The 57,671-nt window shown below is 55.4% G+C and carries 54 protein-coding genes (1 of these 54 running past the window's edge); 36 read left to right on the top strand and 18 right to left on the bottom strand.

Annotation, left to right across the window (positions count from 1 at the left end; translation table 11 throughout):
• A protein-coding gene (locus tag Q371_RS23585) for a hypothetical protein (RefSeq protein ID WP_157442920.1) crosses the window boundary here: on the bottom strand, positions 1-363 show its 5' portion. The gene continues 174 nt to the left of window position 1, outside the view; only the first 363 of its 537 coding nucleotides appear in the window; it begins with the start codon at positions 361-363; its stop codon lies beyond the left edge, outside the window.
• Entirely contained in the window at positions 336-557 is a 222-nt protein-coding gene (locus Q371_RS23580; protein WP_157442919.1) for a hypothetical protein, read from the bottom strand. Before Q371_RS23580 ends, Q371_RS23585 begins: the two co-directional genes overlap by 28 nt.
• A gap of 98 nt (positions 558-655) precedes the next feature.
• On the opposite strand from Q371_RS23580, the gene Q371_RS23575 reads away from it, so the two are divergent.
• The 12 genes from Q371_RS23575 (at position 656) to Q371_RS23520 (ending at position 13,576) form a co-directional block, all read left to right on the top strand.
• Positions 656-2,356, top strand: coding sequence for a phosphodiester glycosidase family protein (locus tag Q371_RS23575; protein ID WP_034345610.1), 1,701 nt, complete (start codon positions 656-658; stop codon positions 2,354-2,356).
• 91 nt (positions 2,357-2,447) lie between these two features.
• Positions 2,448-3,842 carry a CbiX/SirB N-terminal domain-containing protein gene (locus Q371_RS23570; RefSeq protein WP_034345608.1) on the top strand — a complete coding sequence of 465 codons (1,395 nt, stop codon included), beginning with the start codon at positions 2,448-2,450 and terminating at the stop codon, positions 3,840-3,842.
• Positions 3,843-4,138: 296 nt separating this feature from the next.
• Entirely contained in the window at positions 4,139-4,612 is a 474-nt protein-coding gene (locus Q371_RS23565) for a flavin reductase family protein (RefSeq protein ID WP_051965202.1), read from the top strand.
• Positions 4,613-4,776: 164 nt separating this feature from the next.
• A complete protein-coding gene (locus Q371_RS23560) occupies positions 4,777-5,292 on the top strand; it encodes a hypothetical protein (protein ID WP_034345605.1) in 516 nt (171 codons plus the stop codon).
• A gap of 383 nt (positions 5,293-5,675) precedes the next feature.
• Entirely contained in the window at positions 5,676-7,802 is a 2,127-nt protein-coding gene (locus Q371_RS23555; protein ID WP_157442918.1) for a hypothetical protein, read from the top strand.
• Positions 7,802-8,218, top strand: coding sequence for a hypothetical protein (locus Q371_RS23550; RefSeq protein ID WP_034345601.1), 417 nt, complete (start codon positions 7,802-7,804; stop codon positions 8,216-8,218). Before Q371_RS23555 ends, Q371_RS23550 begins: the two co-directional genes overlap by 1 nt.
• Entirely contained in the window at positions 8,218-8,637 is a 420-nt protein-coding gene (locus tag Q371_RS23545) for a hypothetical protein (RefSeq protein ID WP_034345599.1), read from the top strand. Before Q371_RS23550 ends, Q371_RS23545 begins: the two co-directional genes overlap by 1 nt.
• Positions 8,634-9,065: a prepilin-type N-terminal cleavage/methylation domain-containing protein gene (locus Q371_RS23540; RefSeq protein WP_034345597.1), complete on the top strand. Its 432-nt coding sequence runs from the start codon at positions 8,634-8,636 to the stop codon at positions 9,063-9,065. Before Q371_RS23545 ends, Q371_RS23540 begins: the two co-directional genes overlap by 4 nt.
• Positions 9,066-9,074: 9 nt before the next feature.
• Positions 9,075-9,872 (top strand): PulJ/GspJ family protein, encoded by a 798-nt coding sequence (locus tag Q371_RS23535; RefSeq protein ID WP_034345595.1) that lies wholly within the window; start codon positions 9,075-9,077, stop codon positions 9,870-9,872.
• A gap of 125 nt (positions 9,873-9,997) precedes the next feature.
• Entirely contained in the window at positions 9,998-11,440 is a 1,443-nt protein-coding gene (locus Q371_RS23530) for a sigma 54-interacting transcriptional regulator (protein WP_034345593.1), read from the top strand.
• 72 nt (positions 11,441-11,512) lie between these two features.
• Positions 11,513-12,283: a hypothetical protein gene (locus Q371_RS23525; protein WP_034345590.1), complete on the top strand. Its 771-nt coding sequence runs from the start codon at positions 11,513-11,515 to the stop codon at positions 12,281-12,283.
• 87 nt (positions 12,284-12,370) lie between these two features.
• Positions 12,371-13,576 (top strand): vWA domain-containing protein, encoded by a 1,206-nt coding sequence (locus Q371_RS23520; RefSeq protein ID WP_034345588.1) that lies wholly within the window; start codon positions 12,371-12,373, stop codon positions 13,574-13,576.
• Between the two features lie 212 nt (positions 13,577-13,788).
• Here the strand turns inward: Q371_RS23520 and Q371_RS23515 are convergent, their stop codons facing one another.
• From Q371_RS23515 to Q371_RS23505, 3 genes are read right to left on the bottom strand one after another with little or no spacing between them, the layout of a single operon-like run.
• On the bottom strand, positions 13,789-14,937 hold the full coding sequence (locus tag Q371_RS23515) for an alginate O-acetyltransferase (protein ID WP_051965160.1): 1,149 nt from the start codon (positions 14,935-14,937) through the stop codon (positions 13,789-13,791).
• A 9-nt stretch (positions 14,938-14,946) separates the two neighbouring features.
• On the bottom strand, positions 14,947-16,362 hold the full coding sequence (locus tag Q371_RS23510; RefSeq protein WP_034345586.1) for an MBOAT family O-acyltransferase: 1,416 nt from the start codon (positions 16,360-16,362) through the stop codon (positions 14,947-14,949).
• Between the two features lie 9 nt (positions 16,363-16,371).
• On the bottom strand, positions 16,372-16,989 hold the full coding sequence (locus Q371_RS23505) for an alginate O-acetyltransferase AlgF (RefSeq protein ID WP_034345584.1): 618 nt from the start codon (positions 16,987-16,989) through the stop codon (positions 16,372-16,374).
• A gap of 436 nt (positions 16,990-17,425) precedes the next feature.
• Here Q371_RS23505 and Q371_RS23500 point away from each other — a divergent pair, with 436 nt between their 5' ends.
• The 8 genes from Q371_RS23500 to Q371_RS23465 all read left to right on the top strand — a co-directional run bounded on the left by Q371_RS23500 (position 17,426) and on the right by Q371_RS23465 (position 26,149).
• Complete coding sequence (locus tag Q371_RS23500) at positions 17,426-18,955, top strand: ABC transporter ATP-binding protein (RefSeq protein WP_034345582.1); 1,530 nt, start codon at positions 17,426-17,428, stop codon at positions 18,953-18,955.
• Positions 18,952-20,070, top strand: coding sequence for an ABC transporter permease (locus tag Q371_RS23495; RefSeq protein ID WP_034345580.1), 1,119 nt, complete (start codon positions 18,952-18,954; stop codon positions 20,068-20,070). The genes Q371_RS23500 and Q371_RS23495 overlap by 4 nt, the downstream gene beginning before the upstream one ends.
• Positions 20,060-20,983: an ABC transporter permease gene (locus Q371_RS23490; protein WP_034345577.1), complete on the top strand. Its 924-nt coding sequence runs from the start codon at positions 20,060-20,062 to the stop codon at positions 20,981-20,983. The genes Q371_RS23495 and Q371_RS23490 overlap by 11 nt, the downstream gene beginning before the upstream one ends.
• 111 nt (positions 20,984-21,094) lie before the next feature.
• Complete coding sequence (locus Q371_RS23485; protein ID WP_034345576.1) at positions 21,095-22,237, top strand: BMP family ABC transporter substrate-binding protein; 1,143 nt, start codon at positions 21,095-21,097, stop codon at positions 22,235-22,237.
• Positions 22,238-22,574: 337 nt separating this feature from the next.
• Entirely contained in the window at positions 22,575-23,141 is a 567-nt protein-coding gene (gene xpt, locus Q371_RS23480; protein ID WP_034345574.1) for a xanthine phosphoribosyltransferase, read from the top strand.
• A 228-nt stretch (positions 23,142-23,369) separates the two neighbouring features.
• Positions 23,370-24,212: a MerR family transcriptional regulator gene (locus tag Q371_RS26285; RefSeq protein ID WP_169743919.1), complete on the top strand. Its 843-nt coding sequence runs from the start codon at positions 23,370-23,372 to the stop codon at positions 24,210-24,212.
• A gap of 314 nt (positions 24,213-24,526) precedes the next feature.
• Positions 24,527-25,309, top strand: coding sequence for a hypothetical protein (locus tag Q371_RS26280; RefSeq protein ID WP_051965158.1), 783 nt, complete (start codon positions 24,527-24,529; stop codon positions 25,307-25,309).
• Positions 25,310-25,447: 138 nt separating this feature from the next.
• Positions 25,448-26,149 carry an alpha/beta hydrolase gene (locus Q371_RS23465; protein WP_034345572.1) on the top strand — a complete coding sequence of 234 codons (702 nt, stop codon included), beginning with the start codon at positions 25,448-25,450 and terminating at the stop codon, positions 26,147-26,149.
• A gap of 95 nt (positions 26,150-26,244) precedes the next feature.
• On the opposite strand, the gene Q371_RS23460 is transcribed toward Q371_RS23465, so the two are convergent.
• From Q371_RS23460 to Q371_RS23445, 4 genes are all read right to left on the bottom strand, one after another.
• The gene (locus Q371_RS23460; RefSeq protein WP_034345570.1) at positions 26,245-26,694 is read right to left on the bottom strand and encodes a hypothetical protein; all 450 of its coding nucleotides are present in this window, start codon (positions 26,692-26,694) and stop codon (positions 26,245-26,247) included.
• Between the two features lie 262 nt (positions 26,695-26,956).
• Positions 26,957-27,844, bottom strand: a complete 888-nt coding sequence (locus tag Q371_RS23455) for a carbohydrate ABC transporter permease (protein WP_211253890.1) — start codon at positions 27,842-27,844, stop codon at positions 26,957-26,959.
• On the bottom strand, positions 27,837-28,721 hold the full coding sequence (locus Q371_RS23450) for a carbohydrate ABC transporter permease (protein WP_034345568.1): 885 nt from the start codon (positions 28,719-28,721) through the stop codon (positions 27,837-27,839). The genes Q371_RS23455 and Q371_RS23450 overlap by 8 nt, the downstream gene beginning before the upstream one ends.
• Positions 28,722-28,872: 151 nt before the next feature.
• Entirely contained in the window at positions 28,873-30,090 is a 1,218-nt protein-coding gene (locus Q371_RS23445) for an ABC transporter substrate-binding protein (protein ID WP_034345566.1), read from the bottom strand.
• A gap of 599 nt (positions 30,091-30,689) precedes the next feature.
• On the opposite strand from Q371_RS23445, the gene rimO reads away from it, so the two are divergent.
• The 3 genes from rimO (at position 30,690) to Q371_RS23425 (ending at position 33,887) form a co-directional block, all read left to right on the top strand.
• Positions 30,690-32,108 carry a 30S ribosomal protein S12 methylthiotransferase RimO gene (rimO, locus tag Q371_RS23435; protein ID WP_034345562.1) on the top strand — a complete coding sequence of 473 codons (1,419 nt, stop codon included), beginning with the start codon at positions 30,690-30,692 and terminating at the stop codon, positions 32,106-32,108.
• A 221-nt stretch (positions 32,109-32,329) separates the two neighbouring features.
• Entirely contained in the window at positions 32,330-32,566 is a 237-nt protein-coding gene (locus Q371_RS23430; RefSeq protein WP_051965153.1) for a hypothetical protein, read from the top strand.
• A 394-nt stretch (positions 32,567-32,960) separates the two neighbouring features.
• Positions 32,961-33,887, top strand: coding sequence for a manganese-dependent inorganic pyrophosphatase (locus tag Q371_RS23425; protein ID WP_034345560.1), 927 nt, complete (start codon positions 32,961-32,963; stop codon positions 33,885-33,887).
• A gap of 220 nt (positions 33,888-34,107) precedes the next feature.
• Here Q371_RS23425 and Q371_RS23420 read toward each other — a convergent pair whose 3' ends face one another.
• The 4 genes from Q371_RS23420 to Q371_RS23405 form a co-directional block, all read right to left on the bottom strand.
• Positions 34,108-35,295, bottom strand: coding sequence for an FHA domain-containing protein (locus Q371_RS23420; RefSeq protein WP_034345558.1), 1,188 nt, complete (start codon positions 35,293-35,295; stop codon positions 34,108-34,110).
• Positions 35,296-35,335: 40 nt separating this feature from the next.
• A complete protein-coding gene (locus Q371_RS23415; RefSeq protein ID WP_034345556.1) occupies positions 35,336-36,667 on the bottom strand; it encodes a vWA domain-containing protein in 1,332 nt (443 codons plus the stop codon).
• A gap of 197 nt (positions 36,668-36,864) precedes the next feature.
• Positions 36,865-40,638, bottom strand: a complete 3,774-nt coding sequence (locus Q371_RS23410) for a glycosyl hydrolase (RefSeq protein WP_169743918.1) — start codon at positions 40,636-40,638, stop codon at positions 36,865-36,867.
• Positions 40,639-40,703: 65 nt separating this feature from the next.
• Positions 40,704-41,708, bottom strand: coding sequence for a LacI family DNA-binding transcriptional regulator (locus tag Q371_RS23405; protein WP_034345554.1), 1,005 nt, complete (start codon positions 41,706-41,708; stop codon positions 40,704-40,706).
• 309 nt (positions 41,709-42,017) lie between these two features.
• Here Q371_RS23405 and Q371_RS23400 point away from each other — a divergent pair, with 309 nt between their 5' ends.
• Complete coding sequence (locus tag Q371_RS23400) at positions 42,018-43,253, top strand: bifunctional folylpolyglutamate synthase/dihydrofolate synthase (protein WP_034345552.1); 1,236 nt, start codon at positions 42,018-42,020, stop codon at positions 43,251-43,253.
• A gap of 243 nt (positions 43,254-43,496) precedes the next feature.
• A complete protein-coding gene (locus Q371_RS23395) occupies positions 43,497-44,999 on the top strand; it encodes a carboxypeptidase M32 (protein WP_034345550.1) in 1,503 nt (500 codons plus the stop codon).
• Positions 45,000-45,145: 146 nt separating this feature from the next.
• On the opposite strand, the gene Q371_RS23390 is transcribed toward Q371_RS23395, so the two are convergent.
• Positions 45,146-45,457 carry a hypothetical protein gene (locus tag Q371_RS23390; RefSeq protein ID WP_051965151.1) on the bottom strand — a complete coding sequence of 104 codons (312 nt, stop codon included), beginning with the start codon at positions 45,455-45,457 and terminating at the stop codon, positions 45,146-45,148.
• A 192-nt stretch (positions 45,458-45,649) separates the two neighbouring features.
• Between Q371_RS23390 and Q371_RS23385 the strand changes: the two genes are divergently transcribed.
• Complete coding sequence (locus Q371_RS23385; RefSeq protein WP_034345548.1) at positions 45,650-46,039, top strand: helix-turn-helix domain-containing protein; 390 nt, start codon at positions 45,650-45,652, stop codon at positions 46,037-46,039.
• A gap of 146 nt (positions 46,040-46,185) precedes the next feature.
• Here the strand turns inward: Q371_RS23385 and glnA are convergent, their stop codons facing one another.
• From glnA to rocF, 3 genes are all read right to left on the bottom strand, one after another.
• The gene (gene glnA, locus Q371_RS23380; RefSeq protein ID WP_034345545.1) at positions 46,186-47,604 is read right to left on the bottom strand and encodes a type I glutamate--ammonia ligase; all 1,419 of its coding nucleotides are present in this window, start codon (positions 47,602-47,604) and stop codon (positions 46,186-46,188) included.
• Between the two features lie 199 nt (positions 47,605-47,803).
• Positions 47,804-48,724: a hypothetical protein gene (locus Q371_RS23375; protein WP_034345543.1), complete on the bottom strand. Its 921-nt coding sequence runs from the start codon at positions 48,722-48,724 to the stop codon at positions 47,804-47,806.
• Between the two features lie 178 nt (positions 48,725-48,902).
• A complete protein-coding gene (gene rocF / locus Q371_RS23370; protein ID WP_034345541.1) occupies positions 48,903-49,787 on the bottom strand; it encodes an arginase in 885 nt (294 codons plus the stop codon).
• A gap of 147 nt (positions 49,788-49,934) precedes the next feature.
• Between rocF and Q371_RS23365 the strand changes: the two genes are divergently transcribed.
• The 10 genes from Q371_RS23365 (at position 49,935) to Q371_RS23320 (ending at position 56,377) form a co-directional block, all read left to right on the top strand.
• Positions 49,935-50,522: a YceD family protein gene (locus Q371_RS23365; RefSeq protein ID WP_169743917.1), complete on the top strand. Its 588-nt coding sequence runs from the start codon at positions 49,935-49,937 to the stop codon at positions 50,520-50,522.
• Complete coding sequence (moaC, locus tag Q371_RS23360; RefSeq protein ID WP_034345539.1) at positions 50,515-50,991, top strand: cyclic pyranopterin monophosphate synthase MoaC; 477 nt, start codon at positions 50,515-50,517, stop codon at positions 50,989-50,991. Before Q371_RS23365 ends, moaC begins: the two co-directional genes overlap by 8 nt.
• A 1-nt stretch (position 50,992) precedes the next feature.
• Complete coding sequence (locus Q371_RS23355; RefSeq protein ID WP_034345537.1) at positions 50,993-51,874, top strand: hypothetical protein; 882 nt, start codon at positions 50,993-50,995, stop codon at positions 51,872-51,874.
• Positions 51,875-51,885: 11 nt separating this feature from the next.
• Positions 51,886-52,254, top strand: coding sequence for a hypothetical protein (locus tag Q371_RS23350; protein WP_034345534.1), 369 nt, complete (start codon positions 51,886-51,888; stop codon positions 52,252-52,254).
• Positions 52,255-52,440: 186 nt separating this feature from the next.
• Entirely contained in the window at positions 52,441-52,623 is a 183-nt protein-coding gene (gene rpmF / locus Q371_RS26685) for a 50S ribosomal protein L32 (RefSeq protein WP_084571627.1), read from the top strand.
• 91 nt (positions 52,624-52,714) lie between these two features.
• A complete protein-coding gene (locus Q371_RS23340; protein ID WP_034345528.1) occupies positions 52,715-53,338 on the top strand; it encodes an MOSC domain-containing protein in 624 nt (207 codons plus the stop codon).
• Positions 53,339-53,425: 87 nt separating this feature from the next.
• Positions 53,426-54,403 carry a beta-ketoacyl-ACP synthase III gene (locus Q371_RS23335; RefSeq protein WP_034345525.1) on the top strand — a complete coding sequence of 326 codons (978 nt, stop codon included), beginning with the start codon at positions 53,426-53,428 and terminating at the stop codon, positions 54,401-54,403.
• On the top strand, positions 54,400-55,317 hold the full coding sequence (gene fabD / locus Q371_RS23330; RefSeq protein WP_034345522.1) for an ACP S-malonyltransferase: 918 nt from the start codon (positions 54,400-54,402) through the stop codon (positions 55,315-55,317). The genes Q371_RS23335 and fabD overlap by 4 nt, the downstream gene beginning before the upstream one ends.
• On the top strand, positions 55,314-56,048 hold the full coding sequence (gene fabG / locus Q371_RS23325; protein WP_034345519.1) for a 3-oxoacyl-[acyl-carrier-protein] reductase: 735 nt from the start codon (positions 55,314-55,316) through the stop codon (positions 56,046-56,048). The genes fabD and fabG overlap by 4 nt, the downstream gene beginning before the upstream one ends.
• A gap of 98 nt (positions 56,049-56,146) precedes the next feature.
• Positions 56,147-56,377 carry an acyl carrier protein gene (locus tag Q371_RS23320; protein ID WP_034345516.1) on the top strand — a complete coding sequence of 77 codons (231 nt, stop codon included), beginning with the start codon at positions 56,147-56,149 and terminating at the stop codon, positions 56,375-56,377.
• Between the two features lie 127 nt (positions 56,378-56,504).
• On the opposite strand, the gene Q371_RS23315 is transcribed toward Q371_RS23320, so the two are convergent.
• Positions 56,505-57,671, bottom strand: a 1,167-nt coding sequence (locus tag Q371_RS23315) for an ATP-dependent metallopeptidase FtsH/Yme1/Tma family protein (RefSeq protein ID WP_034345513.1), incomplete at its 5' end; no start/stop codon positions are given.

The following is a 57,671-nucleotide window of genomic DNA, read 5'->3' as shown; positions in this document are numbered from 1 at the left end:
CTGGTAAAAATCATTGTAAAAAGCCAGAAAAGTGGGGTCGTTCCAGTTGGGCACCACCACATCCACCTGAGGGGTTCCAGTGGCAGGGTAAGTGACCCGGGTGCTGTAAGGTTCCACGTGGGTGGGCAGATAAGAACGGTTTGCAGGATCGGGTTCCAGAGCAGAACCCATGGGCTGGATCCTGAAGCCCAGTTTTTGCCCCCGGTTGCGGGCCCAGCCCATCACGGTGTTCAGCCAAGAGAAATCGTACTGGCCGGTGCTGGCATTGTAAAAACTGTCCCAGGAGTAACGGCGGTAATCCACTCTGGCAGCATGAAAAGTTCTTCCTGCAGGGGTCAGGGGATCAAATTCTGTGCCAAACATTCGTACAGGCCGGTGGTGAGGTTGGCGTCATTGGTGAAAGCGGTTTTGTAGGATGCAGGGGTGTAAGAGAAAGCATAAGTGCAGGCCAGAGGTGCAACCGGGCTTTCCTGTGTTGAAGAGGGCCGGGGAGAGGTGGAGCATGCGCCCAGCACCAGACCAAGGGAGGTCAGCAGCACAGCAGAAACAGGTTTCATGGTGCTTTCCATTGTAGCAAAAATGTAACCCCTGTCACAAAACTGTCAAGGGCAAGTCTCACCCAACCGGGGACAAGAACCTTTACATTTGAAATGTCATGCGCTCCCGAGTTGTTGCTGCCCTTCTGCTGTTGTCCTTCGGTTCTGCTTTTGCCCGTCCTGTTTATGTTGCTGGACAGAACACCCGCATGGAAACCCGCATTGTGCAGGGTCAAGAAGTGCTCCCTCTGGAAGGCATGGTGCTGCTGGGGGTTCAGGTGTTTCAGGATGCCCAGAGCATCGAATTTTCTTTTCAGGGCAGCAGGCAGGTGTTCAGGCCGGGCTCTGGCTGGGAGAGCGCATCCCTGCCCAGCCTGATTTTTCAGGAAGGGCGCTGGCTGGTTCCCGTGTCCTTGCTGGAGGCTCTGGGGTTTAAGCCCATCAACAACCTTCCCGAGTTGATCGACTATGCTGCCTTGCCGGGCCCTCCTGCGGTACCCACTGAAAATGTTCAGGTTCCTGAAGTGCCTGTGGCGGTACAAACCGTATTTCAAGGCATTCGGCACAGCGTACAAATCGAGGAGTACACCGAACGGACCCGCATTGTGCTGGACCTTTCGGCCCCTGGTCAATTTGAAGTCAAGGACAACAAAATCACTTTGCTGGATGTGAAAGGCACAGCCACGGCATTGCCCCTCTCGGGTTCCAAGGGCATTCGGGGCATTCGGGTGGAACCGGGTGCTCAGGGCATGCAGGCCAGCCTGACCCTCAACAAAGGGGCAGAATTCAAAGTTTTCCCTTTGCAGAATCCACCCAGAGTGGTGATTGATGTGTTTCAATTTGTGCGTCCACAACTGCCTCCTTTTCCCAACCTTGCCACTTTGCCTGCCGGAGTGAAATACCAGAAACTCGGGGATCTGGAACTGCTGGTGTTCAACAAAACCCTGTTTCAGCCCAAACTCACCTCGGGTTTCTTGCAAGGCGTAGAGACTTTTGTGAAACAAGGGCAGGCCGTCGCTGGCATCAATGGTGGATACTTCGACATGCGCACAGGTTTCCCTGTGGACATGGTGGTGCGGGATGGCCGTCTGCTGTTTGGTGGTCTGGAAAAACGTTCAGCGGTGGGTTTCACCACCACAGGTGACCTCATGTGGGGGGTGCCCAGAGCCCGTTACACCCTCTCCACCCCTCTGGGTCAGGGCCGGGTCAATGCAGTGCGTTCTTCTCCCAGAGAAGGCTGGCTGACCCTGTTTGTCGGAGACAACAAAACCCTCGTGGGTGGCAAAGGTTTTGTGACCCTGACCGTGCAAGATGGGGTGGCCACCCGGGTGTCTCTGGAACGCTTCAAACCCGCTGAAGGTGAAATGACCATCACCTTCCAGCCCGAGAAATTCCCTTTCCTGCCCACCACTCTGGGGGCTCAGGTGGCGGTGGGGGTGGCATGGGCAGATGACACATGGCAAAGCGCCAGAGATGTGCTGGCCGCAGGTCCCATGCTGGTCAGGGACAGCCAGTATGCCGTCAATCCTGTGCAGGAGGCTTTTGACACTTCGGCCAGCATCTGGCGTCCGACCAGGCAGGTGGCTTTCGGCACCACACAGGACGGCGATTACGTGTTTGCCTACCTGAAGTGGGGCAACCCTGAGGATTTCGCCAGAGCCCTGATCAAAGCGGGTTTGCAGCATGCCCTCAGGCTGGACAGCGGAACCAGTGCCACGGTTTTTGTCTCTGGTGGCTTCTTGAACCGCACATGGGCCAGACCTGTGCCAAACGCCATTTTGATGGTGCCCAAGACCAGCACCACCGCCCGGTCGAAATGATTTTTGACTGGCATTCCGCAGGGTTTCAGCATCGGTCAAAAAGCATAGCCCCATCTGTGGGCTTTCCCTGCCTTCGGGTAGAATGGACACCATGCGTTCACTGGTGCTGATCGGACACGGCTCACATCTCAATCCTGATTCCGCCCAGGCGGTCTATCACTATGCAGAATTGATCCGTCAGGCAGGCGTTTTCAGCGAGGTCATCGAAGGGTACTGGAAAGAAGAACCCTCCCTCAGGCAGGTCCTGCGCACCACCCGTTACTCCGATGTCACCGTGATCCCCATGTTCATCAGCGAGGGGTACTTCACAGAAACGGTGATCCCCAGAGAACTGAACCTCGGGCACTCTGGCCCTGTGCCTGTGCAGGGCATCACCCGCCAACTCGGGGGGAAAACAGTGCGTTACACCCTGCCTTATGGGGTGCACCCCCGCATGACCGATGTGATTCTGGCCCGTGCCCATGAGGCTTTCCCAGAGTTCAACCCAGAGGACACTGGCCTTTTGATCATTGGGCATGGCACCACCCGCAACCAGAACAGCAACCGGGTGATTTACCAGAACCGGGACCGCATCCGTGAACGGGGCCTCTTCAAAGAAGTGCATGCCCTGTTTCTGGATGAAGACCCCAAAGTGGACACCTGGGAGACCCTCTTCACCACCCGAAATGTCATCATGGTGCCGTTTTTCACCGCCGAAGGCTGGCACACCCGCGAAACCATCCCCGAGGATCTCGGCCTGACAGGGCAAGTGACGGAGTTTGAAAACCACTCCGTGCATTATGGGCTGCCTGTGGGCACCCACCCCATGGTCACAGATGTGATTCTGGACATGGCCCGCGATGCATGGCACAACACCTCAGCCTCTGGGGAACCCAGCCCGGAGCAAGAAGCGGCATGGGACACCTTTCTGCATCTGGCCCGTCAGGGCATGCGTCTGGGAGAGGTCTTGATCCGCCATGATGTGGGCCTGTTCACCCTCCAGCACATGCTCGATGAAGGCAAGGACCAGCTTCAGGTCTTTGTGGCTCCAGAGTCCATTCGGGATCTGGTCCGGATGTCGGATGCCGGAGAGTACCGCCCCGTGCATACCTTCCGCAACTTGCCCAGAGGGTGGAAAGGGGTGTTCAATGAAGCGGATTTCCGCCGGGCCATCTCTTATGTGTACCCCAGTGTGCTGGAAGACACCTACCTGTACCAGAAAGGTGCCCTGAGGGTGACCCCATGGATCAGCACAGCACGCAGGCAGACCGGTATTTATGCCAGAGTGCAGCAGGCCACCTTGAAAGATGTGGATGTGGTCAGCAAGAAGATCTGCGGATTTTGCCTCAAGAGCAGGCTCTGGTATGGCGAGCAGCTTTACCAGACTTTTCTCGATGGTGTGCCAGGCAACATTCCCTGTGTGGAAGCCTGCACCTATGTGATTTCGGAAGTTCGGGAGCATGTGGCCCAGAAAGCCAGCAAAACCTCCCCCTCTGGTGCTGTTTAGATGCGTGTGGGTAGGGTAAGGTAAAAGTCTGAATTTTGGTCCATCCCCTGAAAAAGCGTTCAGCGATCAGTCATCAGCGTTCAGGAAAAAGCCCACCCAGAGGATGTTGCTGTAGGGAGCAACAATCCAAAGTCCCAGTCCTCTCAGGCTGATCAAGCTCAAGGGATATCACAAAGAATTTCCTTCTGACTGCTGATGGGTCTGTTTGTATTGTCTGAACAGCCACGTTTGCATTGACCCTGCGCCTGTGAGTTGATTCCCTTTGCGGTACCGTGCAGGGGTTTATGCTGTGGAGCATGTTTCATCCCATTGATTCCAACCATTTCCGGGCCAGTCTGGGCCGCTTCCCCAGTGGGGTCACTGTCGTGACTTGCAAACAAGAAGGTCAGGTTCACGGCATGACCGCCAGTGCCTTTGTCAGTGTCTCCATGGATCCTCCTCTGGTGCTGGTTTCGGTGGCCAAAAAAGCCCGCATGCACGACAAACTCCTGAATGCAGAAGAATTTGGCATCAGCATTCTGGCACAGGATCAGGCCCACTGGAGCAACCACTTCGCAGGCAAACTGCACACCCAGGAACCTGAGTTCACGGAACACGAGGGGGTTCCAGTTCTGGAAGGTGCTCTGGTGAATCTGGTTCTGAAGACCCACCAGAGGGTGGAGGCAGGCGACCACACCCTGTTCATAGGGGAGATCACTTACGCGCGATACACAGAACAGGACGCTCTTTTGTACTTTCGTGGCAAGTATGGTCAATTTCAGCCTGAGTGAACGTGCTTTGCAACCCTTTCAATCTTGAACTCAGCCTACCCCGATGGGGTAGGCTGAAGTCTGGCTGAAGAGAGATATACTCTTGAGTAAGCATGTTTTAAGATTTGAAACAAGGAGTATCCACACCCTGCTGTTCTCTGGTGGGGCGGAGGTCTGGTGTAGTGATGTTCTTCCGCAAAAACGACGTGCATGTGCCCGACACCCCCGAAACACCTCCTCCAGTGCCCCCATCCATGCGAATGGCGCACTGGGTCTACACCTTGAGTGACAACTGGTTCATCCGGGAAGATGTCTGTTTGGATGACATCAATTTTGATTATGTCCTGCTCTCAAGGTATGGGGTTTATGCTGTGTACCTGCAGCCTTTTCAGGGGTATGTGGTGGCACAGAACATGCACTTGAAAATCAATGGAGAACTCCAGGACCACCTGATCCGCCTGATTCGTGGCCGGAACGCGATCCTTGAAAAAAGACTGAAGATCAAAGTGACCCCTGTGGCCATGTTTGACAACAGCGACATCCGGGGCTTTGATCTCGGAGGGGTCAAGGTGGCCAACCCAGAGTTGCTGGTCAATTATCTGGAAGCCTTGCAGGTGGCTTCGGTGTCGGTCCGACAATTTTCGGAAACCAATCGGATTTTGCGTGAGTTCTCCATGGTGACTGCACCCCGCTCTGGATGAAAGCATCCCCACTGCAGGATTCCCAGAATTTGAATCTCCATTTGGCTCTGTGTTCTGGCAGCAAACTCATGTTCTGGTCTGGATGTGCCCTGAAAACATTCGGGCAAATGCTGTGGTTTTGAACACCACATCAGAACACCAGAGCAAAGGTTTTGCTGATTGTTAGAAAGATTAGAGAGTGTTCTTGCCTGTTTGTTGCGCTTTGTCAGGGTTTTTTTACTGTGCAGACTTGACTGTAAAACAAATGTCAGGCAGTCTAGAATCAGCCCTCTGGGTGAAGTCTGCCTTGATGGGATCATCTCTGTTAAGAAAATGTAAAATGTGGTAAGCCGACAGGGTGCAGGACAAGACCCTGTCATGAATCAACTCCTGAGGTGTCAGTGATGGGTAAACATAAGCAACAAGGTGTAGCCGTTGTCACAGTTTTGTGGACAACCCTGATCATTGGAGGCCTTCTCGCAGTGGTGGGCATCAATGTGGTGCGGCAACTCAGTGCCAACAAGAACAACCAGGTGCGCAACGAAATGGTCTCGTTGGCAGACAGCATCTCTGAGCAGGCCAGAATGTCCCTTTACGATAACCTGAAAACCAGCAACAAAACCCCCATCACTTTCCTGAACGATCTGCGCAGCAAAGTCAATGCGGGCACTTATGATTCCACCCAGATTGCTCTGGGTGGTGGGATCAAAGGCGCCTGGACGGTCAAACGGGTGTCGGAACCCACAGCTGAATATGGTTGGGTGGACATCCATGCCACGGTCAAGCGAGGGAACGACAAGCAAACGGTGGTGCGCCGAATCTCTCTGGGACAGAGCAACGTCTTCAGATTGGCCATGCTCACCGAGACCGTCAACTGCATGTTCTGTCACTTCCAGGTCAACGGTGACGTGGGAACCTACCAGAAATTCAGACCCGGTTGGGGCAACGATGCTTCCGGTGGCGTGTCCGCCTCAGGAACTGGAAGTGGAGCCACCTCCAACATCAAGGGTTCGGTGTACAGCGCTGCTGCCACTCTGGCAGACAGCAGCAACTTGACCGGCAGCCCCAAAGACATCAACGGCACCAAAGTGTATGGCAATGTGGAGACCAATTACAAAGGGGACATGTTGCCCAAGGACAAAAACGGTGTTCCTGCATTCCCACCCATCAAACGCTCTGTTGCCATGGCCAACGCCACAGGATCCATCAAAACGACAGGCGATGGAACGGGCAGAATTCTTGCCTTGCCTTTTGGAACCAACTACACCAGTTTGAACAACAACAAGGTGTCTTCCATCGACAAAGTTTACAACGGCAATGTTGTGCTGGTGGGTACCCCCACCGACCCCATCGTGCTTGACCAGGACATTTACGTGACCGGAGATGTGATCATCAAAGGTGTGGTCAAAGGCAGAGGCGGAATTTATGCAGGTCGCAACCTGTACCTGGCAGGCAACCTGGTTGCCGCCAACCCTGCAGATCTGCCCAACAAAGGGGTGTGTGCTGGCATTTCGGACAAAACAGCTTGTGCGAAGAAAAACATTGCTGCAGGAAAAGATGAAGTCCGTGCTGCTGCACGTGGCAACATCATTGTGGGAGACTACACCCGTTTCAACGGCACCAACACCCGCACTCCCGATGACCGGCAGGCCCACGAATTCATGGAATCCCAGTTCAATTTTTCTGGCAAGAAATATTTCAGCAGAACCACCGGCGAAGAAGTGATGTGTGACAACACAGACAGCAACTGCAAAGACATCGAGGGCAATCCTGTTTCCAATGGTGACCGTTTCATTGAAACAGGGGCACGTCAAACCGACTTGCAAGACGGTTACTCCATGGCCATGCGTCCTGGAGTGGTGAATGGGGCAACGGCCAAATTCACCTCCTGGATGACCGACACCCAGTACGCCAATGAAATGCTGACCTATGAGAACGACACCAACCGTTCCTGGCGCACCGAGTTCAAAACCGGTACGGATAGCGCCACCACCGCTGCCCAGAAGGCTGAGCTGATTGCTGCAGGCGTTCCCAGCGCAACGGCAACCACCATCAGCAACTTGCTTGCCACCAAGAAAAATGGGAGCGGAAACGTGAGCAACGTGGATGGGGTGACAGGTTATTACGATGTCAGTGGTGGTACGGTGCGTTTCATGCGGGACACCACCCGGTCTTACAAAAAACAGGTCACCAAGGTGGATGCTTTCCTGTATGCCAACCAGCGCATTGGTGGGGTGATCCTCAACAAGCCAGCTGAAATCAATGGTGGAATGATTGCCCGTGAAATTGGGGTGCTGGCTGCCGGTTTGCAAAAAGAATGGTGGATGAACAATTCACGATACGACAGCTTGAAAAACCTCACCACATGCAGAAACATTGCTGCCAATTCTGAAGATTGTGCCATGACCCTGAATTACGACCACCGCTTGCAAGCTGGAGGATACGGCTTCAACATGGTGGGTGGACAGGTTGGACAGACCGCACAATGGCAACTGAGCGGCAACACTGCAGACGATGTGGCGGTGAATTGATGGTCAACAAAAGTGGTGATCAGATCAGCCGAATCATTGCTGTTTTGCTGGTTGTGATCGTCGTTGTGTTCGTGGTGGTGATGGTGCGTGAAGGACAGCGGTCAAGCCTTGTGCCTTCTGCATCAACACCGAAAGAACAATCCACCCCGGTGGCTCCCAGAAATGCTTCAGAGATGCTTCTGACGGTCCAGACTCCAGGGGTGGAAACCCCTGGAGTGAAAGAAAACAAGACCTACTATCTTCCTCAGGACGTCAACATGCAGGTGGTCAGTGACATGGTGGTGAACCCGGATGGAGGGGTGACCCTGACCCTGACCAATGGTCAAAAACTGGTGGTGTCTTCGACAGAAATGAACCAGATCGATCCGCAAATCAGGATGTACGCACAGTACACCCTGGAGAAGGGCACCCCTTGATGAGACAGCAGAGATCTGGATACACCCTGATTGAGATTCTGGTGCTGGTGGGGATCCTGACCATCCTCTTCTCTCTGGGTGTGGGCAGTTACCAGTCTTACCAGAAAGCAGTCCAGCTCAATGAGATGGTGGAGAAAACGGCTGGTTTGATTCGTGACACCCAGGAAGCGTCCATGACCAACAGCCAGAGTTATCTTGTGGATTATGTGCCGGCCTCCACCACCTTTGAAGTGCGAGACTCCAGCAGCACCTTGATCAGGACTTTGAAACTTCCTTATGGAGAAGCCAACAACTGGATCAATGACATTGTCTTTTTGAGCCGGGGATTGCCTCAACAGCAATACCAGTTCAACCTCAAAAACGGTGCTCGAACACGCACAGTGTATGTGTTGACCACAGGGAAGGTGATTGTTCGATGAAGCGAACACAGTCAAGCAAAGGTTTCACGCTGGTTGAAGTGCTGGTTTCATTGTTGATCCTGTCTGTGGTGGCCATTGGGTTCTTCTATGTGACCGGAGCCAATGCCAACCTCTTCAAAACCAGCGATGAGCGCAGCAAGATCACGGTTTATGCGCAGGACATTCTGGAAAGGGTCAAAATCAACTGGAGCGATGCCACCAAATTTGAGAACCGTGATGCCATCGCTGTTCCTGTACCTCCTGTGGCAGGTTACACCGTGGATCCCCTGAATGTGGAATTCTTGAAACCGGATGGAACTGTGGTGACCTCGGGCACCTATGTCACCAATCCCATCCTGTACAAAGTGACCCTGACCATCAAATACAAAAGTGCGGTTTATTACACCGTTTCCATCCGGATTGGGCATCCTGTTCCGCCCACCACCTGAGGAGCACACATGATTCGGAACATACGGCAAGGTTTTACCCTGATTGAAACCCTGATTGCGATGGTGATGCTGGGTGTTTTGTTGACGGTTGTGGTCCAACTGTTCACTTCGCAAAACCAGGTGAACAACAGCATCATGGGGTATTCGGATCTCACTGCAGATGTTCGCATGTCCACGGTGCGCATGAACGAGTTGCTTTCCCAGGCCACGTACATTTACCCGGCCGGACAAACCATTGATTTGCCCGCGTCTGTGCAAGTGACCACTGGCAAAACAGCAGTGGCTTTTTTGCTGGCATCCAACACGCCATATTGTCCTTCTCCACCTGCGCTCAGAAAACGCTACTGTGCCGTGTTGTACAACATTGAGGCCCGCAGTGGATACACCAGCATTCTGGGAACCAATGCCAAAGTCAGCCCTTATGTCTTGACCGAAAGGGTTTACACCAGCCTCGACTGGCCCCAGTCTGGAACAGGTCTGACCCCCTCCAAAAACTGGTCTGCACTGACCCTCATGAACAACACTGTGGGCCTGGTTGCAGATGCTGTAGACAATGCAGCAACCGATCTGGGAAGCACACCGGTGGTGGCCGCTCGCAAGAGCAATTACGACAGCAATCTGGCTGTTGGGGTGGCTTCAAACACTGCCAATGCTTTGATTCAGGCGGTCCGTGTCAAGTTGGTTCTGAAGCTTTTGCCAAACCGTATTGCCACCAGAGAGTTCAGTGTGCTTGCCCAGCCCATCCCCAGACAGGGCCCTCTGGACAACTGTCCTGTCCCCCCTGCCACCGCGCCCAACTGTCCCTGAAATGGGTTCAACTTCAAGTTTCTGGCCCGAGACCCCTCGGGCTTTTTTGTGGCCTGCTTCACCCTGTCCGGCCATCCGCAGCTTTTTTTCACAGTTCTGCTGTGGGCAAAGTGTTAGGGTAAGGCATGCTGCAACCTCACACGCTCGGGGAACTTCTGGAACTTCCGCAGTACGCTGGACGCAAGCCTTTTGACCACAAGACCGAAAGCATCAAAGATGAGGTTCGCAGGAACCTGATTGGGAAGCTGCGCAACCGGGAAAAGCTGTTTCCGGGCATTGAAGGTTTTGACGACTCGGTGATCCCGCAGGTGACGGGAGCCCTCCTCAGCAAGCAGAATTTCATCTTGCTGGGCCTTCGTGGACAGGCCAAAAGCCGCATCCTCAGGCAAATCACCACCTTGCTGGACGAGTACATCCCCATCATCGATGGCATCGACATGCCAGACGATCCCCTCAACCCCATTGGTGCAGAAGGCAAAGCTTTGCTGCAATCCCACGGTCTGGACCTGCCCATCCGCTGGTGGCACAGGGATGACCGTTATGTGGAAAAACTGGCCACCCCTGATGTGACCGTCGCCGACCTGATTGGCGATGTGGACCCCATCAAAGCCGCCCGACTGGGCACCTCTCTGGGAGATGTGCGCAGCATGCACTTTGGCCTGTTGCCCAGAGCCAACCGCGCCATCTTTGCCGTCAACGAACTGGCCGACCTGTCTCCCAAGGTGCAGGTGGCGCTTTTCAACATCCTGCAAGAAGGGGACGTGCAGATCAAAGGCTACCCGATCCGTTTGCTTCTGGATGTGATGCTGGTGTTCTCGGCCAACCCCGAGGATTACACTGCCCGTGGCAAGATCGTGACTCCTCTCAAAGACCGCATTGGTTCGGAAATCCGCACCCACTATCCGAAAACCGTTGAAGAAGGCATGACCATCACCCGCAACGAGTCTTACACCCCCTCTGGCGTGACCCTGCCCACCTTCATTCAGGAACTGATTGAAGAAATTGCCTTTCAAGCCCGTGAAGACAACCGCGTGGACAAGCTCTCCGGGGTGTCCCAGCGTTTGCCCATCAGCCTGACCGAACTGGTGGCTGCCAGCACCGAACGCCGTTCCTTGTTACACGGGGATGCCCCTGTGGCCCGGGTGACTGACGTGTATCAGGCCCTTCCTGCCATCACTGGCAAGCTGGAGCTGGAATACGAAGGTGAACTCAAAGGTGCGGACACTGTGGCCAAAGAGATCATCCGCAAAGCTGCAGGTCAGGTGTTTGCCCGCCGGGTGCGTGCCGACACCACCGATCTTGAACAGTGGTTTGAAAAAGGTGGCGTGTTCAAAGTCCCTCAGGCCGGAGATGAAGTGGGAGCCCTGCGCGGCATGAAAAACCTGCCCGGACTGCTGCCTCTGGCCGGACAACTCTCGGAAGGGGCCAACGATGCCCACCGCCTGAGTGCTGCCGAATTTGTCCTCGAAGGGCTTTACGGCCGCAAAAAACTGGCCCGAGCCGAAGAATCTTACACCGCACCAGAGCCTGAACAGCCCCGCTTTAAAGGTGGCGGTCGCTGGAACTGAATTGAATGTGTTTTGGGGAGGCCTCTGGCCTCCTTTTTTTGCCTCGTCAATTTGTTTAAAATCAAAAATACCATGTCAGATTCTGCTTTGAAGAGATTTCACGAGAGGCATCAGCAAGTGTTGCAAGACACCTCAAAAGCATTGCTGGACGCTGGAATTGCCCGAATTTATTTTGGCCTGAATTTCTACAACGATGAAGGCGATGCAGCCGATTACGCGGTCATAGAGTACACCGATGGTCGCACCGAAACCCTGTCCCACTGGCATCCTTTGCTGGACATGGATGTGTTTGTGGAAGTGCCTTACTGCAATGCTTACGTCTTTGATGCTCAGGATGCCTCGGTCAAAGAGGACCTTCAGGGGGGCCTGATTGATGTGGCAGAGGGAGACTCCCGTGCCTACCACACCCCAGAGCAGCGTGAGGAATGGGAACTCCTTGCAGAGGAAATGCCAGACGAAATCGACATCGAAGCCCAGATGTGGGAGTACAACATGAGGCTTCAATATGGCTTGGAGGCTCTGGCAGAACGGCTGACCTCCAGAGGGGTTGCACGGATGTATTTTGGTGTGGACGCCATCGATGGAACCTATCCCATGAGCGATTACGCAGTACTGCACCATAAGGATGGACGTATTGAAACGCTGGGTGCCCTGCCTGATTTTGTGGATGAAAGCGTGTTTTCGGACCTGCCTCAGTATGGTGCTTTTGTGTTTGATGCCCAGCAAAAGCAGGTTTCTGAAGACCTCGAAGGCAGCTTTGTGTTCAGTGATCAGGGATGGGCCAGAGCCTACCACACCCCCGAACGCAAAGCGCAGTTGGAGGCCTTGCTCGAAGAGGCGTAAAAGCACTTCAGGGATGCGCGGCAAATCCCACTCCCCCTACTGTTTGCAAATCCAAAACCACGTACCATCAAGACACACGGGGGACCCATGAAGCAAACGCGCTACAGCAAGTACGAATCCGAACTGGAATCTCTGGACTCCAGTGAGCTGATGCAGATGATTCAGGAAGCCCTGCTTGGAGCCGACATGAACGACCGGTTTGACCCGGATCCCAATGCCCGCCCGAGCATGGATGACCTCTTTGACGCCATTCTGGAAGCACTGGTCAACCGGGATCTGGTGCCCGAACAGATGCTCCGCGAAGCCCTGGAATCCGAAGACCTGCGCCAGAGCCGTCTGGGCCAAGAGGTCCAGCGCCTGATGAACCAGTTGGTGCAAGACGGATTCATCCGCAAGGAATTTGAAGACGGTCAGGGCGGAGGTGCCGGTGAAGGAGGAGAATCCCGCTTCGAACTCACCAACAAAGCCATTGATTTTCTGGGTTACAAAAGCCTGCGTGACCTGATGGGCGGCATGGGCCGTTCCAGCGCAGGCAGCCACGACACCCGCGACTATGCCTCTGGCGTTGAACAAACCGGCGAACTGAAAAGCTACGAATTTGGTGACACCCTCAACTTGGACACCACCGAAACCCTCAAAAATGTGGTTCACAAGGGCTTCTCTGAAATGCAGGAGAGCGATCTGGTGGTCCGCCAGTCCGAATATTTCTCCAGTGCAGCCACAGTGGTTTTGCTGGACTGTTCCCACAGCATGATCCTGTACGGAGAAGACCGCTTCACTCCCGCCAAGCAGGTGGCTCTGGCTCTGGCGCACCTGATTCGGACCCAGTACCCCGGAGATACGGTCAAGTTTGTGCTGTTCCACGACAGCGCTGAAGTGGTTTCGATTTCTCAATTGGCACAGGCCCAGATCGGTCCTTACCATACCAACACTGCTGAAGGTTTGAAGGTGGCCCAGCAACTCCTCAAACGTGAAAACAAGGACATGAAGCAGATCGTGATGATCACGGACGGCAAACCCAGTGCCCTGACCCTGCCCGATGGTCGCATTTACAAAAATGCTTATGGTCTGGACCCTTACGTGCTCGGGACCACCCTGCGCGAAGTGGCCAATTGCCGCAGACAGGGCATCCAGATCAACACCTTCATGCTGGCACAGGACAGCGATCTGATTTCCTTTGTCCGACGCATCACCGAGATGACCAAAGGCAAAGCCTACTTCACCACCCCGTACAACATTGGTCAGTACGTGCTGATGGACTTCATGAAGAACAAAACCAAAGTGGTGAATTGAAGAAGCGGTCAGCGATCAGCAGTCAGCGATCAGCAGTCAGCGAAAAACCCACACAGAGGCTTTTGCTCTCGAAAAAGCAAGACCAAAAGGCAAAGTCTCTTCAGATTTTTCAATCTCAATGGGTCAGCAAGAAAACCTTCCTTCTTGCTGACCGCTGATGGCTGAAAACTGATGGCTCTTGGAGTTTACATCGCCCGAACAGCGACTTTGAGTTACTTGCCGAGGTCGTACTTGACCGGAATGAAACGCTCGGGGATTTCCCAGACCACCACTTTGGCAGGGGTGTCCTTGAAAGCGGAAGAATTCAGGTAATCCCGCATGGGAATCAGTGGCCCTTTGCCTTCCAGAGCCATGTTGAGCACATCCACCTGTAAGGCTTGCTTTAAAGCACCCTCAAAGTGGAATTTTTCCATGAAGCTGTAACTGGTTCCGACCAGAGCAATCGGGATGCTTTCGTCTCCGCCCAGAAGGCTTTCAGAAGCGTCCTCTGGGGCATCACCCAGCAGGGCAGAAGAATCTGATGCAGCCTGCTCCGTGACCTTTTCGGTGAAACGGTCGGGTTGAGGACCACGGTCCTGAAAAGATCCGAGGGGAATGTACTTCAGCAGGTCTCCAGAGTGCTGGATCTCCTCACCGTCACGGGTTTCGAAGGCGGTGCTGGGGAGGTCCAGATTCAGGCTGTCCAGTTGCGTTTTGAGGGCCTGTGCGACCACCTCTGCACCGTAAGGGGTCCAGTGGGTGTCGGTGTGCAGGAAGACCTCTCCAGAAGCTTTGCTTTGCTGCAAGGGGGTCAGCAGGTCAGGGGTCTGGATGCCTGCTTTGAGAAGGGCATCACGGAAAGATGCGTAACGGTTCTGGGTGTACTCGGGCAGGGGGTAACGCCCGAGGTGATCCTCGTAGACTCTGGCTTTGGCTGGAATCAGGGCCACCACCAATTGGCTGCCTTGCGCTGCCAGTTGGTCCCGGACCTGCCCGATGTATTTCAGTTTGCTGGCGGTTTCGGTGGCTTCGTCTTTGAAGAACTGGAATTCTTCAGTGGTGAAGAGCCAGTTGTTTTTGCCGATCAGCACACCGGGTCTGCCGTTCTCGAAGGCAAGGTATTCCATGGCCCCCCAGGTGTTGATCCCGGTCTGTCGCCACGGCAACCCTTTGTTGAAGCCTTTTTCGTAGGCCAGTGCCCACTCGCCAGTGATCACATCTTTGTCTTTGGGAAAATCATGGGTGCTCTTGGCGGTCAGGGCAAACACCGCTCCGGCCACCAGAAACACCAGCATGAAGATGCCCGGTACCACTTGCAGGGAAGGATGGCTGTGCTGGGTGCTCTGGGCGACGGATTCATTGTTTTTGACGTCTTGAATCATCACATCACCTCAGAATTGGAAGTACAGGAAGGGCGAGTAGTCCTGAGCAGCCAGACGGAGTGCTGCCAGCATGAACAGGGGAATGACCACCAGGGTCACTCCGGTCACACGCATCACCCCACCGAATTCCAGTTTGGTCTGGCGGTCCATCCACCATGGACCCACAAAAATCAGAATCAGGCCGATCAGCATGGTGACCAGTTGCAAGCCCGTGACCTGATAGGCCAGAGCGTCACTGAGCATGAAACCGTTCAGGCCGAACATGCCTGCATACACTTCGAAGGCGCTTCCCACGTTGTGTGCACGGAACAGCACCCAGCCGATCATGACCAGAATGAAGGTGCCGGGAATGGTCAGGATGGGGGGGAGGGGCTTCCAGAGCTTTTTGCTGCCCATGTAGCGTTCCAGCGCCAGAATCCCACCGTGCCAGACGCCCCACAGCACAAAAGTCCAGTTGGAGCCGTGCCAGAGACCCCCGAGCACCATGGTGATGAACAAATTGAAGTAGGTTCTCAGGACCCCTTTGCGGTTTCCGCCCAGAGAGATGTACAGGTATTCACGGAGCCATGAACTCAGGCTGATGTGCCACCTGCGCCAGAATTCGGTGATGCTGCGGGAGATGTAAGGATGGTTGAAGTTCTCGGGGAACTTGAAGCCGATCATCAGGGCCAGACCAATGGCCATGTCGCTGTAACCGCTGAAATCAAAGTAGATTTGCAGGGTGTAGGCCAGCACTCCCAGCCATGCATCTGCTGCGGTGGGGTTGGGCAGGGCAAACATGGCATCTGCCAGAGGGGAGATGCTGTCTGCGATCAGCACCTTTTTGCAGAAACCCACCATGAAACGCAAAGCCCCCTGAGAGAACTTCTCGAAGGTGTGGGTGCGGCTGCGGAATTGCTCGGCGAGCAGGTGGTAACGCAAAACCGGGCCAGCAATCAGGTGTGGGAACAGGGCAATGAAGGCTGCGAAGTCAATCAGGTTGCGGGTGGGCTGGGCTTCTTTGCGGTATATGTCCACCAGATAACTGATCGCGTGAAAAATGAAGAAGGACAGACCGATGGGCAGCAGGATGGGCGTCCATTCCAGCGGCACCCCTCCGAAAGCAGAGAGCATGGCATTGAAGCTGTCCACACCAAAGTTGGCATACTTGAAGTATCCCAGAGCCAACAGGTTCAAAACGATGCCCACTGTGACCAGCAACTTGGCCTGTCTGGCATCTCTGGCTTTCTCAATGCCCAAGGCAAACCCGTAACTGACCACCGTGATGGCAATCAGCAAATACAGGAAGTCCCATCGCCACCAACCATAAAAGGCATAACTGGCCACCAGAATGAGCAAAGACTTGAGGCGGGTTGGTGTCAGGTAATACAGCACCAGAAAGATGGGCAGAAACAGACACAGGAAGATGTAAGAGCTGAAGATCATCTTCAGCCCTTATTTGGTGGAGGTGGTGGACTGCACCCAGACAGCTTTGTAAGTGCCTTTGCTGCCGGTCACAAACACACTGTAGGCTGCACCACGTTCCAGTTGGGTTTCTTTGAAGGCTTGCAGGATGTCACTGCCATTCACGACGCTCAGGGCCACTTTGATGCCGTTCACGGCCTGGGATTTGCTTTTGCCGATTTCCACATCTTTGAAGACGGTGGCTTTGCCATCTGCGGTTTTGAGGCCCACGTTTTTGCTGTCGGTCAGGTTGTAAAGGGTGATCAGGGCTTTGGCACGGTTGGTGTTGCTCTCGTCTTCCATGACCTGAACTTTTCCGCCTTGCAAAAGCAGGGTGTAATACTTGCCAGCACTGAAACTGAGGCTCTGGGAGGCTTTGTTCACCAGAACGTTTTGTTTGCCATCAGGAATGATCAGGTAAGCACTGGCAGACAGGGTGTTCAGTTTGCCGTAATTTTTCTTTTCAACAGTCAGTTCGGTGCTGCTGGCATCCAGATTGAAAGCCCGCACGTAAGCACTGTTGGCAGGAGGAGCGGGATCGTAAAGTGCTTCTTGCGCATGAACCTGAGAGATCGAAAGAGACAGAACCAACCAGAGGAGCTTTTTCATGAGTCAAGTATAGTATATGGACCAATTGTTCAGCTTTTGTGGTTGTATGTGGATTACCTTTTTGAAAAACCAGACTTGTACAGAACAAAGTGAATTTGAAAACCCATATTGTATGCACCAATGTCATTTCAGAATGTTCTGTGCGGTGTTGCTCACCAAAGCGATGGGAACGTTTACGCTTGACATCTTGCCTTCATGGTTGTTCATGCCCGGTTGACAAGCCTTCTGGCCTCTGGTTAGACTTGCGCTGAGTCCAATCAGGTGAGAGTGGACTCACGTCAAGCCCGAAGCCAGTCCAGGTTCTTTTTTGGACCCCAAAATTGGCCCAGAGGTTCCACGGAATCCGTCGCGTGAGATGGATTGAAAGGAAAGAGATGCAAGGCACAACCGGGTTGAAAAGCCCAGAGCCCGTCATGGACCCCTTGAGGCCCTCCTGATGCGGTCAAACACTGCGGTTTCCACACAGCAGATTGTCCTCAGCCACATCACCAAAATTTTCCCTGGCGTAATCGCTAACGATGACGTGACCCTGACCCTCAATGTGGGCGAGGTGCACGCCATTCTGGGTGAAAACGGTGCAGGCAAAACCAGTCTGATGAACGTCCTGTACGGCATCTACCATCCCGACAAAGGGGAAATCCTGATGGATGGTCAGCCGGTCAAAATCGACTCTCCCAGAGATGCCATTCGCCTCGGGGTGGGTCTGGTGCCCCAACACCCCATGCTGGTGCGGGCACACACCGTTGAAGAAAACATTGCCCTGTCTCAGGTCACCCACAAAGGGGCCTCGTTCTGGAACCCCATTCCGGGCATCCGCAAAAGGATTGTGGAGCTTTCCGAGCGTTACGGCTTGAAAGTGGACCCTAAAGCCCCGGTCTGGCAACTTTCCGCCGGAGAACAGCAAAGGGTTGAAATCCTGAAAGTGCTCTTGCAGGGTGCACGTTTCCTGATTCTGGACGAGCCCACCAGCGTGCTCACCCCTCAGGAGGTGCAGGAACTGTTTGCAGTTTTGAAACGCATGCGGCAGGACCACGGCATGGTGATCATCACCCACAAACTGGATGAGGTGCTGGACATCAGCGACCAGATCACCGTGCTTCGCAAAGGCAAAGTGACAGGCAATGCCAAAAACGAAAACCTCAAAAAGACCGACCTCGCCCGCATGATGATCGGTGAGGAGTTGCAAGAAACCCGCGTCACCGGACACCCCCACCTGAAAGGGGAGATGATCCACCTTTCTGATGCGTGGACCCTGTCAGACCGCGGAACCCCGGCCCTCAAAGGGGTGACCCTCAGCGTGCAAGGCGGGGAAATCCTCGGGGTGGCGGGCGTGGCAGGCAACGGGCAACTGGAACTCATCGAGGTGCTTACAGGCCTGCGTCCCCTGTCCAAAGGCCACATCAAAGTCAAAGGCAAGGACATGAAAGGGCAGGGTGCAGAAGCTTTTTTCCGCTCTGGCATTTCCCACGTCCCTGAAGACCGCAACCATTACGGCATCGTGCCCAACCTGACCGTGGAAGAAAACCTGATCCTCAGGGCCATGGACCAGAGCCCACATTCCAGAGGCGGCGTCATGAATTTCGCAGCCATCCGGGAGCATGCCCTGCAAAACATCCAGAAGTACGACATCCGCACCCCCACCCCGGACACCCGCGCAAGGCTTCTGAGTGGTGGAAACGTGCAAAAACTGATTCTGGCCCGTGAACTGGAAAGCAACCCGGATGTGCTGGTTGCAGCCCACCCCACCTACGGCCTTGACATTGGAGCCACCACACAGGTGCACCAACTGCTGCTGGAAAAACGGGCACAGGGCATGGGCATCGTGCTGGTCAGCGAAGACCTCGATGAACTGATGAACCTCTCAGACCGCATTGTGGTGATTTTTGCAGGGACCTTCACCGGAACCCTGACCCGTGCAGCATTCCAGCGTGAAAAACTCGGTCTGATGATGGCAGGTGAAGCATGAAAACCTTTGCTGGCTTTGTCCTGCAAGAAAGAAAAGCCCCCAGCAACCGCTGGACCCTTGTGCTCTCGCTTTTCAGCATCCTGCTGGCTCTGGTGCTGCTGGGTGTGGTGTTCTCCCTTTATGGCCTGAATCCCCTGAAAGCTTACCAGACGGTGTTTCAGGGCACCCTGACCGACTGGTCGGGCTTCTCTGCGGTCTTGCAGCGCACCATTCCTTTGCTCCTGATCGGGGTGGGACTGGTGCTGGCGTTCCGCACCCTGTTTTTCAACATCGGGGCAGAAGGTCAACTGTTGATGGGGGCCACGGCAGCCGCTGGGGTGGGCTTGTTTGTGCCAATGCCAGATGCCATCACCCTGCCAGTCATGCTGCTGGTTGGATTTCTGGCTGGTGCTGCATGGGCGTTCATTCCGGCCCTGCTGAAACTCCGGTTGCAAATCAATGAAGTGATCACCACCCTGATGCTCAACTACGTGGCGATCAATCTGGTGAATTACCTGATTCAGGGACCGTGGAAAGGCAAAACCGCTTTCGGTTACGCTTACACCGATCCCATCAAAGAAGCCGCGTGGATGCCCACCCTGCCCGGCACCAACCTGCACTGGGGCACCCTGATCATTGCGGTCGTGTTTGCAGTGGTGACCGCATGGATTCTGGGACGCACCACAGAAGGCTTCAAAATGCGCATTCTGGGGGAAAGTTCCTCGGTGGCCAAATACCTCGGGATGAACACCCTGAAAACCACCCTCTTGGTGATGCTGATTTCCGGTGGAGCTGCAGGACTAGCCGGGGTTGGCGAAGTGGCAGGCATCCACCACAAACTGCTGGACCCTTTGCAGCTTTCTCTGGGTTACGGCTACACCGCCATCATCGTGGCATGGCTGGCCAGAGGAAATCCCCTCGGGGTCCTGATCACTGCGCCGTTCTTCGGCCTGATTTTTGCGGCTGGAGATGTCATGAAAGTGACCCTGCAAATGCCTTTTCAGATTGTGGACGTGTTCAACGGCATCTTGCTGTTCCTTTTGATTGCCACTGAACCCCTCTTGAGATACAAACTGGTGCGGGCTGCACCTGCCCCCCTTCCACAAACCGCCAAGGAGTCTGGCAATGGAAGATAACTGGCTGATTGGCATTGTGAGCCGTGCTCTGGCCTTCGGAACCCCCCTGCTCTGGGCTGCCCTTGGAGAAACCTACACCGAACGTGCAGGTGTGGTGAACCTCGGGATGGAAGGCATGATGCTGGTGGGTGCCCTCACCGGATTCGCAGTCACGCACAGCACCGGAAACCCTGCGCTGGGCATTCTGGCTGCAGGCATCGCCGGAGCCCTCTTCAGTGCCCTGCATGCCCTCATGACCGTCACCTTGCGGGCCAACCAGTACGTTTCCGGGCTGGCCCTGACCATTCTGGGCACCGGAGCCACCGGATTGCTCGGGAAACCTTTTGAAGGTCAGCCTCTGCTGGACACCCTCGAAAACATCAGCGTTCCGGTCCTGAAGGACATCCCCTTCATTGGTCCGATGCTGTTCACCGACCAGAGCCTCCTGACCTACATCGGCATTGGGGTGGGCGTGGTTTTGTGGATGCTGCTTTACAAAAGCAGACTCGGGATCATGCTCCGCTCTGCTGGAGAAAACCCCAAAGCTGTGGATGCCCAGGGCCTCAACGTCACCCTGATCCGCTACGCTGCCGTGATTTTTGGCGGTTTCATGGCCGGAATTGCCGGAGGCTTCTTCTCGGTGGCTTACCGCCCGTCATGGACGCAAGGGACCACCGGAGGGGTCGGCTGGATTGCCCTCGCCATCGTGATTTTCGGACGCTGGAACCCCCTCTACGTGATGCTCGGGTCGGTGTTCTTCGGCTCGCTTTACGTGCTGAGTTTCCGCCTGCAAGACAAAATCTCTCCCGAGTTCCTCAACATGATGCCGTACCTGTTCGTGATTGTGGTGCTCATCCTTACCGCTCTGGGCAAAAAAGGCACCGGAGGCGTGCCTGAAGCTCTGGGCACCCCTTACCGCCGTGGAGAACGTTGAAAGACCTGTCTGGTCTTTTGATGCCGTCGATCCCTCGTCCACCCTTAGACTTGCTTTAGAACGTCAGGCAGGTCGCATTCCCTCAGGCCCCCATTCCCAAGGAGGAAGGTTATGAAGAAAGCTGCTGCACTCGCCCTCACCGTTGCCCTGATCGGTTCCGCTCAGGCCGCAGACAAACTCAAAGTCGGCTGGATTTACATTGGCCCCGCCGGAGACTACGGCTGGACCTATGCCCACGACCAGGCCCGCAAAGAAGTGGAAAAAACCCTCGGCGTGGAAAACCTGATTGTGGAATCCGTTCCCGAAGCACAGGCTGTTCCCTACATCGACCAACTGGTCAAACAGGGTGCCAAAGTCATCTTCGCCACCAGCTTCGGTTATGGCCCCTCCGTCAAAGAAGCTGCCAAAAAGTACCCCGATGTGATTTTCGGCTGGGCCACCGGTGTGGAACGCGGACCCAACATCGCCAACTACATGGCCGACTTCTACCAGATTTACTACCTCAACGGCATGATCGCTGGAGCCCTCACCAAGACCAACAAAGTGGGCTACGTGGCCGCAGTGCCCATCCCCGAGGTGAAGCGCCACATCAACGCCTTCGCTCTGGGTGTGGCTGCCGTCAACCCCAAAGCCACCGTGAACGTGACCTGGCTCAAAGGCTTCTATGACCCCAACGGCGCCAAAGAAGCCACCGAAAGCATGATCGCTCAGGGTGTGGACGCCTTCGCCTTCACCGAAGACACCCCCACTGTTGCTCAGGTCGCCGACAAGAAAGGCCTCCCCAGCTTCGGACACTACAGCCCCATGCTGAAATACGCCCCCAAAACCATGGCCAGCGGCCAGCTGGTGGACTGGAGCGTCATCTACACCGACTTCCTCAAGAAAGTCCAGAAGGGCACCTACACCAGCAAGAACCTGCAAAACGTGGACTACTGGTACCTGCTTGGTGAAAAAGCCGTCAGCATGGGTGCAGACGAAAAAACCGTCATCAACCCGGTCTACAAATCCAAACTCCAGAGCGTCAAAGTCAAAACCGCCGACCTCGGGACCCTGAGTGTCTACGATCTGGTGATGAAGCGTCTGGCCCAGATGAGCAAAGTCAAGCCTGCCTTCGATCCCTTCACTGGCCCCATCGTGGCCCGCAACGGCAAAACCGTAGTTTCCAAAGGAAAAATCCTGTCCGTCAAGGAACTCACCACCATGGAATGGGCAGCCAAAAACGTGGTGGGCAGCTGGCCCAACGAGCCCAAGTAACCCCCTGCCTTTCGCTTTGCTTAAGGCTGTCCCCCTCACGAGGGGGACTTTTTGATGGGGTTGCCGAGGGCCCAGAGCCGAGGGCTAAGAAAGCTTTGGCGAATGCATTCAGGGCGCAGCACGCTGCGCCCCTACAGACGTTTCCCTTGACGATTTCTGCCGTGTGAAACATGATGCTCTCGGCTCTCGGCTCTCGGCTCTCGGCTCTCGGCTCTCGGCTCTCGGCTCTCGGCTCTCGGCTTCAGGGCGACGCACGCGTAGCCCCTACAAGGCCCTCGGCACCAGACGGCACATCCATAGAACCTATAAATGCCCCCGAAAAGGTATACTTTCCTCCATGCAGAGCCTCAAAGACCGAATCCTGCAAGATGGCCAGAGCCTCGGGAGTGGCATCCTCAAAGTGGATGCGTTCATCAACCACCAACTGGACCCCCAGCTCACCCGAGAGATGGGCGAGCATTTTGCAGCATACTTTCAAAACCACGGGGCCACCCGCATCCTGACGGCTGAAGTCAGTGGGATTGCCCCCGCTTACGCGACTGGTCTGGTGATGGGACTCCCTGTGGTATATGCCCGCAAGAAAAAGCCTGTGACCATGAATGGGACCACCTATCAGGCCAGTGCAGTCAGTCGGACCAAAGGAGATGTGGTGACCCTGAGTGTCAGCTCAGAGTACATCCAACCCGGCGACAAAGTGCTGATCATCGATGATTTTCTGGCCAGAGGGGTGACCATCAAAGCTCTGGTGGACATCGTGGAGCAAGCTGGAGCAGAACTGGTCGGCATCGGAACCATCATTGAGAAAAGCTTTGAAGGTGGACGGGTGTTGCTGGAAGGTCTGGGCATTGAGATTTACAGTCTGGCGATCATTGACAGTCTGGACGATGGCATTGTGATTCGCTGAGGGGAATCTTCGTGCAAAGTCTGGATTTTGGCAGGGCATTTGAGAAAGCCATCAGCTTTCAGCGGTCAGCCGTCAGCAAAAAGCACACAGATGTTTGAAAGGTTTTTTCGCTTGTGCGGGTAAGCGCTGTGCTCAAAAGCCTTCTGCTTTCTGCCTTCCGCCTTTTTACCAGTACACTGAATCCATGCGCCTGCCCCTTTTCCCATGCCACGTCCCAGAGGTGGGCTGTTGAGTGCCTCCCACAGGCTCCCCATCGGGAAGTTTTCGCAACTGACCCGCATTTCGGTGCGGTCCCTCAGGTTTTACGATCAGGTGGGTCTGTTCCGGCCCCTCTACACCGATCCAGACACCGGATACCGCTATTACCAGCCCGAGCAATTCGAGGTCGCGGAGCGGATCCGTATGTTCCGGTCCATGGACGTGTCTTTGGAAGACATCCGCACCATCTTGGACAGCAACCATCCTGACACCACCCGTGAGGTGCTGGAACGCCACCGCCAGCAGGTCTTGCAACAAATTCAAACTTGCCAGCGGATTCTGGAGCAACTCGACCGCATCTCTGAAGAAAAGCAGAGTTACCGCGTAGAGGAGGTCTGGCTCTCTGACGTGCCTTTGATTGGGTATTCCACCATTTCTGGCCTCAAAGACATTGAACGTTACCGCCTTGAAGCGGTCCGAAAACTGACCCCGCTTGCCAGTGGAGGGGTACTGTACGCCATTCAGAAAAACCTGCTGGACCCCGAGCGTTTGCAGGGCTTGATGGAGCACCAGAGGGTTCTGAATCCTCGGGCCTTCGAGGTGACCTTCGGAATGCAGGTTCCTGACACCCAATCTCCTGTGAAGCTTCCTTTGCAGTACGCGATTGTCCCAGAGGGCAAATACCTGAAAGCCACCCATTACGGTCCTTATGAGCCGTTGCATCTGGCCCATCAGGCGGTGGTGCGCCATGCTCAGGAGCACAAGTTGGCTCTGGGGGACCTGACGTTTGAGCAATTTGTGGTGGGGCCTTGGCAGCAAGAAGACAGTGCGATGTGGGTGACCCACATTTTCTGTCAGGTGGCCGAAATCTGAGGGCAGAAAATGCTCTGGCAAAGGCCACATGGCTTTTGAAGCCGAAAGCATAATGCAGAATCACAGAAGAGGTTGTGCTTGTGGTCCTCGTTTAAAAAAGTTCACAGTCTACAGTAGACAGTTCACAGCGGGAAGTGCTTTGAAATTGCTCCAGAGAAGATCCACCAAAGAGAAGATCCACCAACATCATTTGTGAAACTGCAATAAGCACCGTGGCCTTCTGCCTTCAGCTTTCTGCCCTTGAAAACCCTCCCCCCATGTCAGACTTGCCCCGAACTTGAACCCTGACCCATGACAGGGTTTACCCTGAGGCCATGAACCCACAGGAATTTCAGGATTTCAAAGTGCAACTGGCCCACAATGTTGAAGCCCACAGCGATCTGCTGGGATTGGTGTTTTTGGGTTCCAGTTCAGATTCCAGCCGTCAGGACCAGTGGAGCGACCACGATTTTTTTCTGATTGCCCGAGAAGGCTTTGAGGAACACATCCGGCAGGACCTGAGTTGGCTTCCTGCGGATTTTGAGGTGGCTCTGGCTTTCCGGGACACCGACCATGGTTTGCAGGCGATCAGCAAAGAGGGGCACCTGCTGGAATTTGCTGTGTTCAGTGAGCACGAGCTGTACCTGTATGGTCGGGCCAATGCATACACGGTGATGTCAGACAAATCCAGCGTCACCGAAATCATGAAACACTGTGCCAGAGCGCAAACCCCTCAGCAGAAAGATGTGCAGTACCATGTGGGAAAAGTGCTGGCCTGCGCGATCATTTGCATGGGACGCTATGCCAGAGGGGAAAGGGCCTCTGGTCGTGAAGTCTTCTTGAACGGGGTCCTGCGCAGTTTCCTGTACCTCTACAAGAATGCTCCTGTGGCAGAAGGAGCCCCTGCCCACCACCGGATGGACAACCTGGATGTGTTCAGGAGGGTGGAAACCAGCCATCCTGAATTGGGCGATTTGCTGGACAGTCTGGAACCCTTGCCTGTTCCTCTGGCGTTGCAGAAAGTGCTGGAGGTGCAAATGGAACGGGTGGGACAGCAGGCCTGGTATCCCACAGAGGCCCATCAGGCGGTGGTGAAAAGGCTTCAACAGGCCCTGTGAGGGCAAGGCAAAATCCAGAGGCCTGAGGTTTTTCAAGATTTTGGAGATCCCGCTCAAAGCACCAGAAACCCATGTTTGTTTTTTGGGCGAACAATGTTATGTTGGATCTGGATCAAAATTCAACATGTGGAGTCTCCCATGAAACACTGGCTTGTTTTTGGCTTATTGCTCTGCGGACCTGCTCTGGCACAAGAAGCACACACCCTGAAGGCTTCTGATGGGGCCAGCATTCACCTGAAGTACTATGCCCCTGAGGCTGCACCCCGAGCAGCCCTGATTCTGATGCACAGCATGCGCAGCAACACCTGCGAGTACGGCGATTTTCCAGAGGTGCTCGTCAAGCAAGGTTATGCAGCCATCACTGTGGATTTGCGTGTGGGAGGCAGTGAACTGGGCTGCCAGAACCTCACCAAGGCCAGCAACAACGATGTGTTTGAAGCCCTGCTGGACATTGAGGCCAGTGTGGAATGGTTGCTGCAAAAGACCCAACTGAAACAGGTGGTGTTGCTGGGCAGCAGTGTCTCGGGGTCCCTGAGCCTGGATTATGCCGGGCACCACCCAGAGCAAATTCAGGGCATCGTGACCTACTCGGTGGCCAGTCCCGACATGGACCTGACTTCGGAAGTGATCCAGTTTGCGCCTCGCATCAAAGCTCCGGTTCTGATGGTCTCTCCGCAGGAGGAAACCTCTTATCCCAACCAGCTTTTGAACCTGATGGGTGACATCCGAAAATCGGTGCATGTCCCTGCAAAGGGCATTCACGGTGCCAGAGCCCTCTCTGAACCGGGCATGGCCGAAGAGTACCGCAAAGTCACTCTGGAGTTCTTGCAAACCCTCTGACGTGTGTGAGCCGATCAAAAAACAGGAGGACCGTTAAGAGGTCCTCCCTTTGCATGGCTTCGATCAAAAGCCTTGAAGCACAGAGGTCAGTTGGATCACTTGGTTTGCAGAATCACACCCTGATGGTGGGTAAACTGCTGGTGCGCCTCTGTTTCGGCCAGCACATCGTCGGTGTGGACTTCGATCAAAAGGGCACCGTTTTTGCGCAATTTTTCGCACTGCTCGATCAGGGCTTTCTTGTTGACCGCCTCCAGCACACTGCCAATCACGGCACCGTTGATGAGCCCGAGCACCGAACTGACCAGCAGCAAAGTGGAAAGTGCACCTCCCACCGCCAGAAAAGCCACCAGACCCACCATGATGCCCATGAAGGTTCCGATCAGGGTTCCATACAGGATGCCCTGTCCCACGTCTTGCTGATTGATCCGGGCTTCAAATCCCGAGAGTTGATGCACTTTGATCTGAAGTTGGGGTTGATTTTTGAGGTTGGACAGAACCTCTCTGGCCTTCCCATGGTCGCTGAATGCTGCACTGACGCGCCTCATGCCTGCCTCCTGAAGTGGACAAACTTCCCATCACACCTTAGAAAGTCAAACTGAAGTCCACTTGAAGGTCAGCTTGACCCTTTCTTAAGTTTTTTCTCAAAACAGGGGTCAGCAGTGGAAAATGTTCGCTTGATGGTTTCCCCTTGAACACTTGGATGCTTCCAGCATGCCTGAAGTTCCTGAGAAACCACAAAAACCGTGCGCCACCCCACAAAAGGATGGCGCACACCAGTCAAGGAAGTGGATTTGCAGATTTAGAGCATCACTTGATGGAACCCATGGCCAGACCCCGGATGATTTGCCTTTGCAGGAACACGAACATCAGCACCATGGGCAGGGTGGCGAGCACGGCAGCGGCCATCACCAGTTCCCACTCGACGGTGTAACGGCCTCCCACCAGACTGAACACCCGCATGGTGATGGTGGCATGCTCGGGGGTTCTGAGCACCAGAAAGGCCAGCACAAACTCGTTCCAGCAGTAAATGAAGCTGAACAGGGCAGCAATTGCAGTTGCAGGCAAGGCCAGAGGCAAGAAGATGTGGGTGAAACTCTGGAAGCGGGAGCAGCCGTCGATCCATGCAGCCTCCTCAAGTTCACCGGGGATGGTGTTGAAGTAGCTTTGCAGCATCCACGTGCAAAAGGCGATGTTGAAGGTGGCGTAAATCAGAATCAGAGGGGTGAAGCTGTCGATCATTTTCAGGCTGGCGACCACCTTGAAAATCCCCACCGTGATGATGATCGGACTGAGCATCTGGGTGGCCAGCAGAAATTGACGGTAAAACCCCGAGAACCTTTTGGAGTGGTTAAAACGGCTCAGGCTGTAAGCAGCAGGAAAACTCACCAGCAAGGCCAGAAAAGTGGCGGCCAGCGTGACCCAGATGCTGTTCAGCATGTTCTGGCCGAATCCCATTTCCCAGACTCTGGAAAAGTTGCCCCATTCCAGATGGGTGCCAAACCAGGTGGGCGGGTTGCTGTAAATTTCAGTGGCAGGCTTGAGGGCGGTGGTGATCATGACCGCATACGGGAACAGGGTCAGGATCACGATGGGGCTGAGGATCAACCAGAACAGCACGCTTTTGAAACTTTTGGATTGCATCAGGTTCTGCTTTCTGACGTTGGTTTTTGGGACACTGTGGACTTGTTTAAGCACGGACATCCTCCCCCTCTTTGGCGATGCGGGCGTAAATCAGGCTGAACAGCATCAACAGCACCAGCATGATGATGCCCAGAGCGGCACCCTTGCCGGGATCCCCGAAGAATTTGGCACTGGTGGCCTTGTACAGGTAGGTGACCAGCACATCGGTGGAGTTCACCGGTCCCCCTTCGGTGAGGACCCACAGGATGGGGAAGCTGTTGAACACGTAAATCACGTTCAGCACCACCGCAATGCTGACAAAGGGACGCATCATGGGCATGGTGATGTGGGTGAACATGATCGAGCCCGAGGCCCCGTCCACTCTGGCGGCCTCGTACACGTCTTTGGGCAGGGAACTGAGTCCTCCCAGCAGCACAGTCACGGTGAAGGGAATCGAGACCAGCACCCCGATCATGATGGCCATCGGGAAACTGGTGCTGGATTCGGCGAGCCACTGGATTCGCTCATGGGTGATGCCCAGAGACTGCAGGGTGAGGTTGAGAAGCCCACTTTCACCGTTCAGTGCCCAGCGCCAGACCACCGCCATGATGGTCAAAGAAACCGCCCAGGGCAGCAAAATGATGGTGCGGGCCAGAGAACGCCCATAAAAGTCTTCGTTCAGGATCATGGCGATGGGAAAAGACAGCAGCACGGTCCCACCCACCACCAGCACCGTCCAGTAAACGGTGCGCACCAGAGCTGCCCGGAAAAATTCATCCTGAAACAGGCTCTGGTAATTCTGGAAAGCAACAAAATCTCCAACATTGAAAAACTTGTTGACGCTGTGAGCGCTGGTGTTCAAAAGTTCGTACACCGGATACCCGAGCACGATCAGGGCCATCAGCAGGCTGGGAAAGAGCAGGGCCGTGGCGGAAAATTTTTCTGGTTTCATGGTGGTGCTCCTGTGAAAAAAGAGGTTCCGTGCGCAGCAGGAAAAACGTCAGTGGATGCAAAGGATGACGATGCTGGAGGCTGCGCACGGGATCTGCTCTGGACCGGAACCGGTCAATTGGGGAGAGAAAGAAGAGAAGAAGGCAGGAGGGTTACTTGATGACCTGATTGGCCTCAGAGGCAGCGGCGTTCAGTGCGGTCTTCACGTCTTTTTGACCGAGGTAAATGCTTTGCAGGGCGCGGCTGGTGGCATCGGCGACTTTTTCCCAGTCGGCGATGTTGGGGGCAAATTTGGCGACCGGCAGCATGCCTGTGAAGATTTTCAGCTGGGCGTTGTTGGCGAAGTAAGGATCGCTGGCTTCACCTTTGGCGATGGGCAAGAAGCCTTCGTTTTTGGTGAATTCAATGTGCTGCTTGGCATCGAGCACGTAAGCCATGAAATCAAAAGCCTCTTTTTTGACTTTGGAGGTTTTGAACAGGGCGATGGAGTCGGTTACGCCGTAGGTCGCAGATTTGGTGCCTTTGGGAATGGCGGTGATGCCGTAATTCAGTTTGGGGGCTTCCTTGGTGATCTGACCAATCAGGAAGGGGGCAGTGATCACAAACCCGAGGCGTCCCTGTTTGAACAGGTCCTGCACGTTTTCGCGGCTGTATCCGGTCACGCCGGGCTGGGTGTATTTGTTGTCGATCAGGCTCTTGTACAGGTTGGCGGCTTTGATGCCAGCGGCAGAATTCACGCCGCTCTTGCCGTTCACCACGATGTTTCCGCCGTAGGACCACAGGGCGTAGTACCAGTAAGCATCGGTTTCCACTTCTTTGCCTTGCAGACCGAAGCAGTAGGTGTCTTTGATTTTGGCGGCCACAATCTTTTTGCAGGCGCTCTGGAGTTCAGTCCAGCTTTTGGGTGGGTTTTTCACCCCTGCTTTGGCCAGCACGTCTTTGTTGTAGTACATGGCGCGGGCAGAAGCAGCCACGGGCAGACCGTAAATCTTGCCTTGCAGTTTTCCGGGCTCCAAGAACGCATCAATGAAACCATTTTTCACGCTGGCGCTCATGTAACCGTCCAGAGGTTCCACGATGTCGTTTTTCACAAAATCCGTAAGCCAGCGGGTGCCGATGATGGAGATGTCGGGTGCAGTGCCACCTGCAATGTCGGTGGTGAGTTTGTCATAAAGGTTGTCCCAGTTGACGATTTCCAGTTTGATGTCCACGCCGGGATTGGCTTTTTCGTAGCCAGCTTCCATCTTCTTGAAGAAAGGTTCGGTGGCTGCGCTGTAGTAAGGAATCACCACTTTCACATCGGTGGCAAGGGCGGCGGTGCTGATCAGGGCAGCACCAAGGGCAAACAGTTTGATGGCAGATGGTTTCATGTACGCTCTCCTTCGCATGGAACTTCTGGGATGACGGTCCGAACGTGCAAAAAGGTCAAACACGCCAGAGCATCTCAGGTGAAAGACCTGCCCTCTGCGCAATTTGATCAATTTGCTTGATCAGAATGATTGGTGATTGATCTGATATTAATCACATCTTGATCAATCTGCAAGATCTGTGCGTGATCAATGGGTTTTCAGGCTCTGGGAGGGGCTTTCCTGAAAAGACTGGTTTTTGGAAACGTTTCATGAAGAAAATGGAATTTGTGTCTACGCCGGGCCTCTGGTCGTTGTTTTTGATCAAGTGGTCTGATCGAAAGGCCAGAGTTTAGGAAACGAAAGCGATCAAAGCCTGCTGACTGAAATGCTTGAAATGAATCATGGGAGCGGTCAGCGGTCAGCCATCAGCGTTCAGTGAAAAGCACATCCAGAAGCTTTTGCTTTGAAAACCAGCTGGTTGATCGGAAGACCTTCCTTCTTGCTGACTGCTGAAAGCTGATGGCTCTCTGTTGGCATTGCCCAAACAGTACCCGCGCGCTCCTGCAAAATTGTGACCCAATGCCACCCAAGCCCTGTCATTTGTCATACAATGTTTTTTTGTGACGCAGGGTGTAGACATCAAAAAAGTCGGTTTTATCAGTCTCGGTTGCCCCAAGGCCCTTGTGGACAGCGAACGCATTCTCACGCAGCTTCGCGCGGAAGGCTATCACATTGCCCCCACCTACGAGGAGGCCGATACCGTCATCGTGAACACCTGCGGTTTCATCACGCCTGCTGTGGAAGAGTCGCTTTCCGCCATCGGTGAAGCTCTGGACGCCACCGGAAAAGTGATTGTGACCGGATGCCTCGGGGAACGTCCCGAGACCATTCTGGAGCGCCATCCCAAAGTGCACTCCATCACCGGTTCTCAGGATGTGGAAGGGGTCATGGACGCCATCCACGAACTGATTCCTCCAGACACCAACCCCTTCACCTCCCTGATCCCCGATACAGGCGTGAAGCTGACCCCCAAACATTACGCTTACCTGAAAATTGCTGAAGGCTGCAACCACAAGTGCGCTTTCTGCATCATCCCCAAACTGCGCGGTTTGCAAGTGTCCAGAGATGCCGGAGAGGTGCTCTATGAGGCTTTCCGCCTGATCGCCTCGGGCACCAAAGAGATCATGGTGATCTCTCAGGACACCAGTGCTTACGGCGTGGACATCCGCCACCGCGAATCCGAGTTTCAGGGCGGTCAGGTGAAAGCCCACCTGATCGATCTGGCCACCAAACTCGGTGAAATGGGCGCATGGGTGCGCATGCACTACGTGTACCCCTACCCCCACGTGGACGAGGTGGTCAAACTCATGGCCGAAGGGAAAATCCTGCCTTATCTGGATGTTCCCCTTCAGCACGCCAGTCCCAAAGTGCTCAAAGCCATGCGCCGTCCCGGTGCAGGCAAGCAACTGGAAACCATCAAACGCTGGCGCGACATCTGCCCGGACCTCGCCATCCGCAGCACCTTCATTGTGGGATTCCCCGGCGAAACCGAAGAGGATTTCCAGCTTCTGCTCGAATTCCTGCGTGAAGCAAGGCTGGACCGCGTGGGATGCTTCACCTACTCCGATGTGGAAGAAGCAGACGCCACCCGCTTTGCAGATCAGGTCCCCGAGGAGGTCAAACAGGACCGCCTTGAGCGCTTCATGGCCGTGCAGCAGGAAATTTCTCTGGAACGCATGCAGGAAAAGATTGGTCGTGTGATCGAAGTGATCATTGACGATTACAACGAAGAACCCGGACAACTGATTGGCCGCAGCAAATGGGACGCCCCTGGCATTGACGGCAGCGTGATGTGCGTGCACGGCGAACTGGCCGAATCCGAAGCCGCCAGAGCCATCCCCGCAGGCAGCATCAAGATCGGTGACATCGTGCGCGTTTTGGTTGAAGACGCCGACGAATACGACCTGTACGGCGAAATCATCGAAGTGCTCCCCTGGAAGCCCAATGTGCCCATGCTGGGCCATTTTGGCAAACACTGAATTTCATTCTGATGCTCTGGTCCCCCTGAATTGGGGGACTTTGTGTTTTGTGCTTCCATTTTTTTGCAGCAATTCTTGCCAATTAAAGACCAGCAAAAGACAAATTCAAAACACTGTGAAATTTTCGCCCTCTGCCTCTCATTGCGCGTCAGGCCCGAGGGGTCATCATGAAGTCAGAAAGACAAACGGTGTGCTGAGAACAGCAACCAAAGGAGGAAAAGATGTCTTCGTTTGCGATTTATATCATTGGTTTTGCGATTGTGATTGGTGGTCTGGCATGGGCAGCCAACAGCCTCGGGGTGGCCGACCAGTGGATCTGGATTGGTGCCATTGTTCTGGCCGGCATTGCCATCATCTCTGCAGTGGGTTCCACCCGTCGCCGTGACCCCTCTCCCGGCGAAATGCAGATGAACGACAGCGTGGAAAGCACCACCACGACGACCAACCGTCGTCCTTAAGGGTTGACCGTTTACAGAGAAGGGCATCATCTGCTCTTGTCCCTGACCCCTGCATCTTTTTGAAGATGATTCTGAACGTGTTTTAAAGCATTTGACAGAGAAATAAGAGGTTGATGCTTGAGGTCGTGTTGTTTGAAATAGAAGGATTCTTTTGAATCCTTCTATTTCACTGTGAAACGCAGTAACTTCTGAATTTGAGAATACTGGCATGTTCATCTTGCTGTTCGCTGTGAAGTGTTCCCTGTAAAGCCATCTGAAACCCATCTGAAACCCATGCCCGGACCCCAGAGGTCCGGGTTTTTGCTGTTTGCTGCACAAAACCTGATCGAACTTGTCACTTGTTTGGTATTCGAGGGTTTCCTCCAGAGGAACACCATTTATACTGGAAATCGTTATGACACTGCCTGTTTTTGGACACACCAATCCCGACACCGATGCCATCACCTCTGCCATTGTGTATGCAAGCCTGCTCTCCAAGCTGGGCGTGGCTGCCAGAGCCTACCGTCTGGGCGACCTCAACAACGAAACCGCTTTTGTGCTGCAACAAGCGGGTGTAGAGGTTCCTGAACTCCTCGAATCCCTCCCTGAAGGCACCGAAGTGGCCCTCGTGGACCACAACGAATCCGGCCAGAGCCTTGCCGGTCTGGGCAGCCTGAAAGTGACCCGTGTGGTGGACCACCACAAACTTGGGGACCTGACCTCCAAAGATCCCCTTTACCTGCGCTTCGAGCCTGTCGGATGCACCGGAACCATCCTCACCAAGCTGTACCGCGAGCACAACCAGCCCATCGAAGTTTGGGAAGCCAAACTGATGCTGTCTGCCATCCTGAGTGACACCCTGCATTTCAGAAGCCCCACCACCACCGACACCGACCGTGAAATTGGCACCTACCTGGCCCAGATTGCTGGCGTTTCTGACATCAAGGCTTACGCTCTGGAGATGTTTGCTGCCAAGAGCGACCTCGGCGACACCCCTGCCGACAAACTGCTCAAACTGGACTACAAAGTGTTCCCCTTCGGAGGCAACACCTACGGTCTGGGCGTCATGGAAACCACCAACCCCGGCTACGCTCTGGGTCGCAAAGCCGAAATTCTGGCTGCCATGCAGCAAGAAAAAGACGCCAAGGGTCTGACCGGTGTGTTCTTCTCTGTCGTGGACATCCTCGAAGAAACCAACCAGACCTTCGTGCTGGACGATGCCCACGCCGAGATCATCAAAGGCGTTTTCGGTGCAGACACCGTGGAGCAGGTCGCTGACCTCGGGAACCGCATTTCCCGCAAGAAGCAGGTTGTGCCTGCGTTTGAGAAGTATTTCGGCTGAAGGGCTTCGCCCGCCGAGGGCCAAGGGCTCAGGGCCGAGGGCTCAGGGCCGAGGGGCAATAAAGCTTTGGCTGAAGCGTTGAAGGGCGTAGCACGCTACGCCCCTACACATATTTCCCTTGATGGTTTTTGCTGTGTAGAACATCAGGCTCTTGGCTCTTGGCTCTTGGCTCTCTGCCTCAGGGCGAGGCACGCCTCGCCCCTACAAGGCTCTGAGCCCATCACCTGTCCTTCAACAACGCCAACTCCACCTGCGCCAACTTGATGATGTCTCCCGCTTTGAGGGCCAGAGCACTGCCTTTCTGCAGGCTCTGGTCATTCACAGACACCTCTCCCAGAGCCAGCACATAGAGTTGGCCCTGTTTCACCTGCAATTCGGCGTGGTGGTCCTGCACCCCGTCCTCTGGAATTTGCACATCGCCGGTCTGCCCGAGGATCAGTTTTGAGAACTGCGGAGGCAAGGGGTAGGAATGGGTGTTGCTGTGCAGCAGGTAGCGGTCCTGAAGTTCATCAGGTTCCACGGCGCGTTTTTCCTGAAACACAAAGTCGTTCTGGCCAATTCTCAAACGGTCTCCGGATTTCAGGGGTTTTTTGCGGGTTGGCTGTCCATTGATCAGGATGTTTTCGCCCTCCCAGAACCAGAGTCCTCCCTGACGGAGCAGTTTTCCAGCCTGCAAAGGAGCACTCTGGTCATGGTAGAGGGCAATGTCGTTGGCATCTGAACGGCCCACCGTGACCAGATTCTTGCTCAGGATGTACTGCTTACCCTCGTAAGGTCCTTTGCTGGTCCCGATCAGCCATGCACTTTTCAGCAGGTCCTGTGTGACCTGCAGCATCAGTCCGATGGCTGCCCCGAGCACCGTGAAACCCACGGCTCGGGAAACGGTGCCAGTGTCTCCTGCACCCAGAGAGAACATCGCAAAACTGTCGAACATCAGGCCACCCAGAAAGCCACCTGCGGCCCCTCCCAGCAGGCCACGCAGGGCTTTTTTGAAGGAGCGCTCGGTATAGCCCAGCAGCAGGCCCACTCCAGCACCCAGCAGGGTCCATGCCAGAGCCCGCATGAACCGGGTGGTCTGTCCTGTGGAGGTGAGGGCCAGCAGCCACGAGTAAAACATCTGGGCCACCCCTCCGGCCACTGCACCCACCACCAGAGCTGGCAACAGAATTTTGACCAGATCGCGGTTCCAGCGACCACGCAAGCCCCAGAGGTTTTCTGCAACCACCAGTGTTGCGCTCAGTGGCACCGAAAGGACTCCGGTCAGCAAGGCCGTTCCCAGCACTCCGCCCCAATATCCAGCGTTGTATCCGATGTCCACTACGGTGTTTTCGGCAATGAAAAAGCCCAGAAAGCCTCCCAGACCTCCAGCAAGGGCGGCGGGCAACCAGGCGGTTGAAGCTCGGGTCATGGCAACTTCTCCATACGTTCCATTACGCGGTCAGGGAGGCTCATGTTCCGCTGATCCGCCGGATTTCTTCATCCGAAAGGGGAATGTCTGCGCTTTTCACCGTCTGGGTTTTGGCCCCGATGCGCAGGGTTTTGCTGGTGGAAGCAGTCAATCCCTGACCTGCCCCCAGTTCCTGCAAGGCGCGGTCCAGAGCCTGCGTCATGGTGTGGTTTCCAAGGCGTTTGGTGACTTCTCGGGCCAGTTGCAGGGTTTTTTGGGCTTGCTCTGGGTTGCTCTGGGATTCGTGGATCGCCTGTGAAAGCAAGCCCTCGACATTGCGCTGCTGCACAAATTGCATCACTTCAGGTTTCAGCTTGCCAGCCACCTCCTCCTGAGAGGTGAATTCCGCCACCACATCGATGGGAGGAAGTTCGCCAGTGAACTGCGCTCCCGGCACCTGATAGGTGATTCCCAGTTGGGCCAGACGGATGCGGGCGGGGGGTCTTGCAGGCAAAGTGAACTCCAGAATGAAAGAAGCTCCGCCCTGACCGCCCAGATTGCCCAGAGCAAAGGGCTGCTTGGACAGGTCCACTTCGGTCTGGGTGGGAAAGACCCGTGTGATGCGGCCCAGAGTCACCTCCCGCACGGTTTTCACGCTCAGGTTCACCTGTGTGACCACTTCGGAAACGCTTTGCCTGAGGTCGCCCAGCAAAGCAGCGGGCAGATCTGAGGCCCTGACAGCTGGAGGTTGCGGATGTTGATGGTCCGGGACCACATCCATGGGTTTCCCCTGCGTCTGGTCGGTGATGGAAATCAAGAGTTCGGTGTTGACCTCATCTCCCACCCCGACGGTGGTGACAGGAATGTGTTGCTCGGCCAGCAAGCGGGTTTCACTCTGGACCAGATTTTCATCCTCGGTCTGGCCATCGGTCAAAAGCACCATGCGTGTGACCCCGGACTGGTTTTGCAAAAGTTCACGCCCGAGGGTCATCCCGGCTCCCATGTGCGTTCCACCAAAGTGCCATTCCAGACGCTCTGCTGCTGCCAGCAGTTTCACCCTTTGCTGTCCACTGGTCAGGCCAGCAAGCACAGACGCCCGATCATCAAACTGCACAATGCTCAGTTGGTCCTCCGGGATCAGCAATCCCGAGGTCAGGATGTTCTGCAGGGACTCAATCACCAGATCCATCTTGTTGCGCACCTTGGAAGCTTCAGGGGCAGTGACCCCTTCACGCATGCTGCCCGAAGTGTCCACCACAAACGCCACCCTGAGTGGGGCTCTGGCCTTCAGGGCCGATTCGTCGGGCTTGAGGGTCAGCAGCACGAACAATTTCTGCTGCTCCTGATGGGCCAGCAGGTGGTCGCGGTGAAGCTGCAGGTGGGCGGTGAGCATGGGGGTATTTTACTTCGCCAAGGGCCGAGAGCCGAGGGCCGAGGGCACATCTGTAAAGCCAAGGCGAATGCTTCATGCCCAAACAGCCTCTTGCCAAAGGCTTGTCCTTGCACCCTGCCCTCGGCTCTCGGCCCTCAGCGCTCGGCAAACAAAAAAGCCCCCCAGAAACTTCCTGAGGGACTTTTTCGCTTAAAACTTCAGTAATTCACAGCTTCCAGCTTTCCAATCGAGACATTGGCAGTGTTGGCGGTGATGGTGAGGGTCTTGCTGCCTGCACCTACGTTGGCGAAGTCCACATTGATGGTCTGGCCTGCGCCAATCGAGAGGGGGACGCTCACGCCGTTGAAGTTGACGGTGAATCCAGAGCTGGGTGCGGTGCTGTTCGAGGTGATCAGGAAGCGCACGTTGCTGGTGGCACCCACGGTCAGGGTGTAAGATTTGCTGGTTCCGCTGGCGATGCTGCCCACGTTGGTGCTGATCACGCCGGGGATGGTGGTGGAGGTGTTGTTGGTGGTCACCGAAATCTCACTGGTGAAGGCGGAGGCGTTGTTTTTGGCGTCCAGAGCACGCACTTTGATCAGGTAGGTGGCTCCGGCGGTCAGGCCAGAAACGGTGGCACTGTTGGTGGTGGGGCTGGAATTCAGGACCCCGTTGACATACACCTCGTACTTGGCCACTCCACAGTTGTCCGTGGATGCCGTCCAGCTCAGGGAGATGCTGCTGGTGGTTTTGCTGGGTGCCGTGAGGCCAGTGGGCACAGAGGGAGCAGTGGCATCGGTGTCACAGGGGGTGCCTCCGGTCAGGTTGCTGCCCGAGATGCTGCCAATCACCACGCTGTCCGACTTGGCAGTGATCACGATGTTCTTGGTTCCGACTGTCACGTTGGGGAAGTCGGCGATCACGGTCTGTCCGGCGTCCACAGCAAGGTCATAGTTGGTGCCGTTAAAAGAGACATTGATCAGTCGGCTGTTCACCGAGGAGGTGCTCTGGATGCTCAGGCGGTAGGTGCCTGCACTGGTCACATTGACGGGGAAAGTCTTGCTGGTGCCGTTGGCGATGGCTCCGCCGTTGCTGGTCACGGTGCCGGGCAGGTTGGGGGTGGTGACCGCAGCGGTGGTGTAGCTCACTTCGGTGTTGAAGGGAGACAGGTTGCCTTTGGCGTCTTTTGCCCGCACTTTGAACAGGTAACTGGTGTTGGCGGTCAGTCCCGTGATGGTGGTGCTGGTGCTGGTCACGGTGGCTTTCAGCACGCCGTTCTGGTACACCTCGTAAGCACTCACTCCGCAGGTGTCAGAGGAGGCTCCCCAGCTTAAAGACAGGCTGGTGTCGGTCTTGCTCGGGTTGCTGAGGGCTCCGGGGGTGGTGGGTGCGGTGGCATCGGTGTCGCAGGGGTTGGGGGCAGAGGTGGTGACAGACAGGTCAGCAGTGAAGGCAGACAGGTTTCCAGCAGCGTCTTTTGCACGCACCTTGAAGGTGTAGGCGGTGTTGGCGGTCAGGCCCGTGATGCTGGCGGTGGTGCCACTCACGGTGGTCTTGAGGGCACCGTTCTGGTACACCTCGTAAGCACTCACTCCGCAGTTGTCAGAGGAGCCCGTCCAGGACAGGTTCACACTGGTGCTGGTTTTGCTGGGAGAAGTCAGTCCGGCTGGAACGGTGGGGGCAGAAGTGTCGGTTCCGCAGGGGTTGCTGCCCTGACTGGAAAGCACCTGTTTGGGTCCGACCACCATGCTGTACCCATCGGAGAAGTTGACGGTCACGTTGGCAGTGCCGGGGTTGTAGGCCACGTAAGTCTTGCTGGTGCCTTTCTTGAAGACCCCGTAAGTCGGGATGTTGGCTGTGACGGTGGCATCCACCTGACCCATCGCATTCAGGCTGTGCAGGAACTGGTAAGTGCGGGCCTTGCTGTCCCCCTCCTCGGGGGTGTAGGTGCTGGCCTGAGCGTTGAATTTGCTGATGGCTCCAGCAGCATCGTACATGGCGTAGACCGACCAGAAAATGTCCTTCCAGACGTTGGGTTCACGGCCCAAAAAGTCATAGTTGGTTTTCAGGTAGTTGGGGTTGCGCCCGAGGTACAGGCTTCCGGCCTGAATGGGCAGGAAGTTGATGCCCTGAATCATCTCTTTTTCGCCAGAGAACCATGTGGAGTACGCGCCACCATCGCCCCACACCATGCCCACAGCAGGTTTGTTGAACCCGGCAGGGAAGACCCCACCACTCTGGTTGAACCAGTACTGCTCAATGGCGGTGGTTTCGTTGGTGTACAGGAAGATCCCGAGGTCCCGAATGGCGGTGTTGCCGGTCACTGCGCCCCATTGCACCAGAGCGGAGGAGAAGTTCATGTCTTCGCTGGAAGACTCCTGATTGTTTCCGGCAGCAAATCCTGAGTGCCCAGCAGCCCATGAGTGTCCTGCGTAGGGATCGAAGTTTCTCAGGCGGGGGAACTGGCTGGTGTTGGTGGTCCAGTTGGCTGCGTCCATGATCAGGTCGTTGATGCTGGCCCCCCAGGTTTTGCCTCCGGGAGTGGCGCCACTGGCCCAGTTGGGACGGTACTTGGCCAGCATGGCAGCAGCCTTGATGAAGTATCCCCAGTGGAAGTGGTGGTCGTTCAGTTCCTCTTCGCTGCCGTAGCCCTGAGGGTAGCCAATCAAGGTGCCCCAGGTGCTGTTGTAGTAGAAGTAGTTGGGTCCGACCCCATCCAGCCAGTCCTGCAACACCCTCTGGATGGCGTCAAGGAAAGCGGTTTGTGCTGCCGTGTTGCCCACCTGTTCGGCCAGAGGGACCAGTTCGGCCAGTTTACCCAGCCCTTTGCCCACCCAGTAGGAATCTCCGGTGGGGTTCAGGGTGGCAGAGGTGTTGGCTTCGTTCACGTAGGCGGCCAGTTGGGTTTTGCTGAGGGTGTTGGCTGCGCCGTTGTCCGGCAGGTAAGGCAGGACCCCCTGAAACTTCTGGCTCATGGTGAAGGTGTTGGTGCCCTTCACCACTTTCATTTCCCCTCTGGGGGAAACGTAGGTGTAAGCGGTGTTGACGCTTGCCGAGTTCATCCACTGGTGGCGGTACAGGGCCTGCACGGTTCCGGTGGTGGTGCCTTCTCTGGCGGTGGTGGTCACGTTGAAGGTGGTGGTCAGGGTGGCAGTGGATGCGTTGTAGTTCCAGCTCACGGTGCTGCCGGTCACGAAGTTGTAGGCGTACTGCTTGTAATCATTGAGGGTGGCGACGGTGTTGTCGGGCAGCACAGCCACCGAGTAGTAATCCTTCCCAGCCAGAGTGGAGGTTGCCACAGTGTTGTTCAGGTTCCAGGTGGCTCCGGTGGGTGCAAAAATGCCGTAGTGCTTGCCATTGACCGTGACCCCGAGGACGTTCCCCTGATTGCTCCACACGGTGGGGGTGGCAATGAAGGTGATCTGGGCATCCCCTCCGGTTTTGGTGGCATACACGAAAGGCAAGCCGTGACCGAAGGTGGTTTTCAGGGTGCGGGTTCCATCGCTGAAATGGCTGGTGACAGTCCAATCGCCATAATCGTCTGCTTTGACATCCGGGGAATTCAGCCCGGCCACCCCAATGGTCAGGTCTGGGTTGTAGGAGTACTCGTATTTCTCAAGGCCGGGCGCGCCGACAATTTGCACATTTCTGGGATAGCTGACTTCCAGTCCTCCGCTCTTGGCTTTCATGGCCAGAGGATGGGCGAACATGTTCTCAGAGTAGGTGTTGCCTGCCCAGCGTTTGAACACAATCGAAGACCAGAATTCGTTGGTGGGGGTTTTGCCTTTGGCCAGTGCATTTGCGGTGCTGGCCGGGCTCAGGATCACCCCGTTGTTGTTGGTGGGTCCGCCTTTGGCCCCTGCGGGAGGGGTGGTGCCCCAGTCCTGAGCGGTGACTTCAGAGGTGTTGCTCTGGGGGGCAGAGTAATTGCTGCAACTGGCGAGCAGCAGGGTCAGGCTGAGAAGCAGGGTGGAACGGCCATTTTTCGACATGCAGAACCTCCTGTCCAGTGGGTGACTGGACTGAGAACGTTTTCAGTTTGTGCAGACAGTGGGGTTTATCTCCGGTGATACCGGGTGGATTCACGGACCATCAGGGTCACAGATACAGGGGACATCTCGGATTCGTTGTTCTGCAAACGTGTCAATAAAGTTTGAGCCGCAATTTCTCCCATCTCGAAAAGGGGCTGGTGCACAGAAGTCATGGGAGGCAAAGCAAAACGGGAAGCGGGCAAATCGTCATAACCGACCAGAGAAACATCCTCTGGGACACGGATTCCGCGTCGGTACAGGGCCAGTCTGGCCCCGTAAGCCATCTGGTCGTTGGCGGCAAAAATCGCACTGAAATGGATGCCCGAAGACACCCAGCGTTCCACCGCCAGAATGCCCGAGGGTTCGTTGAATTCCCCCTCGTAGACCAGCTCTGGATCGAAAGGAATGCCAGCTTCAGAGAGGGCTTTGCGGTAACCTTCGAAGCGCTCCATGGCGTCTTTGTGGGAAGCGATGCCTGCAAGGTGGGCAATGCGTCTGTGCCCGAGGTCCAGCAAATGGCGGGTGGCCAGATAAGCCCCCTCAAGGTCATCCACGCGCAGGCAACAATGCTCCAGTCCGGGCACGTCACGGCCAATCAGGATCAGGGGAAAACGCTCACTGAGCGCATGCAACTGTTGTTCCGGTAATCTTCCTCCCAGAATGATGAGGCCGTCCACCTGACGGCGAATGAGGGCGGCAACTGCACTGGCTTCATCCTGTGCTTCCCAGTGACCATTCACAAAGATCGGCTGGTACCCTGTCCCTGAGAAACCCACATCAATGCCCCGCGACACTTCACTGTAAAAAGGAGAGGCAATGTCTTGCGTCAGAACCCCGACCGTCATGGACCTGCCACGCACCAACCCCTGCGCACTGGCGTTGGGTTCATAGCCCATCTGCTCGATGACGTCCAGCACCTTCTGGCGCTTCTCGCCCCGAACCAGAGGTGCATTGTTCAGGATGCGAGAAACCGTGCTGATCGACACACCAGCCTCTCGGGCAATGTCTTTGATGGTGACATTTCGGGTCATGGGATTCCTCTCTGGCAGAACGTTGTGCCAGCAGATGTGGGATGGATTGAGGATGTAAGGCCAATGTAATCCAAAATGAAAACGTTGTCAATAGCTTTACCGATAAAAAATGCATATGGTAAGGGGGGAAAGAAATGCCGAGGGCTGAGAGCCGAGGGCCAAGGGCAAAAAAGGCTTTGGCATCAGCAATACAGGGTGAGGCGCGCCTCGCCCCTACAAATTCCCTTGACCCTTTTGTAAACGTATTGCAGGATGCTCTCGGCTCTCGGCTCTCGGCTCTCGGCTTGCAAATCCTGTACCCTGCTTACCATGAACCTCCTCGACTGGCTTTTTGCAAGACAGAGCAGCATCAAACCCGGTCTGGAACGCATCCAGAGCCTGCTGGAATTGCTGGACCATCCCCAGAGCAGCTTTCAAACCGTGCTGGTGGGAGGCACCAATGGAAAAGGCTCCACCAGTGCCACCCTTGAGACCATCTTGCGTGAAAATGGGATTCAGACCGGACTGTTCACCAGTCCGCACCTGACCCGTTTTGCAGAGCGCTTCAAGGTTTCAGGTCAGGAAATCCCTGATTCAGAAGTGATTCAGGCCTTAAAAGACCTCAAACCTCTGGCTGAAAAAACCGAAGCCAGTTTCTTTGAAATCATCACGGCTCTGGCTTGTGTGCTGTTCAAAGCCAGAGGGGTGCAGGTGGCGGTCATGGAAGTGGGCATGGGTGGGCGTTTTGATTCCACCAACGCTCTGGACCCGGTGCTCAGCATCATTGCGAGCATCGGACTGGACCACATGCAGTTTCTGGGAGACACCCACGCCAAAATTGCCTTCGAGAAAGCCGGAATCATGCGTCCCCAGAGGCCCACCCTGACCGGAGCCACCGGAGAAGGTCTGGAAGTGCTCAGACAGCAGGCCCTCATTCGGGGCAGTGGTTTGCATGTGCTGGAAGAAGACCTGCAATTCTCTGGCCTTGCAAATGGTTGGGAGGGGATTTCAGTGACCGTCCAGACCCCTTTTGGGACAGCCCAAACCCAATCCAGTTTGATGGGCAGCTATCAAATGCGGAACACAGCACTCGCGGTCAGTGCAGCTCTGGCCCTCGGACACAAGGTCCCAGAGCGCTTGCAGGTCCAGTGGCCCGGACGGATGGAGCAGATTCACTGGAACGGCAAAGACATCGTGCTGGATGGTGCCCACAATCCAGAGGGGGCACAGGCTCTGGTGGCGGCTTTGCAAGCTCTGGGCATTGAAAAAATGCCAGTGGTGTTTGGTGCAGCAGCAGACAAGGACCTCTCTGGTGTGACAGAAACCCTGCAGCAGATCGCCTCAGAAGTGATCCTGACCCGCGCTGTGCTGAGTCCCAGAGCGGCAGACCCTGAAAGCCTGAAAACGTACATCAGTGTTCCGGTTCAGGTGGCAGCAACACCACAGGAAGCTCTGGACCTGTTGCCCGAGGGAAGGTCTCTGGTGGCCGGAAGCCTGTACCTGATTGGAGAGGTGCGTCCCCATTTGCTGGGGGAAGCCCTGGAGGACCGGGAAAGGTGGCAATAGGGGCTGCGCCCCGCCGAGGGCCAAGGGCACAGGGCCGAGAGCAAAAGAAGCACTTTGGTCAAGGTTTTCAGGACCATATCCAATCCTGCTTGACCCTTTCTGATGGGGATGGCATCAGGCTCTCGGCTCTCGGCTTCAGTGCGACTCACGCGTAGCCCCTACAAAGACCTGCTGCCCTCTGCCTCTTATAAATAAGCTTTTTCACTTACCCCCCTGATTTTCTAGACATGGTATGTTTTGCCCATGGATGCAATCAAAGAATTGAAAACCCTGCTGGGTCAAATCAGCGACCTGAATGCCGCAATGGGCCTGATGAGCTGGGATCAGGAAACCTACATGCCAGAGAAGGCTGCCGATGTGCGTGCCCAGCAAATGGCCACCCTTGCCCGACTCTCCCACGAGATGACCACCAGTGACCGTCTGGGGCAACTCCTCGAAGACCTCAAGGGTTTTGAGGATGCCCAACCCGAGGGTTCCATGGAAGGGGCCATGGTCCGTGAAGCCCGCCGGGATTACGCCAACGCCACCAAACTGCCCGTGGAGTTTGTGGAGCGTGCCACCCTTGCCCGCAACCGTGCCCACCACGCATGGATCAAAGCCCGCAAGGAATCCAACTTCGGGATGTTTCAGGGGAACCTGCAAGAAATGCTGGACATTGCCCGCGAAGGTGCAGAACTGGTCGGCTACGAGGAGCACCCTTACAATGCTGCTCTGGACGATTATGAGCGCGGAGCCAAAGTCAGCGAAATCAAAGAAACCTTTGCCAACCTGCGCGACCAGACGTTGCCCCTCCTTCGTGCCGTGATCGAGGCTGGCGATGCCACCGATTACAGCGTTCTGAACCGTCCTCTGGCAGCTGAAAAGCAAAAGGCTTTTGCCCTCAAAGTGGCACAGGACCTCGGGCTTTCCCCAGAGTTCTCCCGTCTGGACACCACCACCCACCCTTTCCAGACCAATTTCTCCACCAACGACATCCGCATCACCACCCGTTACGACGAAGGATACTGGCCCACGGCCCTTTATGGTGTGTGGCACGAAACCGGGCACGGATTGTACGAGCATGGTGTGGGTGCTGCTCTGGAGCGCACCAACCTTGCCCGAGGCACCAGTCTGGGCATCCACGAAAGCCAGTCCCGCATGGTGGAGAACATGATCTGCCGTTCCAGAGCGTTCTGGCAGCACTACGCCGAAGACTTCAAGCGTTTTGCCCCTGAAGTGGCTTCAGACCTGAGCGCCGAAGACCTGTACCGCGCTGTGAACCGTGTGGAACCCAGCCTGATCCGTGTGGAAGCCGATGAACTGACCTACAACTTCCACATCATGCTGCGTTTTGAGCTGGAACTGGCCATCTTTGAGGGCAGCCTTGCTGTCAAGGACCTGCCAGAGGCATGGAACCAGAAAATGCAGGACTACCTTGGTGTGACCCCTCCCAACGATGCACAGGGGGTTTTGCAAGACATCCACTGGTCTTCCGGTTTGATCGGCTATTTCCCCACCTACTCTCTGGGGAACCTGTACGGTTGCCAGCTCTGGAATGCAGCTTCCAGAGACCTCGGGGACATGGATGAACTGATTGCCCGTGGTGAGGCCCGCAAGATCATGGAGTGGATGCGCGACAACGTTCACCAGTACGGAAAAATCTACACCCCCCGTCAATTGATCGAGAAAGCCACGGGCGATTCCCTCAAAGCCGATCATTATGTGGATTATCTGAACAAGAAGTACCGGGATGTGTACGGCATCTGAATACATAACGTTTTTGTTACACTTTGACTCAAAAATGCCTTAAAAAGAGCAGCAAATCGAAAAGACGCCCAATTGGGCGTCTTTTCTTGGATTCTGTTCATTGTGAAATGGGTGCAAATGGAACCTTGGGAGTGGGCAAAGCGTGTTCAGATCACCAGACGGCGAGGAAGGGGGAAGAGTGTGCGCTTGCGCACAGGTGCAGGAACAGCAGATTCTGTTTCCAGCACATAGTAATTGATCAGGTACATGCGGGTGGCGTGCAGCCAAGCCTGTGCCAATTCTGCGTGGGGATGCTGACGTTCTTTCAGTGCTCTGGCACTGCGCAAAAGGTGTTCTTCGAGGTCCCGCAGGGCATTTTTGCCGCCCTGGTTGTCTGCCTCGATCAGGGCGTTGAGCACGGTGGTGGGGTGGGCCTGCCCTTTCTTCAAAGTGTCGGCAATCGTCTCAAGTACGCGCATAAAACTGCTCCTTTCGCATAAAAAACCGTTCTTGTTTATGATATTAGCATAATCTGTAGGCTGTTTCAAGAACTTAAAATTTGTATTCTGTATTGACCGTAGTTGACGGCTCTGCTATCCTACGGATAGGAGCGACTTTTAAGTTCAAAGCAGAACGAGAAGATGCCCGGGAGTCTGATAGAGGAGGATCACATGAAACTGAGCGAACGTTTACGTGAACTCCGCGCAGAACGGAATTTGAGGCTCAAAGACGTGGCTGCCATCGCTGGCATCAGCGTCCCCTACCTCTCCGACCTGGAGCGCGGAAGAACCAATCCGAGCCTGGATACCTTGCAAACCCTTGCCACCGCTTACAACATCACGGTGCATGACCTGCTGGAATCCGTAGAATTCTACGGTCTCAATACTGATGGTGCACTTCCCAAAGGCCTTGCCGATCTGGTTGCAGATCCGGTTCTGGGCGGTCAACTGACCCCCGACTGGGTGCGCACCCTGAGCCGCATTGAACTGCGTGGAAAGCGCCCCAGAGACAAGCAGGACTGGTACGAAATCTACCTGCACCTCAAGCGGATTCTGGAATAATTCCCAGAAAAACAAGAACGTCGCTTTGAGGGCGACGTTTTTTGTTGTGTCAAGCATTCAGCGGTCAGCCATCAGCGTTCAGCAAAGACACTGCACTGCTTCAGCAAGAACCGCTTGGCCTTGCGCCTTCTGCTTTCAGCCTTCTGCTAAGTGTTGTAGTACATCTCAAATTCTTTGGGCGTGGTCTGCATGCGGAAGGCTTCAGCCTCTTCGCGTTTCAGGTCAATCCAGGTGTCCAGAAAATCCTTGGTGAACACATCGCCCACCCGCAGGAATTCATCGTCGGATTCCAGTTCGTCCAGAGCCTCATCAAGGGTCCGGGGCAAGGTTTTGATGCGCCTCGACTCTCTGGCAGACAGGGAGTACACGTTTTTGTCCATGGGGGTGGGGGGTTTCATGCCCTGACGGATGCCGTCCAGACCTGCCATCAGGATGGCACTGAACGCCAGATAAGGGTTGGCGCTCGGGTCGGGGGCACGGTACTCGATGCGTTTGTCGTGGGCATATTGTGGCCCTTTGTAGAACGCAGGAATCCTCACCACCGCTGAACGGTTGCCTGCGCTGATCACCAGATTGACCGGGGCTTCATAACCCGGCACCAGACGGCGGTAACTGTTCACGCTCGGGTTGGTCAGGGCAGAGAGGGCCGGACCGTGGTACAGCAAACCTGCTGCATAGCTCATGGCGAGTTCTGAAAGTTCGGCGTAGCCCTCTGGATCGTAAAACAGGGGCTCTCCATCTTTCCAGAGCGATTGGTGGCAGTGCATCCCTGAACCGTTGTCCCCATAAAAAGGTTTGGGCATGAAGGTGGCGGTTTTTCCTGCCCTGAACGCGGTGTTTTTCACCACGTACTTGTACCTGAGCACCTGTTCAGCAGAGGTCAGCAGCGGAGCAAAACGCATGTTGATTTCCATCTGGCCTGCACTGGCCACTTCATGCTGGTGCACCTCGATGGGGATGCCCAGAGATTCCAGATGCTTGACCATGTCGCTGCGCAAGTCCGAATAGCGGTCTGCTGGAGGCAGAGGGGCATATCCGGCTTTTGGAGGCAGATGGTACCCATCCCCCTGCGTTCTTGTGGTCCAGACGGTGCCTGGCGCATTCACTTCAAAGAAACTGGAGTAAGGGGTGACTGCATAACCCACGCTGTCCAGCACAAAGAACTCCACCTCTGGTCCGAATTGGACAGTGTCTGCAATGCCAGTGGAACGCAGGTAGGTTTCTGCGTTGCGTGCGATGGTGCGTGGATCCCTCTGGTAGGGGAGACCGGTTTCAGGCTCGATCACATGGCAGGTGACCATCAGGGTTTTGTGTTTGGAAAAAGGGTCCAGACAGGCGGTGTCCAGCTCTGGAACCAGCAACAGGTCTGACTTGTCGATGTCGCGAAACCCTTTCACCGAAGACCCATCAAAGGCGATGCCTGCCTGAAGCACTTCTGGTGTGAGGTGTCTTAACGGCAGGGTGAAATGGTGCTCCTGACCGGGCACATCCACAAAGCGCACATCCAGAAAGTCGATGTTTTCTTTGTGCATGTGTTGCAACAACTGCTCTGGGGTCTGAAACATGTCTGGTTTAGGCCTTTCCAGAGGGAATGTTTGAGGTTTTCTGGCAGAGCGTATGAAAAATCATGCACAAGTATAAGAAATTTTTCAAAAAAAGGTCAATCCATTGGTCTATTTTTGCAGAGTGTGCTCAAAAACTTGGATGAATTGTCGGAAGCAAAAAAAGAGCCCCAGAGGAGCCCTTGATGTGCAGCATGTGGAATCAGAACAGTTTGCTGATTTCAGCAAAGTCGCTCTGGGAAAGGGCCAGAGCAGCCTGAAAAGCCTTCTGATCGTCTTTCTGAATGGCGGCTTCCATGTCTTTCAGGTGTTGAGAGAAGCTGGCAGCCAGTTTGGGGTTTTTGGCTTCCACAGTGGCCTTGAGCAGGTTCCAGCGTTTTTCAGCCCCTTCCAGAGATTCCAGACCTTCGGCCATTTCCCCTTCACCGATGTACTCATCGTTGGTGGCAGAAAGCCCGAGACCCAGCAAGCGCAGGTTCTCTGCATCAGGATTGCTGTGGGCCATCTGGAAGCTGGCAATCACTTCATCGGCCAGTTTGCTGTAATCGTCAATGCTGACCTGATTGAGCTGGGCCAGTTGCAGTTTCTCGATGTTTTTTGCAGCTTCAGGAGAAATCTTTTTGGCTTCAAAGACAGCTCTGGACAGAAACCCCACGGCATCCTGATATTCGCCGGGATTGCTCTGGGTGCCACCCTCCATGCCTGCTGCGTAGTCCCCTTTGGAACTGGTCACCAGATTGCTGGTCAGGGCAATGTAGAAGTTGGTGTCTGCACCTGCAATGGCGGCATCGTAGGCTTTGTCCCATGCGCCTTCCAGCAGCTCATCCACGATTTCAGCGTACTCTGCGGGCGCAACCGTGCCGGGTGCATGCATGATTTCGTGCAGGGAGGCTTCAAAGGGTTTGACCAGCTCTGGAGCCACCTGAGGCTGGATCTTGTCCCACAACTCTTCCAGAGAGTGTCCAGCATGCTTTTTGCCCCATTTGAGGCTTCCAGCGTTGTAATTGGACACACTGGCGAACAGGTGGCCGCGCATCAGGTCAAGGTGGGTGGCAAGGTCCAGATTGGCCGCAGTGGCGGAACCAAGGATCAGGGCAGTCAGGGCAGTCAGGCGTTTCAGCATGCCTTTGAGCTTAAAGTCACTTTTTTAAAATGTCAAGTAATCTGATCGGATTAATCGGATATGATTCTGGTGCAACTCAGATCACTTTAGGCAGGTTTGCTAAAAGCAGGATGAATTCATGGGATGCCACAAAAGGGGGACGAGGCATGCCTCGTCCCCTCCAAAGCCTCTGATGCTCTTAAAGAATTCGTTTCCCGAGCAGGCTTCCAGCCATCTCCACCATCACCTGAGCGGTGCGGTTCTTGTCGTCCAGAATGGGATTGACTTCCACGATGTCCATGCTGGTGATTTTTCCACTGTCTGCAAAAAGCTCCATCAACAGGTGGGCTTCGCGGTAGGTGAGGCCCCCTTCCACAGGGGTGCCCACGCCGGGAGCAAGGGTGGGGTCCAGACCGTCTGCATCGAAAGACACATGGATGCGTTTCAGGTGCCCGAGTTTCTGCAAGGTTTCAGAAGCAATTCTGGAAATGCCTTTTTCATCCACGTCGCGCATGGTGTAGACCTTCACGCCGTGTTCTTTGATCAGGCGTCGTTCTTCAGTGTCCACGCTGCGGATGCCGATCATCACGATGTCCTCTGGGCGGATGTTCCACTCTCCAGCAATCGAAAGCAGTTTTTCATGTCCGATGCCACACAGGTGGGCCACGGGCATGCCGTGGATGTTTCCGGTGGGGCTGGTTTCGGGGGTGTTGAAATCGGTGTGGGCATCCACCCAGATCAGTCCGGTGCGTTCTCCTCTGGCGCATCCAGCCACGGTGCCCATGCTGACCGAGTGGTCTCCGCCCATGCAGATGGGAAAAACACCCTCTGGCAGTTCCATGAGGGTGTCGTAGGTGCGTTTGCAGGCGTCGTAGATGGGGTCCAAAAAGACCATCCCTGACTGTTCCAGAACATTGAAGGTGTCTGCAATCTCCACAGCGATGTTCCCGAGATCGGTCACCGAATGCCCGAGTTCTTGCAGGTGTTGTTTGATGCGTGCATTTCTGAGGGCACTTGCCCCCATGTCCACACCCCGGCGTCCGGCCCCGAGGTCCATTGGGATTCCAAGAATGGCAACTTCCATGCATTCGAGTGTAACACGCCAAATCGGGTATTCATAATGTCTGAAACAATATTTTTAAAACCCAGAAAAAGCCCGTGAAAACTGTATATTCAAATGCATATTCACACTGATTTGACCCGGAGAGGGTAAAAAGCATACACTTATATGATGTCTGTGAATCGCGCTAATCCCGCCATTCGCCTGTCCCGCATCCTGAATATGCCTGGAGAAGAGGTCACCGACTCGGGGACTTTTGATCTTCTGAATTATGAACAGAGTGGCGAAGAAGTCACCCTGCAAGTGCAAGACGGGCGTTATAAAGTTACCGCCAGCAATGTTGGAGATGACCGTTTCTGGCTCTCTGGCACTGTGGAAGCCACCCTGTTTCAGGACTGTGCCCGCTGCCTGAGGCCCACCCCGGTCCCGGTCAAAGCCACACTGGGCATCCTGATGGAGTACAGCCCCAAAGTGGAACTCCCTTACCTCGACGAAGGAGAGGCCGGAGAAGAAGTCATCAAGTTTGGTGATCCCATCTTCAACCTCGGGGACATTTTTGTGGAAAACCTGCTCATCAATGTGCCCTTTGTGGTGCTCCACGATGAGAACTGCAAAGGCCTTTGCCCGATCTGCGGCATCGACCTCAACCCGGACAGCGGTCAAACCTGCCCTTACGACACCTGCCCCAGAGTGGCCCAGGAAAAAGACAGCAAAAATCCCTTTGGTGCTCTGAAAAACCTGGACCTCCCTGATGAGTGAACTGACCCACTTCGAAAACGGCTCCCCTAGGATGGTGGATGTGGCCCAGAAGCCCACCACCACCCGCACTGCCGTTGCCGAAGCCATCATCATGCTGCCAGAGCCTGCACAGGAGGCACTGCAGAACAACCCCAAGGGCGACCCACTGATGGTCGCCCAGATTGCTGGAATCATGGGGGCCAAAAAAACCAGTGACCTGATTCCGCTCTGTCACCCTCTGGCCCTGAAAAAAGTGGGGGTGCACATCGAGCCCCACGAGCAGGGCCTGCGCATCGAAGCCACCGTGAAAACCGAAGGCCAGACCGGAGTGGAAATGGAAGCCCTGACCGCCGCCAGTGTGGCCGCCCTGACGGTGTACGACATGCTCAAAGCGGCGAGCAAAGGGATCGAGATCCTGCACATCCGCCTGCTCTCCAAGACCGGTGGCAAAAGCGGCGATTACCACGTGGATCGAAACGCAGAGGAGTAACGTGAAAGCAGCCCTGTTAGACACCTTCCAAAAAGACAACCTGGCCTTCTGGACCGCATTTTTAAAAGACCTTGATCTGGAACTGGTCTTGCCCCGCAACTCGGAGCAAGAAGCCCTCGAACTGGGCCGAGAAAGCCTGCCCACCGAGCCGCGCCACATCCAGTTTGCCGTGGGTCGCCTGATTGACTTTCACATGCAGGGCGCAGACGTGCTGGTCCCCAGACCCGCCGAAGTGGTCGGAGACAAAATCGATGCCAACCCATGGCTCACGGAGTTCCCTCTGGTGGTCAATTACCGCCTGAGCCTGCCCCGTCCCGAGCAACTCCCCACCTTCGACGAAGAAGAGATCCAGCGTGCCGCGATCACTCTGGGCACCCGTCTCACCAGCAACCCCCAGAGGGCACGCATGGCTTGGGAGCGTCACCGCATCCTGCTGAAGCCCCGCCGCAAAGAACTGGTCACTGAAATTGCAGGCTACCGCACAGTTGCCGTGATTGCTCCCCGTTACTTGCTGCAGCAAGACATCCACATGGCACCCGTTCTGGAAACCCTGCGTGAATACGGCCTGCATCCGGTGCTTTCCAGCGATCTGGACCGCAAAGAAGCTTTGGGTCGTTCAGCCCGTGTGGATGTGAAAACCTCCACGGACATCGAGCAGGAACTGGCCGGATCCCTCAACCTTCTGGACGGCAAAGGCTTTGTGCGTGGTGTGATTTTCCTTGTCCCAGAGCGTTCTGAGGCCCACGAGAAGTTCGTCAAAGGCCTGATCAAAAAGACCCGCAAGCCTGCGGTGGTTCTGTCGATGCAGGACACCTCTGGCATTGTTGATGCAGCTCAGGTGCAACTCTTCGCCGAGAAGCTCGGGCAGTACAATGAAGCTTGAGGGAAACACCCATGGATAAAATTCTTGCCGCACCCGTCAATTTCTGGCGCTGGCTCAACAGCAAAGATCCCCGCCCCGGTCTCAACAAAGACAAGATCATCCGTTTGCTGGTCAAGGCTTTCTTGTTTGCAATGGTGATCAACTTCATCGTGGTGGGCCTTGCTGCGCTCAAAGTGCCGTACATGAACACCTTCTGGGGCCAGACCCTGGTGATGTTGCTGGTCTACATCCCCTTCTTGCGCTGGTTCATGATCGACATGACCCCTGCCCCTGCACGTGGAAAAGCTGTAGCCAACAGCAAAGACGGCAAAAAGTTCAAGAAAACCGACAAAAAGCGCAAATTCGCTGGAGTCAAAGGCAAAGGTCCACGCTTGCGGTAAGTGAACATGCCCTTTCAGGGGCATTGTTTGCAGAAGGACGAAGGCAGAAGGCCAAAAGCAGGTCAAGCCTTCGCCTTCCACTTTTGGCTTGCTCAAAGCAAACCCTGAATCTCACACACTTCAAAATTTTTTTGCTATACTTTCATTTGCTGCCTTTTAAGGCTCGAGTCTCAAGGAGAAACGCTCATGGCTAAACACCCCGTACCCAAGAAGAAAACTTCTAAATCCAAACGCGACATGCGCCGCAGCCACCACGCTCTGGTTGTCCCCAACCTCGTGGACTGCCCCAACTGCCACAGCAAGAAACTGCAACACCACGTTTGCAACGAGTGTGGCTACTACGACGGCAAACAAGTTCTGAGCGTCTGACTTGACCTCGCCTGAACAGTCCCCGAGCAGCCCTGTTCGGGGATGATTTTTTTGTTTGGGGATTTGGACTTGAGCAGGGGATAATGGCCGCATGAAACTCTGCACCCTCAGTGTTGGAACGGCTCTGGAACACCCTTACCAGAGTGGCACGGTCAGCAGTGCCATTCTGAAAAGCCCCACCCTTGAACCCCTCCAATTGACCCAGTTGGGTCTGGTCGGTGACCAGCAGGTGGACACCAAACACCACGGCGGACCGGACAAAGCGGTGTGCGTGTATGCTCTGGAGCACTACATGTTCTGGGCAGAGCGTCTGGGTCGTGAACTTCCTGTGGCTGCGTTTGGAGAGAACTTCACCGTGACGGGACTGACCGAGGATCAGGTGTGCATCGGGGATGTGTACCGGGTCGGAACCACCACCGTGCAGGTGACCCAGCCCAGACAGCCGTGTTTCAAGCTGGCCATGCGTCACGGCATCAAAGATTTTGCAGTTCAGGTGGAGGAGACGGGATTCACGGGCTTCTACCTGCGTGTCCTGCAAGAGGGAACAGTGCAAGCAGGAGACCTGTTCGAGGTGGTGCAAAAAGGGGAGATCCCGGTGCAAGAGGTCAACCAGATTTTGCACCATGAGAAAAAAGACCGTGTGGGAATCGAGCGTTTGATGCAGGATCCCTTTGTGGCAGATTCCCTGAAAAAACAGCTTGCCAAAAGGCTCTGAAGCTGTCTGGATGGGTTTCAAATGCAACATGAAATCCCTGTGAAATAAATTGACCGTCTGGTCAATTTATGATAGTGTGCATTCATCATGAACGCAGGGATCACCGCATTGGGCACCTACGTTCCAGAGCAAGTGGTCACCAACTTTGACCTGGAACAGCGCCTCGACACCACCGACGAGTGGGTTCAGACCCGGACAGGCATCAAACAAAGACACTTTGCGGCAGAAGGGGAATTCTGCTCCACCCTCGCCATCCGTGCTGTGGAAAACCTGCAAGCCCGGTATGGCGAAAACGTCTTGAATGGCGTGGACATGGTGATCGTGGCCACGGCCACCCCGGACGCGATGTTCCCGGCCACGGCTTCTCTGGTGCAGGCCCATTTTGGCCTGAAAGCCGGGGCTTTTGATTTGCTGGCGGCATGCCCCGGGTGGCTTTACGCTGTTTCGGTGGCGCAGGCGTACGTCAAGTCTGGAACCTGCAAGAAAGTGCTGGCCATTGGCGCGGAAACCCTCTCCAGAGTCATCAACTGGGAAGACCGTTCCACTGCTGTGCTGTTCGGGGATGGTGCAGGTGCAGCCATCATCGAGCCTGTGCAGGAAGGATACGGATTCAAGAGCTTTGTGCTTGGCTCGGACGGAACCGGTGCCGACCACCTGCACATGAAAGCCTTTGCCGATTGCCTCCCCAGCGGAGCCAAATTGAGCAACAAGCTGTACATGAACGGCCGCGAAGTGTTCAAATTCGCGGTGCGCGTCATGGACACCGCCAGCCTTGAAGCCATTGAGAAAGCCGGTTTGCAAACCGAGGACATCAGCCTGTTTGTGCCCCATCAGGCCAATGCCCGGATCATTGAATCGGCCCGCGAACGCCTGAAACTGCCCCTGGAACGGGTGGTTTTGACCGTTCAGGATTACGGAAACAACAGCGCTGCCAGCGTGCCTCTGGCCCTGCAGCGTGCTCTGGACGAAGGACGTGTGCAGGACGGAGACAACCTCCTGTTCGTCGCTTTCGGTGCAGGTCTGGCATGGGCCGCCTGCGTGCTCACCTGGGGAGGAAAACAATGATTGCTGCCCTGTTTCCCGGACAGAACAGCCATGCCGTGGGCATGGGAACCCTGATGCGGGATGCTTACCCTGTCGCCAGACAGGTCTTCGAGACCGCCGATCAGGCTTTGCCTGGCATTGTGAACGTCATGCAGGAAGGTCCCCTTGAAGACCTCACCCTGACCGCCAACCAGCAACCTGCTCTGGTGACGGCTTCCATTGCTGCTTACCGCGCATGGCAGGAGTCCACAGGCCTCAAACCCGCCTACGCTGTTGGGCACTCTCTGGGCGAATTTTCGGCCCATGTGGCTGCAGGCACCTTCAGTCTGTTTGAAGCGGTCCAACTGGTGCACAAACGGGGCACCTACATGCAAGAAGCTGTGCCTGTGGGCCTCGGGGCGATGGCTGCCGTGATGGGCGAAGACATTGCCACCATCACCGAAGTGTGCAAAAACACCCCCGGTGTTGCAGAGGTGGCGAATTTCAACGCCCCCACCCAGACGGTGATCTCTGGAGAAGCCAACGCTGTGCAGGCCGCCAGTGCCGAACTGAAAAGCAAAGGCTTTAAGGTGATTCCCCTGAAAGTCTCTGCACCCTTCCACTGCACCCTGATGCAATCGGCCAGAGAAAAACTGGAAACGGATTTGCAAAATGTCCAGTACCAGCAAATGGCTTTCCCTGTGATTGCCAACTTCACTGCACAGGAAGTGACCGACCCCGCAGAAGTGGCTGCCCTGCTTTCTGCACAGGTCACCGGAAGCGTGCGCTTCGTGGAAAGCATCTACAAACTGCGCGACCTCGGGGTCACAGAATTTGTGGAGTTTGGCAGCGGAACCGTGCTGACCGGCCTCCTCAAACGCATTTTGCCGGAAGCCAGAAGCTTCAACATCCACACCCCTGAAGACATTCAAAAATACCTGGAGGCCCACCCATGAAAGTTGCCCTTGTCACCGGGTCCAGCCGTGGTCTTGGAAAAGCCATTGCTCTGGAACTTGCCCAAAAAGGATTCAAAATTGCCGTGCACTACTCGGGTTCTCAGGCCGGAGCAGAAGCTGTTGCCGAAGAAATCCGTGCTGCCGGAGGAGAAGCCCAGACTTTTCAGGCCGACCTCTCCAATAAAGAAGCCGCCGTCAAACTCGTGGATACCGTTGCAGAAGCCATGGGCGGTCTGGACGTGTTGGTCAACAACGCCGGGGTCACGCGAGACGGCCTCCTCATCCGCATGAAAGACGAGGACTGGGAACAGGTCATTCAGACCAACCTGAGTGCCACCTTCTACACCACCCGTGCAGCCGTCAAACGCATGATGAAAGCCCGGTATGGCCGCATCATCAACCTGTCCAGCGTGGTGGGTCTGATGGGCAACCCCGGACAGGCCAACTATGTGGCCTCCAAAGCTGGGGTCATTGGCCTGACCAAAGCCGTGGCCAAAGAGTACGGTGGCCGCGGCATCACTGTGAACGCAGTGGCCCCCGGTTTCATCGAGTCCGACATGACCGCCAAACTCCCCGAGAATGTCCAGCAAGATTACCTCAAGCAGATTCCAGCAGGCCGCTTTGGCAAGCCCGAAGAGGTGGCCAAACTGGTGGCTTTCCTCGCCTCGGAAGACGCCGGATACATCAACGGACAGATCGTGGAAATCAACGGCGGGATGTACTCCCACTGACCCCCACCACAGCCATTGCCAGAGGGTGATGGTTTGATCAGGTCTAACGCAAATCAGAAATTTTGGTGTAAACTACCCCAAGAAATACGGAGGATAACATGAGCGTGTTCGAACAAGTCAAAGAAGTGATCGTGGATAAACTCGGCGTTGAAGCAGACAAAGTGACCCTGGAAGCCAGCTTTGTGGACGACCTCGGCGCCGACTCTCTGGAAACCGTCGAACTGATCATGGGCCTCGAAGACAAATTCGGTGTGACCATCGCTGACGAAGATGCTGAGAAGATTCGCACCGTTCAAGACGCTGTGAGCTTCATCGAAGGCAGCAAGTAACCTTACCTCGCTGCGCTTTCCTCCCCTGTCAGGGGAGGATTTTTTTTGCCCCCCAAATCAAAAAATCCCCCCTGATCTTAGGGGGGACCGCGCAGCAGGGGGGGAGACGAGAAGCAGGGGGGTAGGGTCAATTCGTTGCAGGCTTGGTCAAATTCGTGGTCGGAGGAGGGATGCTGTCCACATCTTCCAGATCAGGCAAAAGACCGCCTTTGAGGAGGATGCGGAATTCCTCACCCGAGAGGGTTTCTCGGGTCATCAGGGTTTCCACCACCGTGTGGATCACTGGTTTGTACTCCTCCAGAATGCTTTTCACCTTGCTGTACTGCGTGTCGATGATCCGCTTGATCTCGTTGTCGATCAGTTCAGCGGTTTCCTGACTGTAGTTTTTGGCGTCCTGATAGCCACCAAGGTAGGTTTCGTTCTCGACCTGGTGGGCGATCTTGCCGAGCACCGGACTCATGCCCCACTCGGTCACCATCTTGCGGGCGATGTTCGTGGCTTTCTGGAAATCACTCGAAGCCCCCGTGGTGATCTCCCCGAAAATGATCTCCTCCGCCACCTGACCTGCCAGAGCCACCGCGATCATGTCCTCCAGCACCCCCTGCGAGTAGTGCATCCGGTCCTCGGGCATGGGCATCATGTAACCCGCAGCACGGCCCCGAGGCACAATCGTCAGTTTGTGCACCCGGTCTGCGTTCGGCAGTTTCTCTGCGGCCAGAGCGTGTCCCACTTCGTGGTACGCCGTCACTTTCTTGTCTTTGTCTGAAATGACTCGGGACTTGCGGGCCGGTCCCATCACCACCCGGTCTGCGGCCTCATCGATGTCTTTCATGTTGATCCGCTTCCGTCCTGCCCGAGCGGTGATCAGGGCTGCTTCGTTCAGGAGGTTTTCCAAGTCTGCTCCCACCATGCCGGGGGTGCGGGTGGCGACCACATGCAGGTCCACACTCGGGTCGAGGGGTTTCTTGCGGGCGTGAATCCTGAGGATTTGCTCTCGGCCTTTCACGTCGGGGGCATCCACGACCACCTGACGGTCAAAGCGTCCGGGACGCAGGAGGGCGTTGTCGAGCACGTCTGGGCGGTTGGTGGCTGCGAGGATGATGATGTCGTGCTTGCTTTCGAAACCGTCCATCTCGACCAGCAGTTGGTTGAGGGTTTGTTCCCGTTCGTCGTTTCCGCCCCCGACGTTGAGGCCACGTTTGCGTCCGACAGCGTCAATTTCGTCGATGAAAACGATGCAGGGTGCGGCTTTCTTGGCCTGCTCGAAGAGGTCACGGACCCGAGCGGCTCCGAC

It is taken from the genome of Deinococcus misasensis DSM 22328 (assembly GCF_000745915.1).
Lineage (GTDB): Bacteria > Deinococcota > Deinococci > Deinococcales > Deinococcaceae > Deinococcus_C > Deinococcus_C misasensis.
This window is presented reverse-complemented; position numbering and strand designations above follow the sequence as displayed.

Bases quoted from the DNA above. Each gene is read 5' to 3' on its own strand.
- Q371_RS23580 (WP_157442919.1), bottom strand. From the start codon at position 557: ATGAAACCTGTTTCTGCTGTGCTGCTGACCTCCCTTGGTCTGGTGCTG.
- Q371_RS23575 (WP_034345610.1), top strand. From the start codon at position 656: ATGCGCTCCCGAGTTGTTGCTGCCCTTCTGCTGTTGTCCTTCGGTTCT.
- Q371_RS23570 (WP_034345608.1), top strand. From the start codon at position 2,448: ATGCGTTCACTGGTGCTGATCGGACACGGCTCACATCTCAATCCTGAT.
- Q371_RS23565 (WP_051965202.1), top strand. From the start codon at position 4,139: ATGTTTCATCCCATTGATTCCAACCATTTCCGGGCCAGTCTGGGCCGC.
- Q371_RS23560 (WP_034345605.1), top strand. From the start codon at position 4,777: ATGTTCTTCCGCAAAAACGACGTGCATGTGCCCGACACCCCCGAAACA.
- Q371_RS23555 (WP_157442918.1), top strand. From the start codon at position 5,676: ATGGGTAAACATAAGCAACAAGGTGTAGCCGTTGTCACAGTTTTGTGG.
- Q371_RS23550 (WP_034345601.1), top strand. From the start codon at position 7,802: ATGGTCAACAAAAGTGGTGATCAGATCAGCCGAATCATTGCTGTTTTG.
- Q371_RS23545 (WP_034345599.1), top strand. From the start codon at position 8,218: ATGAGACAGCAGAGATCTGGATACACCCTGATTGAGATTCTGGTGCTG.
- Q371_RS23540 (WP_034345597.1), top strand. From the start codon at position 8,634: ATGAAGCGAACACAGTCAAGCAAAGGTTTCACGCTGGTTGAAGTGCTG.
- Q371_RS23535 (WP_034345595.1), top strand. From the start codon at position 9,075: ATGATTCGGAACATACGGCAAGGTTTTACCCTGATTGAAACCCTGATT.
- Q371_RS23530 (WP_034345593.1), top strand. From the start codon at position 9,998: ATGCTGCAACCTCACACGCTCGGGGAACTTCTGGAACTTCCGCAGTAC.
- Q371_RS23525 (WP_034345590.1), top strand. From the start codon at position 11,513: ATGTCAGATTCTGCTTTGAAGAGATTTCACGAGAGGCATCAGCAAGTG.
- Q371_RS23520 (WP_034345588.1), top strand. From the start codon at position 12,371: ATGAAGCAAACGCGCTACAGCAAGTACGAATCCGAACTGGAATCTCTG.
- Q371_RS23515 (WP_051965160.1), bottom strand. From the start codon at position 14,937: ATGATTCAAGACGTCAAAAACAATGAATCCGTCGCCCAGAGCACCCAG.
- Q371_RS23510 (WP_034345586.1), bottom strand. From the start codon at position 16,362: ATGATCTTCAGCTCTTACATCTTCCTGTGTCTGTTTCTGCCCATCTTT.
- Q371_RS23505 (WP_034345584.1), bottom strand. From the start codon at position 16,989: ATGAAAAAGCTCCTCTGGTTGGTTCTGTCTCTTTCGATCTCTCAGGTT.
- Q371_RS23500 (WP_034345582.1), top strand. From the start codon at position 17,426: ATGCGGTCAAACACTGCGGTTTCCACACAGCAGATTGTCCTCAGCCAC.
- Q371_RS23495 (WP_034345580.1), top strand. From the start codon at position 18,952: ATGAAAACCTTTGCTGGCTTTGTCCTGCAAGAAAGAAAAGCCCCCAGC.
- Q371_RS23490 (WP_034345577.1), top strand. From the start codon at position 20,060: ATGGAAGATAACTGGCTGATTGGCATTGTGAGCCGTGCTCTGGCCTTC.
- Q371_RS23485 (WP_034345576.1), top strand. From the start codon at position 21,095: ATGAAGAAAGCTGCTGCACTCGCCCTCACCGTTGCCCTGATCGGTTCC.
- xpt (WP_034345574.1), top strand. From the start codon at position 22,575: ATGCAGAGCCTCAAAGACCGAATCCTGCAAGATGGCCAGAGCCTCGGG.
- Q371_RS26280 (WP_051965158.1), top strand. From the start codon at position 24,527: ATGAACCCACAGGAATTTCAGGATTTCAAAGTGCAACTGGCCCACAAT.
- Q371_RS23465 (WP_034345572.1), top strand. From the start codon at position 25,448: ATGAAACACTGGCTTGTTTTTGGCTTATTGCTCTGCGGACCTGCTCTG.
- Q371_RS23460 (WP_034345570.1), bottom strand. From the start codon at position 26,694: ATGAGGCGCGTCAGTGCAGCATTCAGCGACCATGGGAAGGCCAGAGAG.
- Q371_RS23450 (WP_034345568.1), bottom strand. From the start codon at position 28,721: ATGAAACCAGAAAAATTTTCCGCCACGGCCCTGCTCTTTCCCAGCCTG.
- Q371_RS23445 (WP_034345566.1), bottom strand. From the start codon at position 30,090: ATGAAACCATCTGCCATCAAACTGTTTGCCCTTGGTGCTGCCCTGATC.
- Q371_RS23430 (WP_051965153.1), top strand. From the start codon at position 32,330: ATGTCTTCGTTTGCGATTTATATCATTGGTTTTGCGATTGTGATTGGT.
- Q371_RS23425 (WP_034345560.1), top strand. From the start codon at position 32,961: ATGACACTGCCTGTTTTTGGACACACCAATCCCGACACCGATGCCATC.
- Q371_RS23420 (WP_034345558.1), bottom strand. From the start codon at position 35,295: ATGACCCGAGCTTCAACCGCCTGGTTGCCCGCCGCCCTTGCTGGAGGT.
- Q371_RS23415 (WP_034345556.1), bottom strand. From the start codon at position 36,667: ATGCTCACCGCCCACCTGCAGCTTCACCGCGACCACCTGCTGGCCCAT.
- Q371_RS23410 (WP_169743918.1), bottom strand. From the start codon at position 40,638: ATGTCGAAAAATGGCCGTTCCACCCTGCTTCTCAGCCTGACCCTGCTG.
- Q371_RS23405 (WP_034345554.1), bottom strand. From the start codon at position 41,708: ATGACCCGAAATGTCACCATCAAAGACATTGCCCGAGAGGCTGGTGTG.
- Q371_RS23400 (WP_034345552.1), top strand. From the start codon at position 42,018: ATGAACCTCCTCGACTGGCTTTTTGCAAGACAGAGCAGCATCAAACCC.
- Q371_RS23395 (WP_034345550.1), top strand. From the start codon at position 43,497: ATGGATGCAATCAAAGAATTGAAAACCCTGCTGGGTCAAATCAGCGAC.
- Q371_RS23390 (WP_051965151.1), bottom strand. From the start codon at position 45,457: ATGCGCGTACTTGAGACGATTGCCGACACTTTGAAGAAAGGGCAGGCC.
- Q371_RS23385 (WP_034345548.1), top strand. From the start codon at position 45,650: ATGAAACTGAGCGAACGTTTACGTGAACTCCGCGCAGAACGGAATTTG.
- glnA (WP_034345545.1), bottom strand. From the start codon at position 47,604: ATGTTTCAGACCCCAGAGCAGTTGTTGCAACACATGCACAAAGAAAAC.
- Q371_RS23375 (WP_034345543.1), bottom strand. From the start codon at position 48,724: ATGCTGAAACGCCTGACTGCCCTGACTGCCCTGATCCTTGGTTCCGCC.
- rocF (WP_034345541.1), bottom strand. From the start codon at position 49,787: ATGGAAGTTGCCATTCTTGGAATCCCAATGGACCTCGGGGCCGGACGC.
- Q371_RS23365 (WP_169743917.1), top strand. From the start codon at position 49,935: ATGTCTGTGAATCGCGCTAATCCCGCCATTCGCCTGTCCCGCATCCTG.
- moaC (WP_034345539.1), top strand. From the start codon at position 50,515: ATGAGTGAACTGACCCACTTCGAAAACGGCTCCCCTAGGATGGTGGAT.
- Q371_RS23350 (WP_034345534.1), top strand. From the start codon at position 51,886: ATGGATAAAATTCTTGCCGCACCCGTCAATTTCTGGCGCTGGCTCAAC.
- rpmF (WP_084571627.1), top strand. From the start codon at position 52,441: ATGGCTAAACACCCCGTACCCAAGAAGAAAACTTCTAAATCCAAACGC.
- Q371_RS23340 (WP_034345528.1), top strand. From the start codon at position 52,715: ATGAAACTCTGCACCCTCAGTGTTGGAACGGCTCTGGAACACCCTTAC.
- Q371_RS23335 (WP_034345525.1), top strand. From the start codon at position 53,426: ATGAACGCAGGGATCACCGCATTGGGCACCTACGTTCCAGAGCAAGTG.
- fabD (WP_034345522.1), top strand. From the start codon at position 54,400: ATGATTGCTGCCCTGTTTCCCGGACAGAACAGCCATGCCGTGGGCATG.
- fabG (WP_034345519.1), top strand. From the start codon at position 55,314: ATGAAAGTTGCCCTTGTCACCGGGTCCAGCCGTGGTCTTGGAAAAGCC.
- Q371_RS23320 (WP_034345516.1), top strand. From the start codon at position 56,147: ATGAGCGTGTTCGAACAAGTCAAAGAAGTGATCGTGGATAAACTCGGC.